Source organism: Acetobacter sp. JWB, assembly GCF_003323795.1.
Classification (GTDB): domain Bacteria; phylum Pseudomonadota; class Alphaproteobacteria; order Acetobacterales; family Acetobacteraceae; genus Acetobacter; species Acetobacter oryzifermentans.
This window is the reverse complement of the sequence record NZ_CP030871.1, coordinates 977327-1034509: the sequence shown is the minus strand read 5'-3', so window position 1 is coordinate 1034509 and position 57183 is coordinate 977327. Positions and strand designations below refer to the sequence as shown.

Annotated in this window: 62 protein-coding genes and 1 pseudogene (2 of these 63 only partly in view); 11 read left to right on the top strand and 52 right to left on the bottom strand. The window is 54.0% G+C overall.

Features of this window, described 5'->3' with window-relative positions; translation table 11 throughout:
• The 43 genes from DS739_RS05020 to DS739_RS04805 all read right to left on the bottom strand — a co-directional run.
• On the bottom strand, positions 1–458 hold the start of the coding sequence (locus DS739_RS05020) for an ABC transporter substrate-binding protein (RefSeq protein WP_050793131.1). Its footprint begins 604 nt before the window's first position; the window shows 458 of its 1062 coding nt (coding positions 1–458); the start codon lies at positions 456–458; its stop codon lies beyond the left edge, outside the window.
• Positions 459–633: 175 nt separating this feature from the next.
• Positions 634–1059 carry a 50S ribosomal protein L17 gene (gene rplQ / locus DS739_RS05015; RefSeq protein WP_006116036.1) on the bottom strand — a complete coding sequence of 142 codons (426 nt, stop codon included), beginning with the start codon at positions 1057–1059 and terminating at the stop codon, positions 634–636.
• A gap of 34 nt (positions 1060–1093) precedes the next feature.
• On the bottom strand, positions 1094–2113 hold the full coding sequence (locus tag DS739_RS05010) for a DNA-directed RNA polymerase subunit alpha (RefSeq protein ID WP_003622752.1): 1020 nt from the start codon (positions 2111–2113) through the stop codon (positions 1094–1096).
• Between the two features lie 109 nt (positions 2114–2222).
• A complete protein-coding gene (gene rpsK / locus DS739_RS05005) occupies positions 2223–2615 on the bottom strand; it encodes a 30S ribosomal protein S11 (protein ID WP_003622750.1) in 393 nt (130 codons plus the stop codon).
• A gap of 66 nt (positions 2616–2681) precedes the next feature.
• On the bottom strand, positions 2682–3059 hold the full coding sequence (gene rpsM, locus DS739_RS05000) for a 30S ribosomal protein S13 (RefSeq protein ID WP_006116037.1): 378 nt from the start codon (positions 3057–3059) through the stop codon (positions 2682–2684).
• A 113-nt stretch (positions 3060–3172) separates the two neighbouring features.
• Entirely contained in the window at positions 3173–3841 is a 669-nt protein-coding gene (locus DS739_RS04995; protein WP_006116038.1) for an adenylate kinase, read from the bottom strand.
• A complete protein-coding gene (gene secY, locus DS739_RS04990) occupies positions 3838–5196 on the bottom strand; it encodes a preprotein translocase subunit SecY (protein ID WP_006116039.1) in 1359 nt (452 codons plus the stop codon). Before secY ends, DS739_RS04995 begins: the two co-directional genes overlap by 4 nt.
• A 135-nt stretch (positions 5197–5331) precedes the next feature.
• Positions 5332–5820 carry a 50S ribosomal protein L15 gene (rplO, locus tag DS739_RS04985; protein ID WP_006116040.1) on the bottom strand — a complete coding sequence of 163 codons (489 nt, stop codon included), beginning with the start codon at positions 5818–5820 and terminating at the stop codon, positions 5332–5334.
• Position 5821: 1 nt separating this feature from the next.
• Positions 5822–6007: a 50S ribosomal protein L30 gene (gene rpmD / locus DS739_RS04980; RefSeq protein ID WP_003622738.1), complete on the bottom strand. Its 186-nt coding sequence runs from the start codon at positions 6005–6007 to the stop codon at positions 5822–5824.
• A complete protein-coding gene (rpsE, locus tag DS739_RS04975; RefSeq protein ID WP_006116042.1) occupies positions 6000–6575 on the bottom strand; it encodes a 30S ribosomal protein S5 in 576 nt (191 codons plus the stop codon). The genes rpmD and rpsE overlap by 8 nt, the downstream gene beginning before the upstream one ends.
• Before the next feature lie 15 nt (positions 6576–6590).
• On the bottom strand, positions 6591–6953 hold the full coding sequence (rplR, locus tag DS739_RS04970) for a 50S ribosomal protein L18 (RefSeq protein WP_006116043.1): 363 nt from the start codon (positions 6951–6953) through the stop codon (positions 6591–6593).
• On the bottom strand, positions 6953–7486 hold the full coding sequence (gene rplF / locus DS739_RS04965; protein WP_003622732.1) for a 50S ribosomal protein L6: 534 nt from the start codon (positions 7484–7486) through the stop codon (positions 6953–6955). Before rplF ends, rplR begins: the two co-directional genes overlap by 1 nt.
• 10 nt (positions 7487–7496) lie before the next feature.
• Positions 7497–7895, bottom strand: a complete 399-nt coding sequence (gene rpsH / locus DS739_RS04960) for a 30S ribosomal protein S8 (protein ID WP_003622730.1) — start codon at positions 7893–7895, stop codon at positions 7497–7499.
• A 9-nt stretch (positions 7896–7904) separates the two neighbouring features.
• Positions 7905–8210 (bottom strand): 30S ribosomal protein S14, encoded by a 306-nt coding sequence (gene rpsN, locus DS739_RS04955; RefSeq protein WP_003622728.1) that lies wholly within the window; start codon positions 8208–8210, stop codon positions 7905–7907.
• A 79-nt stretch (positions 8211–8289) separates the two neighbouring features.
• Positions 8290–8859, bottom strand: a complete 570-nt coding sequence (gene rplE / locus DS739_RS04950) for a 50S ribosomal protein L5 (RefSeq protein WP_035351604.1) — start codon at positions 8857–8859, stop codon at positions 8290–8292.
• Between the two features lie 10 nt (positions 8860–8869).
• The gene (gene rplX, locus DS739_RS04945) at positions 8870–9190 is read right to left on the bottom strand and encodes a 50S ribosomal protein L24 (RefSeq protein ID WP_003622726.1); all 321 of its coding nucleotides are present in this window, start codon (positions 9188–9190) and stop codon (positions 8870–8872) included.
• The gene (gene rplN, locus DS739_RS04940) at positions 9190–9558 is read right to left on the bottom strand and encodes a 50S ribosomal protein L14 (protein ID WP_012812770.1); all 369 of its coding nucleotides are present in this window, start codon (positions 9556–9558) and stop codon (positions 9190–9192) included. The genes rplX and rplN overlap by 1 nt, the downstream gene beginning before the upstream one ends.
• Before the next feature lie 18 nt (positions 9559–9576).
• Complete coding sequence (gene rpsQ, locus DS739_RS04935; protein ID WP_006116046.1) at positions 9577–9846, bottom strand: 30S ribosomal protein S17; 270 nt, start codon at positions 9844–9846, stop codon at positions 9577–9579.
• A 13-nt stretch (positions 9847–9859) separates the two neighbouring features.
• On the bottom strand, positions 9860–10096 hold the full coding sequence (gene rpmC / locus DS739_RS04930; protein WP_006116047.1) for a 50S ribosomal protein L29: 237 nt from the start codon (positions 10094–10096) through the stop codon (positions 9860–9862).
• A 1-nt stretch (position 10097) separates the two neighbouring features.
• Positions 10098–10514, bottom strand: coding sequence for a 50S ribosomal protein L16 (gene rplP, locus DS739_RS04925; protein WP_035351612.1), 417 nt, complete (start codon positions 10512–10514; stop codon positions 10098–10100).
• 18 nt (positions 10515–10532) lie between these two features.
• Complete coding sequence (gene rpsC, locus DS739_RS04920) at positions 10533–11210, bottom strand: 30S ribosomal protein S3 (RefSeq protein WP_003622715.1); 678 nt, start codon at positions 11208–11210, stop codon at positions 10533–10535.
• 3 nt (positions 11211–11213) lie between these two features.
• Positions 11214–11624 (bottom strand): 50S ribosomal protein L22, encoded by a 411-nt coding sequence (gene rplV, locus DS739_RS04915; RefSeq protein WP_003622713.1) that lies wholly within the window; start codon positions 11622–11624, stop codon positions 11214–11216.
• Between the two features lie 6 nt (positions 11625–11630).
• On the bottom strand, positions 11631–11909 hold the full coding sequence (gene rpsS / locus DS739_RS04910; RefSeq protein WP_012812769.1) for a 30S ribosomal protein S19: 279 nt from the start codon (positions 11907–11909) through the stop codon (positions 11631–11633).
• Between the two features lie 13 nt (positions 11910–11922).
• Positions 11923–12753, bottom strand: coding sequence for a 50S ribosomal protein L2 (gene rplB, locus DS739_RS04905; protein ID WP_003628218.1), 831 nt, complete (start codon positions 12751–12753; stop codon positions 11923–11925).
• 16 nt (positions 12754–12769) lie between these two features.
• A complete protein-coding gene (locus tag DS739_RS04900) occupies positions 12770–13105 on the bottom strand; it encodes a 50S ribosomal protein L23 (RefSeq protein ID WP_003622708.1) in 336 nt (111 codons plus the stop codon).
• Positions 13102–13716 (bottom strand): 50S ribosomal protein L4, encoded by a 615-nt coding sequence (gene rplD / locus DS739_RS04895; protein WP_006116050.1) that lies wholly within the window; start codon positions 13714–13716, stop codon positions 13102–13104. Before rplD ends, DS739_RS04900 begins: the two co-directional genes overlap by 4 nt.
• A 4-nt stretch (positions 13717–13720) precedes the next feature.
• Positions 13721–14404, bottom strand: coding sequence for a 50S ribosomal protein L3 (gene rplC, locus DS739_RS04890; protein ID WP_035351615.1), 684 nt, complete (start codon positions 14402–14404; stop codon positions 13721–13723).
• Positions 14405–14414: 10 nt separating this feature from the next.
• On the bottom strand, positions 14415–14723 hold the full coding sequence (gene rpsJ / locus DS739_RS04885) for a 30S ribosomal protein S10 (RefSeq protein ID WP_007282720.1): 309 nt from the start codon (positions 14721–14723) through the stop codon (positions 14415–14417).
• Positions 14724–14830: 107 nt separating this feature from the next.
• Positions 14831–16021 carry an elongation factor Tu gene (tuf, locus tag DS739_RS04880; protein ID WP_006116052.1) on the bottom strand — a complete coding sequence of 397 codons (1191 nt, stop codon included), beginning with the start codon at positions 16019–16021 and terminating at the stop codon, positions 14831–14833.
• Positions 16022–16111: 90 nt separating this feature from the next.
• Positions 16112–16588 (bottom strand): 30S ribosomal protein S7, encoded by a 477-nt coding sequence (rpsG, locus tag DS739_RS04875; protein ID WP_006116053.1) that lies wholly within the window; start codon positions 16586–16588, stop codon positions 16112–16114.
• Positions 16589–16602: 14 nt separating this feature from the next.
• A complete protein-coding gene (gene rpsL / locus DS739_RS04870; protein WP_003622698.1) occupies positions 16603–16974 on the bottom strand; it encodes a 30S ribosomal protein S12 in 372 nt (123 codons plus the stop codon).
• A gap of 338 nt (positions 16975–17312) precedes the next feature.
• On the bottom strand, positions 17313–21488 hold the full coding sequence (gene rpoC / locus DS739_RS04865) for a DNA-directed RNA polymerase subunit beta' (RefSeq protein WP_006116054.1): 4176 nt from the start codon (positions 21486–21488) through the stop codon (positions 17313–17315).
• Between the two features lie 93 nt (positions 21489–21581).
• Positions 21582–25754: a DNA-directed RNA polymerase subunit beta gene (gene rpoB, locus DS739_RS04860; protein WP_035351617.1), complete on the bottom strand. Its 4173-nt coding sequence runs from the start codon at positions 25752–25754 to the stop codon at positions 21582–21584.
• A 219-nt stretch (positions 25755–25973) separates the two neighbouring features.
• Positions 25974–26348 (bottom strand): 50S ribosomal protein L7/L12, encoded by a 375-nt coding sequence (rplL, locus tag DS739_RS04850; protein WP_006116056.1) that lies wholly within the window; start codon positions 26346–26348, stop codon positions 25974–25976.
• Between the two features lie 100 nt (positions 26349–26448).
• On the bottom strand, positions 26449–26967 hold the full coding sequence (gene rplJ, locus DS739_RS04845; protein ID WP_003622686.1) for a 50S ribosomal protein L10: 519 nt from the start codon (positions 26965–26967) through the stop codon (positions 26449–26451).
• Positions 26968–27246: 279 nt separating this feature from the next.
• A complete protein-coding gene (rplA, locus tag DS739_RS04840) occupies positions 27247–27939 on the bottom strand; it encodes a 50S ribosomal protein L1 (RefSeq protein WP_035351622.1) in 693 nt (230 codons plus the stop codon).
• Positions 27940–27943: 4 nt separating this feature from the next.
• Positions 27944–28378: a 50S ribosomal protein L11 gene (gene rplK, locus DS739_RS04835; RefSeq protein WP_003622680.1), complete on the bottom strand. Its 435-nt coding sequence runs from the start codon at positions 28376–28378 to the stop codon at positions 27944–27946.
• A 104-nt stretch (positions 28379–28482) separates the two neighbouring features.
• Positions 28483–30093, bottom strand: coding sequence for an efflux transporter outer membrane subunit (locus tag DS739_RS04830; protein WP_006116060.1), 1611 nt, complete (start codon positions 30091–30093; stop codon positions 28483–28485).
• Entirely contained in the window at positions 30090–31442 is a 1353-nt protein-coding gene (locus DS739_RS04825; protein ID WP_006116062.1) for an efflux RND transporter periplasmic adaptor subunit, read from the bottom strand. Before DS739_RS04825 ends, DS739_RS04830 begins: the two co-directional genes overlap by 4 nt.
• The gene (locus tag DS739_RS04820; RefSeq protein ID WP_035351625.1) at positions 31439–34612 is read right to left on the bottom strand and encodes an efflux RND transporter permease subunit; all 3174 of its coding nucleotides are present in this window, start codon (positions 34610–34612) and stop codon (positions 31439–31441) included. Before DS739_RS04820 ends, DS739_RS04825 begins: the two co-directional genes overlap by 4 nt.
• Before the next feature lie 97 nt (positions 34613–34709).
• Positions 34710–36101, bottom strand: a complete 1392-nt coding sequence (locus tag DS739_RS04815) for an ATP-binding protein (protein WP_006116064.1) — start codon at positions 36099–36101, stop codon at positions 34710–34712.
• The gene (locus DS739_RS04810) at positions 36088–36819 is read right to left on the bottom strand and encodes a response regulator transcription factor (protein ID WP_006116065.1); all 732 of its coding nucleotides are present in this window, start codon (positions 36817–36819) and stop codon (positions 36088–36090) included. Before DS739_RS04810 ends, DS739_RS04815 begins: the two co-directional genes overlap by 14 nt.
• Before the next feature lie 3 nt (positions 36820–36822).
• Entirely contained in the window at positions 36823–38094 is a 1272-nt protein-coding gene (locus DS739_RS04805; RefSeq protein ID WP_006116066.1) for a DNA recombination protein RmuC, read from the bottom strand.
• A gap of 235 nt (positions 38095–38329) precedes the next feature.
• Here DS739_RS04805 and DS739_RS04800 point away from each other — a divergent pair, with 235 nt between their 5' ends.
• Positions 38330–39613, top strand: coding sequence for an MFS transporter (locus tag DS739_RS04800; protein WP_006116067.1), 1284 nt, complete (start codon positions 38330–38332; stop codon positions 39611–39613).
• Positions 39614–39812: 199 nt separating this feature from the next.
• On the top strand, positions 39813–40184 hold the full coding sequence (locus DS739_RS04795; protein ID WP_035351628.1) for a hypothetical protein: 372 nt from the start codon (positions 39813–39815) through the stop codon (positions 40182–40184).
• 27 nt (positions 40185–40211) lie between these two features.
• Here the strand turns inward: DS739_RS04795 and bcp are convergent, their stop codons facing one another.
• Together bcp and DS739_RS04785 are read right to left on the bottom strand one after the other, a co-directional pair.
• Positions 40212–40700 (bottom strand): thioredoxin-dependent thiol peroxidase, encoded by a 489-nt coding sequence (gene bcp, locus DS739_RS04790; protein WP_035351630.1) that lies wholly within the window; start codon positions 40698–40700, stop codon positions 40212–40214.
• Positions 40701–40780: 80 nt separating this feature from the next.
• The gene (locus tag DS739_RS04785; RefSeq protein WP_170315299.1) at positions 40781–43858 is read right to left on the bottom strand and encodes a bifunctional [glutamine synthetase] adenylyltransferase/[glutamine synthetase]-adenylyl-L-tyrosine phosphorylase; all 3078 of its coding nucleotides are present in this window, start codon (positions 43856–43858) and stop codon (positions 40781–40783) included.
• 116 nt (positions 43859–43974) lie between these two features.
• Here DS739_RS04785 and DS739_RS04780 point away from each other — a divergent pair, with 116 nt between their 5' ends.
• The gene (locus DS739_RS04780) at positions 43975–47160 is read left to right on the top strand and encodes an AsmA-like C-terminal region-containing protein (RefSeq protein WP_170315306.1); all 3186 of its coding nucleotides are present in this window, start codon (positions 43975–43977) and stop codon (positions 47158–47160) included.
• 30 nt (positions 47161–47190) lie between these two features.
• Here DS739_RS04780 and DS739_RS04775 read toward each other — a convergent pair whose 3' ends face one another.
• The 4 genes and pseudogenes from DS739_RS04775 to aat form a co-directional block, all read right to left on the bottom strand.
• Positions 47191–47742, bottom strand: coding sequence for a hypothetical protein (locus tag DS739_RS04775; RefSeq protein WP_006116072.1), 552 nt, complete (start codon positions 47740–47742; stop codon positions 47191–47193).
• A 46-nt stretch (positions 47743–47788) separates the two neighbouring features.
• Positions 47789–48418, bottom strand: a complete 630-nt coding sequence (locus DS739_RS04770) for a hypothetical protein (protein ID WP_006116073.1) — start codon at positions 48416–48418, stop codon at positions 47789–47791.
• Between the two features lies 1 nt (position 48419).
• Positions 48420–49235 carry a DUF4412 domain-containing protein gene (locus DS739_RS04765; RefSeq protein WP_006116074.1) on the bottom strand — a complete coding sequence of 272 codons (816 nt, stop codon included), beginning with the start codon at positions 49233–49235 and terminating at the stop codon, positions 48420–48422.
• A 92-nt stretch (positions 49236–49327) separates the two neighbouring features.
• Positions 49328–49968, bottom strand: a pseudogene (gene aat, locus DS739_RS04760) (leucyl/phenylalanyl-tRNA--protein transferase).
• A 177-nt stretch (positions 49969–50145) separates the two neighbouring features.
• Here aat and DS739_RS04755 point away from each other — a divergent pair.
• Both DS739_RS04755 and DS739_RS14285 read left to right on the top strand, forming a co-directional pair.
• Positions 50146–51120, top strand: coding sequence for a D-glycerate dehydrogenase (locus DS739_RS04755; RefSeq protein WP_035351638.1), 975 nt, complete (start codon positions 50146–50148; stop codon positions 51118–51120).
• Positions 51121–51135: 15 nt separating this feature from the next.
• Positions 51136–51312 carry a hypothetical protein gene (locus DS739_RS14285; RefSeq protein ID WP_006116078.1) on the top strand — a complete coding sequence of 59 codons (177 nt, stop codon included), beginning with the start codon at positions 51136–51138 and terminating at the stop codon, positions 51310–51312.
• Positions 51313–51381: 69 nt separating this feature from the next.
• Here DS739_RS14285 and DS739_RS04750 read toward each other — a convergent pair whose 3' ends face one another.
• Entirely contained in the window at positions 51382–52239 is an 858-nt protein-coding gene (locus tag DS739_RS04750; RefSeq protein WP_035351640.1) for an EcsC family protein, read from the bottom strand.
• A gap of 226 nt (positions 52240–52465) precedes the next feature.
• On the opposite strand from DS739_RS04750, the gene DS739_RS04745 reads away from it, so the two are divergent.
• The gene (locus DS739_RS04745; RefSeq protein WP_006116081.1) at positions 52466–53143 is read left to right on the top strand and encodes a hypothetical protein; all 678 of its coding nucleotides are present in this window, start codon (positions 52466–52468) and stop codon (positions 53141–53143) included.
• 110 nt (positions 53144–53253) lie between these two features.
• On the top strand, positions 53254–53589 hold the full coding sequence (locus tag DS739_RS04740) for a TIGR01244 family sulfur transferase (RefSeq protein WP_006116082.1): 336 nt from the start codon (positions 53254–53256) through the stop codon (positions 53587–53589).
• Positions 53590–53697: 108 nt separating this feature from the next.
• Here DS739_RS04740 and DS739_RS04735 read toward each other — a convergent pair whose 3' ends face one another.
• Complete coding sequence (locus DS739_RS04735; RefSeq protein WP_006116083.1) at positions 53698–54117, bottom strand: EVE domain-containing protein; 420 nt, start codon at positions 54115–54117, stop codon at positions 53698–53700.
• A gap of 2 nt (positions 54118–54119) precedes the next feature.
• Entirely contained in the window at positions 54120–54413 is a 294-nt protein-coding gene (locus tag DS739_RS04730) for a YciI family protein (protein WP_035351641.1), read from the bottom strand.
• 171 nt (positions 54414–54584) lie between these two features.
• Here DS739_RS04730 and DS739_RS04725 point away from each other — a divergent pair, with 171 nt between their 5' ends.
• The 4 genes in view from DS739_RS04725 to DS739_RS04715 are tightly spaced (at most 36 nt apart) and all read left to right on the top strand, a layout consistent with a single transcriptional unit that may run on beyond the window.
• Entirely contained in the window at positions 54585–55358 is a 774-nt protein-coding gene (locus tag DS739_RS04725; RefSeq protein WP_006116085.1) for a heme ABC transporter permease, read from the top strand.
• Positions 55355–55516, top strand: a complete 162-nt coding sequence (locus DS739_RS14280; RefSeq protein ID WP_162853386.1) for a hypothetical protein — start codon at positions 55355–55357, stop codon at positions 55514–55516. Before DS739_RS04725 ends, DS739_RS14280 begins: the two co-directional genes overlap by 4 nt.
• Positions 55513–56043: a cytochrome c maturation protein CcmE gene (gene ccmE / locus DS739_RS04720; RefSeq protein ID WP_006116086.1), complete on the top strand. Its 531-nt coding sequence runs from the start codon at positions 55513–55515 to the stop codon at positions 56041–56043. The genes DS739_RS14280 and ccmE overlap by 4 nt, the downstream gene beginning before the upstream one ends.
• Positions 56044–56079: 36 nt before the next feature.
• On the top strand, positions 56080–57183 hold the 5' portion of the coding sequence (locus DS739_RS04715) for a heme lyase CcmF/NrfE family subunit (RefSeq protein ID WP_006116087.1). It continues 882 nt past the right edge of the window; 1104 of the gene's 1986 nt are visible here — the first part of the coding sequence; the start codon lies at positions 56080–56082; the stop codon falls past the right edge of the window.

The following is a 57183-nucleotide window of genomic DNA, read 5'->3' as shown; positions in this document are numbered from 1 at the left end:
TGCTTGAACTTGGCAAAGCCATCCTTAATGACCTGAGCAGACAGACCACCTTCCTGCCCTTCTGGCACGATCTGAGCCAACGGGCCACGGGCCACCAGCTCCAGTTCCTCCACCGAACCAGAAGCCACAACCTTAACATCCACACCATGCGCACGTGCCTGCAACAACGGCAACACACCTGCCACGTAGGCATCAATACGCCCAGATACCAAAGCCTGAATAGCCTGAGGGCCAGAACCAAAGCGCACAAGTTGCAGATCCAAACCAGCCTGCCTGGCCCAGCCTTCACCATCCAGAACAAACAGGGCGGATGAACCCAGAACAGGAATATACCCAATACGCACCGGGGTTCCGGCCCGTGCCTGCTGTGTCAGCCCTACAAAAAGCAGGCTGACGACCAGCATAATCCGCAGAAAAACTTGCCTCATAATGCCACCGTGTTTGTTTGCGCCATTCATTTTGCAATTACTAACGTGCCAGAAGGCTATATTGTCAATATACCATGTTGAAATGGTGTAAATTTTCCAGCCAATTTCACGATATAAAATCGCACCACTCATGCAATTATGAGAGCATAAAAAAAGGCCAGCCCATTTCTGAGCCAGCCTTTTTTCTAAAAACCAGATACGTGGCTTATGCAGCCAGATCCTGCTTTTCTTCTGCTTCCGGACGTGGGCCGCTGTCCTGCCCTTTGGCAGAAACATCGCGATCAACCAGTTCGATAACAGCCATAGGTGCGGCATCACCATAACGCACGCCAGCACGCAGAACGCGCGTGTAACCGCCGTTACGAGCCTTGTAGCGTTCTGCAATAGCAGCAAACAGCTTTTTCACGATCACATCATCACGCAGCATGGCAAAAGCCTGACGGCGCGCATGCAGATCGCCCCGCTTACCCAGCGTAATCAGCTTTTCAACAACCGGACGCAGTTCCTTAGCTTTAGGCAGCGTGGTGGTGATCTGTTCGTGTTTGATCAGTGCAACAGCCATATTGCGAAACATGGCTGCGCGGTGAGAAGAAGTAACGCCGAGCTTTCTGCCGGCAATCCCGTGACGCATAGTTCAGTTCCTACGTATCGTGTGAAAAGTCAGATCAAAACGGCTCATCAAGCCGCTTTGCCAGCTCTTCAATATTTTCCGGCGGCCAAGCCGGCACATTCATACCCAAGGACAGCCCCATAGAAGTGAGAACTTCCTTGATTTCGTTCAGGGATTTCCGGCCAAAGTTCGGAGTACGGAGCATTTCCTGCTCGCTCTTCTGCACCAGATCCCCAATGTAGATGATGTTGTCGTTCTTCAGGCAGTTTGCACTACGAACAGACAGTTCAAGTTCATCCACCTTACGCAGCAGATTACGGTTGAACGGCAGATCATCTTCAGGCTCTTCAGCCTGCACAGGGCGCGGCTCATCAAAGTTAATGAACAGCTGAAGCTGATCCTGCAGAATACGTGCAGCCAAAGCCACAGCATCTTCAGGTGTGACAGCACCATTGGTTTCAACCGTCAGCAGCAGCTTATCATAGTCTGTTACCTGCCCCACGCGGGTAGGCTCAACTTTATAAGACACGCGCTTTACGGGGGAATAAATTGCATCCACCGGAATCAGGCCAATTGGTGCATCTTCCGGGCGGTTAGCCGCGGCAGGCACATAGCCTTTACCCATGTTAACAATAAATTCCATGCCCAGCTTAACGCCATCATCCAGCGTGCAGATAACAAGATCGGGGTTCATGATCTCGATATCATGGCCGGTCTGGATCTGGCGGGCGCGCACTTCGCCGGGGCCCGTGGCCGTCAGCATCATACGCTTTGGCCCTTCGCCATGCATACGCAGTGCCAGCTGCTTGATGTTCAGCACGATGTCCGTGACATCTTCCCGAACGCCCGCAACAGACGAGAACTCATGCAGCACGCCGTCAATCTGCACAGCAGTAACAGCCGCACCCTGAAGCGAGGACAGCAGAACACGCCGCAGCGCATTCCCCAGTGTCATCCCGAACCCGCGTTCCAGAGGTTCTGCAACCACGGTTGCGATGCGTGCTGGCTCCACACCGGATTCGACCTCAAGCTTTTCAGGCTTGATCAGAGATTGCCAGTTTTTCTGAAGGACCAAGGTACCGGCCTTTCAATACGAAAAACCACTGCAATCGCAGCGATTTCTCTGAAGTGGACACAACAACCGGAAGACAGCTTAAATTGTAAGCTGCCTTCCTGCTCAGGACTTAGACGCGGCGACGCTTACGCGGGCGGCAACCATTATGCGGAACCGGCGTCATATCGCGGATGGAGGTGATGGTGAAACCAACAGCCTGCAAAGCACGCAGTGCGCTTTCACGCCCTGACCCAGGACCGGAAACTTCGATTTCCAGAGTTTCCATACCATGTTCGCGAGCCTTGCGACCTGCGTCTTCCGCCGCAACCTGCGCCGCATAAGGCGTAGATTTCCGAGACCCCTTAAAACCCTGCGCGCCAGCGGAAGACCAAGAAATGGCATTCCCCTGTGCATCAGAGATGGTGATCATGGTGTTGTTGAACGTGGAGAGCACATGCGCCACGCCAGAAATAATGTTCTTACGCTCTTTTTTGCGAATACGCGGAGTTGCGGCTTTCGCCATGTCTTTTCTACCTCAGTCCCTGCCCAGAGCCTGCCGCAGCAGGGTTAGACATCCTAACCAGTTGGATTAGCGCGTTGCTTTTTTCTTGCCTGCAATCGCCACAGCCTTGCCCTTGCGCGTGCGAGCATTGGTGTGTGTGCGCTGACCGTGCACAGGCAGACCGCGACGATGGCGCAGACCGCGGTAGCAGCCCAGATCCATCAGACGCTTGATGTTCATTGCGATTTCACGACGCAGATCGCCTTCAACGCGATACTTGCTGTCGATCAGTTCACGCACCTTCAGGATTTCGTCGTCGCTCAGCTCGTTTACCCGCTTTGCTTCTGGAATTTCCAGAGCCTTGCAGATTTCAGCAGCCTTAGTTGCGCCAATCCCGTAAATATACTGAAGCCCGATAACAACCCGTTTGTTGGTCGGGACATTCACGCCGGCAATACGTGCCACGCCTTATACTCCTGTTCGCCCGCCTTAACCACGAACGCTCATAGCCCTTGGGGCAGATTTCACTTGGTGGCCGCGAAATATACCGGCCACCGCCACAAGTCAACGAAAACGGATCACTTTTTCGTGATCAACCCCTCGCTGGCAAGCGCATCTTCGATTTCGCCTGTCACTTCAGGGGCCGACAGCATGCCGTTTATTTTGTGCAGCCGTCCGGTTTTTTCATAAAACGGCAGAATCGGTGCCGTCAGTTTCCGATACTCTTTCAGCCGTTCAACAACGGTTTCCCGCTTATCGTCCGCCCGGCGCTTGAACTCATGGCTACCGCAAGAATCACAGACCCCATCCACCTTGGGTGGGTTAGAGACCTCGTTGTACGTCTTGCCGCAGTTGCCACAAGTAAAGCGACCGGAAATCCGATCTGCCAGAATTTCTTCGTCCACATCCAGGAAGAGAACAGTATCAATTTTCTTCCCATCTGAAGAAAGCATGCCATCCAGCTCTTCAGCCTGTGCCAGCGTGCGCGGAAAACCATCCAGAATGAAACCATTCTGGCAATCTGCCTGCGCAATCCGGCTTTTCAGCATTGCAATAATCAACTCATCAGGAACCAGTTTCCCGGCATCCATAAGAGCTTTTGCCTGCTTTCCTGTTTCAGATCCCTTAGCCACTTCTGCGCGCAGCATATCGCCCGTAGAAATCTGAATCAGCCCATACCGCTCTTCAAGAAGTTTGGACTGTGTACCTTTTCCCGCGCCGGGAGGGCCCAGAAAAATAATATTCATCGTCTGATGATCCTCTGCTTCCTACCGCCGCGCGATTTACGCATAAGCCCCTGATATTGATGCGCCACCAAATGAGACTGAATTTGTGTGACCGTATCAATAGTTACAGACACAATAATAATCAGACTCGTTCCACCAAAATAGAACGGTACGTTGTAGTGACTGATCAGGATCTGAGGCAACAGACAGACTGCCACCATATACGCTGCACCGATCGTGGTCAGGCGGGTGAGAATTTTATCAAAATACGATGCTGTAGAAGCACCCGGGCGCACACCAGGGATAAAACCACCCTGCTTTCTCAAATTATCGGCTGTTTCCGTCGGATTGAAGGTAACGGCCGCATAAAAGTATGAGAAAAACACAATCATGACAGCATAAAACAGCATATACAGTGGCTGCCCCTGCCCAAGTTCCTGCCCCAGAAAGGAAAGCCAGCCCGGCAGTGATTTGCCATTCATAAAACCAGCAATCGTTACCGGAATCAGGAGCACTGAAGAGGCAAAAATCGGTGGAATAACGCCAGCCGTATTCACTTTCAGTGGCATATGGGTTGTGTCCCCCCCAAACATCCGCTGCCCCATCTGGCGCTTTGGATATTGGATAACAACCCGACGCTGCGCCTGTTCCATGAACACAATAAACATGATGGTAAGCGCTGCAAGAACCAAGAAAAGCAGCACAAAGAACGGCGAAAGCGCGCCCGTGTAACCAAGCTGGAAGAGGCTTGCCAATGCATGCGGCAGGTTTGCCACAATACCAGCAAAGATAATGAGCGAGATCCCATTACCCACACCACGCGCGGTAATTTGCTCACCCAGCCACATCAGAAACATGGTTCCGCCAACAAGCGTGGTTACGCATGAAAGCAAAAAGAACATACCGGGATGAACAACGGCAGCGCCTGCAGCGCTATGCACGTTCTCCAGCCCCACAGCTATCCCATACGCCTGAAACAGCGCAATAAGGACAGTCAGGTAACGTGTATACTGATTAAGCTTTTTACGCCCCTGTTCACCTTCCTTCTTGAGAGCCTCTAGAGAAGGCACAGCTGTAGACATAAGCTGCACAATAATAGACGCAGAGATATATGGCATGATGTTCAGCGCGAACACGGTCATACGCCCAAGCGCACCCCCCGTGAACATATTGAACATGCCCAGAATGCCACCCTGATGCTGCGCCAGAAGCTGCCCCATAACTGTGGCATCCACCCCCGGAACCGGGATGTATGTGCCCAAGCGGTAAACAATCAGCGCACCCAGTGTAAACCAGATTCGCTTTTTTAGTTCAGTCGCTTTGGCAAAAGAGCCTACATTAAAGTTGGCAGCCAGTTGTTCGGCCGCGGAAGCCATGCATCCGTCCTTTCATACAAACAGCGCCACCACGGCTGTGGAGACGCTGGCACAATCGCCTGAAAAATTCAGACAACATTCTGAGAAGGAACAAGAAAGGAGAACAGTGCGAACACTGCTCTCCTTTTTGCAACATCAGGAAGCGCTGGCTTCAGCAGCTTTAGGCTGCAGCAGCTTAACGCTACCTCCGGCTTTTTCTACTGCAGCAACAGCAGAAGCTGATGCACCAGAGACTTCAAACGTAACAGCTTTTGTCAGCTCACCTTCGGCCAGAATGCGCACGCCAGCATATTTGCCAGTGCCAACCAGACCAGCTTTTTTCAAAGCTTCTTCAGTAACAGGTGTGCCTGCTGCCAGTTTGCCATCAGCCAAGGCTTTTTCCACCGCACCAAGGTTTACAGGAGCATAAACCTTGCGGAAGATGTTTTTGAAGCCACGCTTAGGCAGACGACGATAGATAGGAAGCTGCCCACCTTCAAAGCCGTTCAGGGAAACCCCTTCACGTGCTTTCTGGCCTTTTACACCCCTACCAGACGTCTTACCCTTACCAGAACCAATACCGCGCCCAAGACGCTTTTTCCGGTAACGGGAACCTTCGTTATCACGAAGTTCGTTGAGCTTCATTTCAATCCTCCACCTTCACCAGGTGGGCCACTTTACGTACCATACCCCGGACAGACGGAGTATCTTCTAGAACGCGTTCACGGCCAATCTTGTTCAGACCCAGACCGATCAAAGTTGCCTGCTGTCCAGGCTTACGTCCGTTACCGGACGCAATCTGCACAACCTTAAAGGTTTTTTTATCAGACATCAGCGGCCTCCGCAGCAACAGCCTGTTCACGCTTACCGAAGATTTCAGCAACCTTCTTACCGCGACGGCTAGCTACAGAACGTGGGCTTGCACAACGTGCCAGCGCATCAAAAGTTGCCTTAACCATGTTGTGCGGGTTCCGGGTACCCAGAGACTTCGCAACCACATCGTTAATACCAAGGCTTTCGAATACAGCACGCATAGGACCACCAGCGATAATCCCCGTCCCTGCTTCGGCAGACCGCAGCACAACCTTACCGGCACCAAAGTGACCAGCAACATCATGATGCAGTGTACGGCCTTCCTTCATCGGGACACGGATCATGCCACGTTTGGCGCGTTCCGTAGCCTTACGAATTGCTTCAGGAACTTCACGCGCCTTACCTGCACCGTAGCCAACACGCCCCTTCTGGTCACCAACAACAACCAGAGCAGCGAAAGCAAACCGACGACCACCCTTAACCACTTTCGCAACGCGATTGATGGTTACCAGCTTATCGACCAGTTCATCCCCTTCGCGTTCACGCTCACGGCCGCCTCGACCGCCTTCTCTTGGTTCACGAGCCATTCCGTGATCCTTTCCTCAGAAGGAGAGACCGCCCTCACGGGCCGCCTCTGCCAGGGCCTTGACGCGCCCGTGATAAAGATAAGACCCCCTGTCGAACACGACCTGAGATACACCTGCAGCAACGGCGCGCTGTGCAACCAGCTTACCGACAGCGCCAGCGCCTTCCTGCGTGGAACCTTTTTTCAGATCCGTCTGCAGCTCCTTATCCAAGGAGGACGCTGAGGCCAAAGTACGGCCCTGCGCATCGTCGATCACCTGAGCATAAATGTTCTTGCCAGACCGGAAAACAGACAGACGCGGACGCCCACCTGCCTTGCGGCGCAGCTGAAAACGGAGACGCGCCCGACGGCGGTTCCGCAATTCCTGCTGAGTGCTCATTATTTCTTCTTGCCTTCCTTACGACGAATGGTTTCCGTTTCGTACCGAACACCTTTGCCCTTGTAAGGTTCAGGCTTACGGAAGCTGCGGATATCAAGAGCCACCTGACCCACCCGCTGCTTATCGATCCCCTCCACCACAATAGCCGTCGGACGCGGCGTAGAAATCTTGATGCCTGCAGGAATCGGATACACAACATCATGGGAGAACCCAAGGTTCATCACCAGATTAGAACCCTGCACAGCTGCACGGTAACCCGTGCCGTTAATTTCCAGAGCCTTGGAAAAACCTTCCGAAACCCCTTTAACAGCCGTTGCGATCAGAGCACGTGTTGTGCCCCACATCATACGAGCCTGAGCAGCAGTGCCCACTGGCTGCACAACAACCTTACCATCCTGCACATCAACGGAAACATGTGAAGAAAGCGGCAGAGCCAGCTCCCCCAATTTTCCTTTGGCCTTCAGAACACCATCTGCGATAGCGATGGTTACCCCTGCCGGCACTTCAACAGGATACTTGCCTACGCGTGACATTTACCCCTCCTTAGAAAACACGGCAGAGGACTTCACCGCCAACATTGGCAGCACGAGCCTCAACATCGGAAAGAACACCACGCGGTGTGGAAAGGATAGAAACACCCAAACCTGCACAAACGCGAGGAAGTTCCTTAATTTTGGAATATACGCGACGACCAGGGCGTGAAACACGCTGAATTTCGCGGATAACCGGCTCACCGTCGGTGTATTTCAACTCAATATGCAACTGAGCAATACCCTTACGGACGTCTTCACGCTTATAGCCACGAATGTAGCCTTCACGCTGCAGAGCTTCTAGAACACTCACGCGCAGCTTAGAGGCCGGAGCAACACAAGCATTGTGACGCGCACGCTGAGCATTACGAATACGGGTGAGCATATCACCCAAAGGATCAGAAAGTGACATCTCGCGCCCTTACCAGCTTGCTTTAACCACGCCCGGAATCTGGCCTTCAGATGCCAGATCACGGAAAGCAATACGGCACAGCTCAAACTTGCGGTAGTTACCGCGAGAACGACCTGTCAGTTTGCAACGCAGACGAACCCGCACGCGAGAACCATTGCGCGGCAGTTCAGCCAACTTCAAAGACGCATCAAACCGATCCTCCACGGGAAGAGAACGATCCATAACGATATTTTTGAGAGCTACCCGCTTCTCTTTATCCCGTGCCGCCATGCGCGCGCGCTTTGCGTTACGCAGAATGGCAGAAGTCTTAGCCATACAAATTACCTCCGGAACCCTTCGAAAACCTTCGACGGTTTTCCAAGATCACACATTAAAACACCCAGCAGGGTCTGTATCACCCCACGAAGGGAAGATCAAACGCCTTCAGCAGGGCCTTGGCTTCTGCATCTGTCTTTGCACTGGTTACGAACACCACGTCCATACCGCGGATTTCATCTACCTTATCGTATTCGATTTCGGGGAAGATGATCTGTTCTTTCAAGCCCAGAGCAAAGTTACCACGACCGTCAAAACCTTTGGTAGCCGGCAGACCGCGGAAATCGCGGATGCGTGGCATAGCAATAGTTACCAGACGATCAAGGAATTCATACATCCGTGCACGGCGCAGAGTGACCTTACAGCCAATCGGCAGACCTTCACGGATCTTGAAACCAGCGATAGCTTTCTTCGCCACTGTTTTAACAGGCTTCTGACCAGCAATAAGCGCCATTTCTGCAACAGCAGCATCTAGCTTCTTCTGATCGCCAGCAGCCTCACCCACGCCCATATTCAGGACGATTTTTTCGAGGTGAGGCACCTGCATTTCATTTTTGTAACCAAACTGCTTACGCAGGTTGGCACGCAGTTCGCTTTCATACCGCTGCTGAAAGCGCGGCAGGGAACGACCTTCCTGTTTCGCACTCATTCGTAGCCCCTCAACCTTCAATAGCTTCGCCGGTCGCCTTAGCGATGCGAACTTTTTTGCCGTTTTCCAGCACTCGGAAACCAACTCGTGTCGGCTTTTTAGAGGCTGGATCAATCAGCTTCAGGTTAGAAAGGTGAATGGGCGCTTCACGGGTAATAATCCCGCTTTCTTCACCCATGCGGCGCGCACGCTGATGACGCTTAATTAGCGCCACACCACGCACAACAGCACGGTTTTCGGAAGGACGAACCTCCAGAACTTCTCCCTGCGTCCCCTTGGAGGAACCGCTGATGACGACAACCGTATCGCCTTTTTTAATACGGGCAGCCATTACAACACCTCCGGCGCGAGAGAGATGATCTTCATGAACTTCTTCGCACGCAATTCGCGCACAACCGGTCCAAAAATACGCGTACCAATCGGTTCCTGCTGCTTGTTAATCAGCACAGCTGCGTTTTTATCGAAACGGATCGCGCTACCATCAGGCCGACGGACTGGATAGGAAGTCCGCACGATAACAGCCTGGTGAACGTCGCCCTTCTTCACTTTCCCGCGGGGGATAGCTTCTTTGACGGAAACGACGATCACGTCGCCGACCGAGGCGGACTTCCGCTTGGAGCCGCCCAGCACCTTGATGCACTGCACCTGACGTGCACCAGAATTATCGGCGACGTCAAGGTTGGTCTCGGGATGGATCATAACCTAAATATCCTTACGTTAGGCCGATGCACCGGCTTCCGCACCAACGACTTCGCCGTTGCGGGAAATCACAGTCCACGTCTTGCGGCGTGAAATAGGCGGACATTCAACAATCCGCACGGAGTCACCAACCTTGCAGATATTTTCTTCATCATGCGCCGCATATTTTTTAGAGCGACGAATGAATTTCTTATAGAGCGGATGCATGACGCGACGATCAACAAGAACCGTAATGGTTTTGTCCATCTTATCGCTGGTCACACGCCCGGTCAGGACGCGCCTTGGCATCGGCTAACTCTCCTCAGGCATTGGCAGCAGATGTTTTTGCACCTGCTGCAGTCTTTGCATTTTGCACCGCAATCGTCTTGATTCGTGCAATCTCACGGCGCACCGCACGCATACGGCTCTGCGCTTCAGTCTGACCCGTGGCCTGCTGGAAACGCAGATTAAGCTGCTCACGCTTCAATTCAACCAGACGAGCTTCAAGCTCGTCCGGAGTCTTGGTGCGCAAATCGGCTGGCTTAGTTGCCTTTACCATCTCACGCATCTCCAATTCGGGTCACAAACTTGGTCTTGATCGGCAGTTTTGCTGCACCCAGAGCCAACGCTTCACGCGCCAGTTCAGGGGGCACACCTTCGATCTCAAACAAAATGCGACCTGGCTTCACACGGGCCACCCAGTATTCTGGGGAACCCTTACCGGAGCCCATACGCACTTCTGCAGGTTTTGTCGAGACCGGAAGGTCAGGAAAAATACGAATCCAGACGCGACCTGCTCGTTTCATGGCACGTGTGATAGCCCGACGGGAGGCTTCAATCTGGCGTGCCGTAATACGTTCCGGCTGAAGAGCCTTCAGTCCAAACGTACCGAAGTTCAACGTGGTGCCACTTTTTGCAAGACCGTGGATACGGCCTTTGTGGGCTTTACGGAATTTTGTCCGCTTCGGGGAAAGCATGTTGTTTTATCCCTCTCCTCAGCGCTGAGGAGCCTGTTCGGCCGCCCGGCGATCCTGAGCCATCGGATCATGAGCAAGAATTTCGCCCTTAAAGATCCAGACCTTTACACCGCAAGTGCCATAGGTGGTCTTTGCTGTTGCTGTGCCATAATCGATATCAGCACGCAGGGTGTGCAGAGGCACACGACCTTCACGATACCATTCGATACGTGCGATTTCCGCACCGCCAAGACGACCAGAGCAGTTGATACGAATACCCTGTGCGCCCAGACGCATAGCAGACTGCACTGCACGCTTCATGGCACGACGGAAAGCCACACGACGTTCCAGCTGCTGAGCAATGTTTTCTGCAACCAGTGTAGCGTCGATTTCTGGCTTGCGAATTTCAACAATGTTCAGCGCAACTTCCGTGCCAGCCATACGTGTCAGCTCCTTACGGAGCGCATCGATGTCCTGACCCTTCTTACCAATCACAACACCCGGACGGGCGGCGTAAATGGTTACGCGGGGCTTTTTGGCCGGACGTTCAATAACGACACGAGACACACCAGCGCCAACCAGCTTGCGACGCAGGAATGCACGCAGCTTCAGATCTTCATGAAGCAATTTTGAATAGTCGGAATCGGCATACCACCGGCTATCCCACGTGCGGTTGATACCGAGCCGCAGCCCGATTGGATTGACTTTATGTCCCATACCTCAGGCCGCCTTCTGTTCGGAAGAAGCTGCTTCAGGCTCAGCAGCCCGTTCAGCTACAACAATCTTCAGGTGACTGAAAAACTTTTCAACACGAGCAGAACGCCCACGACCACGGGCATGAAAACGCCGCATGACAATGGATTTTCCAACTTCAGCTGTTTTCACCACCAGCTGGTCAACGTCCAGCTGGTGATTGTTTTCAGCATTAGCGATTGCGCTTTCCAGCGTCTTTTTCACTTCCTGAGCGATACGGCGCTTAGAGAACGTCAACGTTGCAACTGCCTGGGAAGCAGGCTTGTTGCGGATCAGGCCGGCCACAAGGTTCAGCTTGCGGGGGCTAACCCGGATGTTGCGCGTAACTGCCTGCGCTTCTGTTTCCGCGAGTGTGCGCGGATGCTTCGGCTTGCTCATCTCTGCTTAGCCCCGCTTAGACTTCTTGTCAGCACCATGCCCATGGAATGTACGGGTCGGAGAAAATTCGCCGAACTTATGTCCGACCATGTTTTCCGTAACCTGTACGGGCAGAAACTTCTGACCGTTATAAACACCGAACGTCAGACCGACGAACTGCGGAAGAATTGTAGAACGACGAGACCAGATCTTGATCACTTCGTTACGACCCGACGCGCGGGATACCTCAGCTTTATTCAGCAGATACCCGTCGACGAACGGGCCTTTCCAGACGGAACGTGCCATCTTCTATTGCCCCTTACTTGCCGGTCTTTCGACGACGGATAATCAGACTGTCCGTCCGCTTGTTGACCCGAGTTTTGTACCCTTTGGTTGGCTTGCCCCATGGCGTAACCGGATGACGGCCACCAGAGGTACGACCTTCACCACCACCATGCGGATGATCAACAGGGTTCATCACCACACCACGGTTATGAGGACGACGCCCCAACCAACGGGAACGCCCAGCCTTACCCATATGCTGGTTCATGTTATCCGGATTGGACACGGCACCAACGGTCGCCATGCACTCACCACGAACAACACGCAGCTCACCAGACTGCAACTTGATCTGGGCGTAACCGGAATCCTTACCAACGAGCTGGGCATATGTGCCAGCAGAACGTGCGAGCTTACCACCTGCACCCTGCTTCAGTTCGATGTTATGGATAATCGTTCCCACCGGGATGGAAGCCAACGGCATAGCATTACCAGGCTTAATATCCACGCGTGCACCAGCGATGACATTGTCACCAACTTTCAGACGCTGCGGAGCCAGGATATATGCAAGCTCGCCATCTTCGTACTTCACCAGCGCAATAAATGCGGTGCGGTTCGGATCATATTCCAGACGTTCCACCGTACCCAGAACATCAAACTTACGACGTTTGAAGTCTACGTAACGGTAAGACTGCTTATGACCACCCCCACGGAAACGGGAAGTGATACGGCCATTATTATTACGACCGCCTGTCTTATTTTTACCTTCGGTCAACTGTTTGACCGGCTTACCTTTCCAAAGGTCAGCACGATCAACCAGCACCGTACCACGCAAGCTTGGCGTGACAGGATTAAAGTGCTTCAGAGCCATGAATTTCTACCTTCGGTCACGCCAGCTTGGCGGTAAGATCAATGGACTGACCTTCCGCAAGCTGAACGAACGCCTTCTTCACGTCAGAACGCTGCCCAACACGCCCTTTAAAGCGTTTGGTTTTTCCCTTCTGAACCAAGGTGTTGACACCAACAACCTTGACCCCGAACAGCGTTTCCACCGCAACCTTGATTTCAGGCTTCGTAGCGGACATTGCCACTTTGAAAACAACCTGGTTCTTTTCAGAAAGCGCCGTAGCTTTTTCCGTAATTACAGGAGTACGCACGATGTCGTACATTGCTTCACGGGAAAGACGCTCGGCTTTCTTGCGAATGGCAAGAATATTCGTCATGCCAGGCGCTCCTTCAGTCCTTCAAGGCCGGCCTGCGTAATCGCAAGCACCTCGTGGTTCAGAATGTCGTAAACATTCGCACCAATGGTCGGCAGAATGTCGATCTTGGGCAGGTTACGGGCGGCACGACCGAAGCTCTCATCTACAGCAGCATCCACGATCAGAGCAGATGTCCAACCCAGAGACTTCAGTTTCTTTGCCAGTTCGCTGGTCTTATCAACGCCAGAAGCAGACTGCAGCACAATAAGCTTACCGTCTTTTGCCTTCTGAGAAAGCGCAGAAATCAGACCAAGGCGGCGCACTTTTTTCGGCAGATCGTAACCGTGGTCACGCACAACCGGGCCATGCACTGCCCCACCGGTACGATACTGTGGCGCACGCAACGAACCCTGACGGGCGCTACCTGTGCCTTTCTGGCGGTATGGCTTTTTGGTGGTGCCGGACACTTCGCCCATGCCCTTCACCTTATGCGTGCCTGCGCGGCGCTTAGCCAGCTGCCAGTGCACAACACGAGCCATGATATCTGCACGCGGCGCAACGGCGAAAATTTCGTCCGGAAGCGTTGCAGAACCAGCGCTGCTGTTATCTAGCGTCTTGATTTCGATTTCCATGACCTCAGCCCTCCGCCTTCACGAGGCCGGCCGGATAAGGCGCGTCATCATGGCGGGCTTTTTTAATGGCGTCACGGATCAGAACAACACCGTTCTTCGCTCCTGGCACGGAGCCACGAACCATGATCAGATTCTTTTCCGGATCGACCGCTGCGATTTCCAGATTCAAGGTGGTCACGCGTTCATCACCGAGATGACCAGCCATCTTCTTGTTCTTAAAGGTCTTGCCGGGATCCTGGCGATTACCAGTCGAACCATGCGAACGGTGCGAAATAGACACACCATGCGTGGCTTCAAGACCAGCAAAATTCCAGCGCTTCATTGCGCCAGCAAATCCCTTACCTTTGCTTACACCTGTAACGTCAACCTTTTGGCCAACAACAAAGTGAGAAGCTGAAAGGGTAGCACCAACCTCAAGAGCGGCATCATCAGCCACACGAAATTCGCGAAGCGCCTGCTTGGGCTCCACTTTCGTGCGAGCAAAATGCCCACGATTCGGCTTGGTTACGTTTTTCACCTTGGCTTTACCCATACCTAGCTGAACAGCTACGTAGCCATCCCGCTCCTGGTTACGGACATCAACCACCTGCACATCATCAACATGCAGGACGGTAACAGGCACATGCGTGCCATCTTCCTTGAACAGTCGGGACATGCCCAACTTCTTTGCGATCAATCCGGTGCGCATCGTCTGGACCTTAGAGTTTGATCTCGACATCAACGCCAGCGGCGAGGTCGAGCTTCATGAGAGCGTCCACGGTCTGCGGAGTGGGCTCAACAATGTCGAGCAGACGGCGATGAGTTCGAATTTCGAACTGCTCGCGGCTCTTTTTATCAACGTGAGGAGAACGGTTAACCGTAAACCGTTCGATATGCGTAGGCAGCGGGATAGGACCCCGAACCCGCGCACCCGTACGCTTCGCCGTATTCACGATCTCTTTCGTGCTGTTATCCAGCACCCGATGATCGTACGCTTTCAGGCGAATGCGGATGTTCTGGTTGTCCATTTGTTTTTTAGTCCAACACTTTACTTATCCGGGGAATCCCGGCCGCTAAGTAAGACCCCGACCAAAATCAATCGGTCGGGGCCACTTAGGCTCATATCCTCTATCGATTACTCGATAATGGAGGAAACAACGCCAGCACCAACCGTGCGGCCACCTTCGCGAATAGCGAAACGCAGACCTTCGTCCATGGCGATTGGAGCAATCAGCTCAACTTCCATAGCGCAGTTGTCGCCCGGCATCACCATTTCGGTGCCTTCCGGCAGATGCACAACACCCGTCACGTCAGTCGTACGGAAGTAGAACTGCGGACGATAGTTGGTGAAGAATGGCGTATGACGGCCACCTTCTTCCTTCGTCAGGATGTAGGCTTCTGCTTTGAACTTCTTATGCGGCGTAATGGAGCCTGGCTTTGCCAGAACCTGACCACGCTCCACATCTTCGCGCTTGGTGCCACGCAGCAGAGCGCCGATGTTGTCACCAGCTTCACCGCGATCAAGCAGCTTACGGAACATTTCAACGCCGGTTACGGTTGTCTTCGTGGTCGGCTTCAGACCAACGATTTCAATTTCGTCACCAACATTGATCACGCCACGTTCCACACGACCCGTTACCACGGTACCACGACCAGAGATGGAGAACACATCTTCGATCGGCATCAGGAACGGACGGTCAACCGGACGTTCCGGCTGCGGGATGTAGGCATCAACTGCGTCCATCAGATCGCGAACGCGGTTTTCACCGATTTCCGGATCACCATCTTCCAGAGTTACCAGAGCGGAACCCTTGATGATCGGCACATCGTCGCCAGGGAACTGATAGGAAGACAGAAGTTCACGAACTTCCATTTCAACCAGCTCAAGCAGTTCCGGATCATCAACCTGATCAACCTTGTTCAGGAAGACAACCAGAGCCGGCACACCAACCTGACGAGCAAGCAGGATGTGTTCGCGGGTCTGCGGCATCGGGCCGTCAGCTGCGGACACAACCAGGATTGCACCGTCCATCTGCGCCGCACCCGTGATCATGTTCTTCACGTAGTCAGCATGTCCGGGGCAGTCAACGTGCGCGTAGTGACGCTTGTCGGTTTCATATTCCACGTGAGCTGTGGAAATGGTGATGCCGCGAGCGCGTTCTTCCGGAGCAGCGTCGATCTGATCATACGCCTTAAATTCAGCGCCACCCTTTTTTGCAAGCGTCTTGGTGATCGCTGCCGTCAGAGAGGTCTTACCATGGTCAACGTGACCAATGGTGCCGATGTTGCAGTGCGGTTTATTCCGCTCAAATTTAGCCTTAGCCATTTTTTACTCCATGCCCCAAAAACCATTCGGGATGCAGTTGTTATAAGCCCTGCAAACTCACTGCAAGAGGAAATGCAGCAGCTTCTTTCATTACCAGCGATAGTGGCTGAATGCTTTGTTAGCTTCCGCCATACGGTGGGTATCTTCCCGCTTCTTCACTGCTGCGCCACGATTGTTGACGGCATCCAGAAGCTCATTGGAAAGCCGATCCTGCATAGTGTTTTCGCCACGCTTGCGCGCAGCATCAATCACCCAACGGATCGCCAACGCCTGACGGCGGTCTGCGCGAACTTCAACCGGCACCTGGTAGGTTGCCCCACCAACACGGCGAGAACGCACTTCAACAGCCGGCTTTACGTTATCCAGCGCACTGTGGAACAGCACCACTGCATCCGCACCGTTACCGCTACGACGCACCATGGCATCCAGCGCACCGTATACGATTCTTTCTGCAGCAGACTTCTTACCATCGTACATCAGCGCATTCATGAAACGCGTGACAACGATATCTCCGAATTTCGGATCGGGAAGGATCTCGCGCTTTACTGCGCGATGACGGCGACTCATACCTGTTCTTCCTCTTATTTCGGACGCTTGGCGCCATACAGCGAACGACGCTGACGCCGCTTGGCAATACCCTGCGTATCCAGAACACCACGAAGGATGTGATAACGCACACCCGGCAAATCCTTCACACGACCGCCGCGGATCAGCACAACACTATGCTCCTGAAGGTTATGACCTTCACCCGGAATATAGCTGACCACCTCATAGCCGTTCGTCAGACGCACCTTAGCGACTTTACGCAGTGCGGAGTTCGGCTTTTTTGGCGTCGTGGTATAAACGCGGGTGCAAACACCGCGCTTTTGGGGGCATCCTTGCAGCGCGGGCACCTTGTTGCGCTTGACCGCAGGCTTGCGCCCCTTGGCAATGAGCTGGTTGATGGTCGGCATGCGCCTTTCCCGATCCTTACACAGTTCGGCCGGCCGCCATTATTTCTGACTGCCGACTTTCATTAAAAAAGATCCCATCAGGCATTTGCCTGTATGGGGCTATGTTGGCATCCGGCCCCGCTTCCACCCCGGAAGCCAACCGCATGCTAGACTCACACAGAAAACCTAATTGCTCTTTCTATCCACAGGGATATCCAGAGCTGAGGGCTGCTACCTAACCCTCCCCCCGCTGGGAGTCAAGTTTTACCCTGCGATTCTTAAAGAATTGCGTACGCTGTACATGAAAAAAGGACCAAGGTTTCCCCTGATCCTTCCTTCATGAAGCATATTTGCAACGTTTATTCGGCTGCAGAACGCCCAACACGTTGGCGATCCTGCTCTGCGGCAATAGCCCGCAGACGCTTCATAACACTGCCCGTACCTGCTGGAATCAGTCGCCCAACAATTACGTTTTCCTTCAGGCCCATCAACTTATCCACTTTCCCTGCCGTAGCAGCTTCTGTGAGCACGCGTGTAGTTTCCTGGAACGATGCAGCAGAGATAAAGGACTGCGTCTGCAGAGAAGCCTTGGTGATGCCCTGCAGCACCGGCATACCCTGAGCTGGCCGCTCACCTGCTTTGAGGCTCTTGGCATTTTCAGCCTCGAACTCAATACGGTCAACAGTTTCGCCAATCAGATATGTCGTATCACCCGGCTCCAGAATTTCTACCTTCTGAAGCATCTGACGCACGATAACTTCAATATGCTTATCGTTAATCTTCACACCCTGAAGACGATACACATCCTGAATTTCGTTGATCAGGTAATCAGACAGAGCCTCTACGCCCATCACCTTCAGGATATCGTGGGGCACCCGCGGACCATCGACCAGCGGATCACCTTTTTCCACAAAGTCACCTTCCTGAACGGAAATGTGCTTGCCTTTCGGGATCAGGTATTCCTGCTCCTCGCCCGTTTCATCGTTCTTCACGATAACACGGCGCTTGGATTTGTAATCTTTCCCGAATTCAACGCGCCCTTCCATTTCCGCGATAATAGCGTGGTCTTTTGGCCGACGTGCTTCAAACAATTCAGCAACGCGGGGCAGACCACCTGTAATATCACGGGTTTTGGAGCCTTCACGTGGCAGACGCGCCAGAACGTCACCGGCATTTACTTCTGTACCGTTTTCAACAGACAGAAGCGTTTCGGGAGAGAGGAAGTAACGGGCATCTGCACCGTTATCCAACTTCACCACATCACCGTTGGCATCCTTAAGCTGCAGACGTGGGCGCAGATCCACACCTTTACCTGCCTGCTTATAATCAACCACCACTTTGGAGGTCAGGCCTGTTACTTCGTCCATACGCTCAACAAGCGTGATGGAGTCAATCAGATCCAGGTATTCAACCTTACCGGCTTTTTCCGTGATAATCGGAAGGGTGTACGGATCCCACTCAGCCAGTTTCTGACCGCGAGCAACTTTTGCCCCTTCTTCTGTCAACAAACGGGCACCATACGGCACACGGTAACGGGCTTTCTCCACACCGTTTTCGTCAGACAGAAGAATTTCACAGTTACGTGCCATCACGATCGGCACGTTCTGACTGTTATGCACAACGTTACGGTTACGGATTACGACCTGGCCATCACGAGAGGCTTCGATCATGGACTGTTCCGCACCACGCTGCGCCGCACCACCAATATGGAAGGTACGCATTGTCAGCTGTGTGCCGGGTTCACCAATGGACTGAGCGGCGATAACACCCACGGCTTCACCGATGTTAACCGGTGTGCCGCGTGCAAGATCACGACCATAGCAGTGACCACATACACCAACGCGGCTATCACAGGTCAGGACAGAACGGATATGAACCGTTTCCACACCAGATTTTTCAATCCGCTCGGCATCAGCCTCATCAATCAGATGATTGCGCGGAACGATCACTTCGTTGGTGCCTGGCGCTACCACATCGGAAGCAACCGTACGGCCAAGGATACGTTCGGACAGAGAGGCTACAACTTCCCCACCATCCATCACCGCACGCACCGTCAGGCCGCGTTCACTACCGCAATCTTCTTCGATAATGATGCTGTCCTGCGCCACATCCACCAGACGACGGGTGAGATATCCGGAGTTAGCGGTTTTCAGCGCGGTATCAGCCAGACCTTTACGTGCACCATGGGTAGAGGTGAAGTAATCGAGAACCGACAGGCCTTCTTTAAAGTTGGCAATAATCGGCTGCTCAATAATTTCACCAGATGGCTTGGCCATCAGACCACGCATACCGGCCAGCTGTTTCATCTGAGCCGGCGACCCACGAGCCCCGGAGTGGCTCATCATCCACACCGAGTTGATCTGCTTACCAACTTCCTGACGAGAAATTTCTTTGGTCATGGCCGCCTGCACTTCGTCTGTGCAACGAGACCACGCATCCACCACCTTATTGTAGCGTTCGCCAGCCGTGATCAGACCATCCTGATACTGCTGTTCAAACTCTTTAACTTCGGCAGCCGTGCGATCAACCAGTTCTTTCTTTTCAGGCGGGATGATCATGTCATCCTTACCAAAGGAAATACCAGCCTTAGCAGCATGACGGAAACCCAGAGCCATCAGACGGTCACAGAAGATAACTGCTTCTTTCTGACCGCAATGACGATACACCGTATCAATAACGTCAGACACGGCCTTTTTGGTGAGCTGACGGTTGATAAGGGAGAACGGCACGGCTTCATGCTGCGGCAGGATCTGTGCAATCAACACACGGCCAGGCGTGGTCACGGCTGTTTCGTAGGTGACCTTGCCATCTGCACCGACCTTCTGGAAGCGTGCGCGAATTTTATCATGCAGCTTCAGTGCACCGGCGCTGAGTGCGTATTCCACTTCACCAATAGAAGAGAAAGATGGCGCACCTTCTTTGACCAAAGCACCTGTCTTCTCATCATATTCACAGCGATCTGGCGTAACCTTGAATTCAGGTGTTTCGAGGCTGAGGTAATACAGCCCCAAAACGATATCCTGAGAAGGCACGATAATCGGCTTACCATTTGCTGGGCTGAGGATGTTGTTGGTGGACATCATCAGCACACGTGCTTCAAGCTGGGCTTCAAGGCTCAGCGGCACATGCACGGCCATCTGGTCACCGTCAAAGTCTGCGTTAAACGCGGTGCAGACCAGCGGATGCAGCTGAATGGCCTTACCTTCAACCAGCACCGGTTCAAACGCCTGAATACCCAGACGATGCAACGTAGGCGCACGGTTAAGCATAACCGGATGTTCGCGGATAACTTCTTCAAGAATATCCCAAACTTCTGGACGCTCTTTTTCCACCATCCGCTTTGCAGCTTTAATGGTGGTAGCATGACCGTATTTTTCCAGCTTGGCGTAAATGAACGGCTTGAACAGCTCCAGCGCCATCTTTTTGGGAAGACCACACTGATGGAGCTTAAGCTCCGGCCCCACCACAATAACAGAACGACCAGAGTAATCGACGCGCTTACCAAGCAGGTTCTGACGGAAACGCCCCTGCTTACCTTTAAGCATATCGGAAAGAGATTTCAGCGGGCGCTTGTTAGCACCCGTAATCGCACGGCCACGACGCCCGTTATCGAACAACGCATCCACAGCTTCCTGCAGCATACGCTTTTCGTTACGCACGATAATATCGGGCGCACGCAGTTCCATCAGGCGCTTCAGACGGTTATTACGGTTGATAACACGCCGATACAGATCGTTCAGGTCAGACGTTGCAAAACGACCGCCATCCAGCGGCACCAACGGACGCAGATCCGGCGGAATAACCGGAACCAGATCCAGAATCATCCATTCTGGACGGGAACCGCTTTCTGCAAACGCTTCAATCAGCTTCAGGCGCTTAACAAGCTTTTTGCGCTTGGCTTCTGAAGTTGTTTCCTTAAGTTCCTGACGCAGTTCTACCTTTTCGGCATCACAATCAATGCGTTCCAGAACCTTTTTAATGGCTTCTGCGCCAATGCCAACTTCAACACCTTCATCGCCATATTCATCCATGGCATCAAGGTACTGTTCTTCCGTCAGCAAGGAATACTGCTTCAGCGGAGACGTGCCGGGTTCCAGAACCAGGTAGCTTTCAAAGTAAAGCACCTTTTCCAGATCTTTCAGCGTCATATCAACCATCAGGCCGATACGGCTGGGCAGAGACTTCAGGAACCAGATATGGGCAACGGGGCTGGCAAGCTGAATATGGCCCATGCGCTCACGACGCACCTTGGCCAGCGTAACTTCAACACCGCACTTTTCGCAGATAATACCGCGGAATTTCATCCGCTTGTATTTGCCGCAAAGGCATTCATAATCCTTGATCGGACCAAAAATACGCGCACAGAACAAGCCATCCCGCTCTGGCTTGAACGTACGATAGTTGATGGTCTCGGGCTTCTTGATTTCGCCATAAGACCAGGAACGGATTTGTTCGGGCGATGCCAACTGAATCTTAATCTGATCAAATGTCATCGCCTGGCCGGTCTGGCCAAGAATTTTCATGAGCTCATTCATGTGCCGAAGCCCCCAGCGGGAAACGGGGAGCCGAGGTTTCTACCCCGGCCTCCCCTTTGAAATAAGAACGGATGGTGGTGGCGAAATTCACCGTCACTCGGCCCCCTGCTCCAGTTCTACGTTCAGACCCAGAGACTTCAGCTCTTTGATCAGAACGTTAAAGCTTTCCGGAATACCGGCCTCAAAATCATCCTGCTCACGCACGATGGATTCATAAACTTTGGTTCGACCAGAAACGTCATCCGACTTCACAGTCAGCATTTCCTGTAGAGTGTAAGCTGCGCCATATGCTTCCAGCGCCCACACTTCCATTTCCCCAAAGCGCTGACCACCAAACTGCGCCTTACCACCCAGAGGCTGCTGTGTAACCAGCGAGTATGGGCCGATAGAGCGTGCATGGATCTTGTCATCAACAAGATGATGCAGCTTGAGCATGTAGATGTAGCCAACCGTTGTTTTACGTTCGAACGGTTCACCCGTGCGCCCGTCAATCAACTGAGACTGACCAGATTTATTAACGCCAGCTTTTTCAAGCATGGCTTCAATATCCGGAATGGAAGCACCATCGAACACTGGCGTTGCAATCGGCACGCCTTTGCGCAGGTTATTGGCCAGTTCAATCAGCTCATCATTGCTCATATTGGCAATGTCTTCGCTGTAAACTTTATCCCCGTACACATCTTTCAGACGGTCCAGCAGTTCCTGACGTTTTTCGCCATTACGCTGGTATTCATCCACCATGTCACCAATGCCACGGCCGATTTTAGCACAGGCCCAACCCAGATGCGTTTCTAGAATCTGCCCCACGTTCATACGTGAAGGCACACCTAGCGGGTTCAGCACCAGATCAACAGCCGTGCCGTCTTCCAGGAACGGCATGTCTTCAACTGGAACAACGCGGGAAACCACACCCTTGTTACCATGACGACCGGCCATTTTATCCCCTGGCTGCAGCTTACGCTTAACAGCCACGAAAACCTTGACCATCTTCATCACGCCAGGTGGCAGTTCATCACCACGCTGAAGTTTTTCAACCTTGCTTTCAAAACGTGCCTGAATACGTGCAATAGCCGCATCAAATTCACGCCGCAGAGTTTCCAGCTCCGCCATAACGCTGTCAGAAGCGACAACAATCTGACGCCACGTGGCACGCGGATGTTCATCCAGAACGGCATCTGTAATCTCGGTTCCAGAACGAATACCCTTGAACCCAGCGCCAGCAACCTGCCCCAGAAGCTTTTCACGCAGACGACTATAGAAAGAGCGTTCCTGAATAGCGCGTTCATCATCACGGTCTTTGGCAAGACGTTCGATTTCCGCACGCTCAATGGCCATGGCGCGTTCATCTTTATCCACACCACGGCGGGAGAACACACGCACATCAACAATTGTGCCAGATGTGCCAGGCGGCAGACGCAGAGACGTATCACGCACATCGGAGGCTTTTTCACCAAAGATGGCACGCAGAAGTTTTTCTTCTGGTGTCATTGGGCTTTCGCCCTTTGGCGTTACCTTGCCGATCAGAATATCGCCCGGATTAACTTCAGCACCTACATACACAATGCCGGCTTCATCCAAATTCCGCAGGGCTTCTTCACCCACATTCGGAATATCACGCGTGATTTCTTCCTGACCCAGCTTGGTATCACGGGCCATGACTTCGAATTCCTCGATATGGATCGAGGTAAAAACGTCATCCTTGGCAATCCGTTCGGAAATCAGGATGGAGTCTTCGAAGTTGTAACCATTCCAAGGCATAAACGCGACCAGCACGTTACGACCCAGAGCCAGTTCACCCAGCTCTGTGGAAGGACCATCGGCAATAATATCGCCTGCCCGCACATTGTCACCCACATGCACCAGCGGACGCTGGTTAATACAGGTGGACTGGTTGGAACGGGAATACTTACGCAGACGGTAGATATCTACACCCTGCGTAGAACCTGCCGCATTGGTTGCACGCACTACGATACGGGCACCGTCAATCTGATCCACAATACCTTCGCGCTTGGCAACAATTGTTGCACCAGAATCACGCGCCACAGCTGCTTCCATACCTGTGCCAACCAACGGTGCATCGGAACGCACCAGCGGCACAGCCTGACGCTGCATGTTGGAACCCATCAGTGCACGGTTCGCGTCATCGTTTTCCAGGAACGGAATGAGCGCCGCAGCAACGGAAACGAGCTGCTTGGGCGAAACGTCACACGCCGTTACTTCCGTTGGCGGAACCAGACGGAAATCACCGTTACGACGCACAGAAATCAGATCGCTGGTAAGCGCACCCTGATCATTCACCTTGGCATCGGCCTGCGCAACAACCAGCTTTTCCTCTTCCATAGCGGAGAGGTACTTCCAGCCGTCCTGTAGCACGCCGTCCTTCACCAGACGGTAAGGTGTTTCGATAAAGCCGTATTTGTTCACTTTGGCATAGGTTGCCAGAGAGTTGATCAGACCAATGTTCGGGCCTTCCGGCGTTTCAATTGGGCAGATACGACCATAATGCGTTGGGTGAACGTCACGCACTTCAAAGCCTGCGCGCTCACGGGTCAAACCACCTGGGCCAAGCGCTGAAAGGCGACGCTTATGCGTCACTTCAGACAGCGGATTGGTTTGATCCATAAACTGGCTGAGCTGAGAAGAACCAAAGAACTCACGCACAGCAGCAGCAGCAGGTTTGGCGTTGATCAGATCATGCGGCATGACCGTATCAATATCCACGGAGCCCATACGCTCACGGATAGCGCGCTCCATCCGCAACAGACCAATGCGGTACTGATTTTCCATCAGTTCACCAACCGAGCGCACGCGGCGGTTACCAAGGTTATCAATATCGTCAATCTGACCGCGACCGTCTTTCAGGTCGCACAGTGTTTTAATGGTGCGCAGAATATCTTCTTTACGCAGCACACGCACTGTATCTGGCACGTCCATATCCAGACGCATGTTCATCTTCACGCGGCCAACAGCGGAAAGATCATAACGGTCGGGATCAAAGAACAAGCCATTCAGCATGGCTTCGGCTGTTTCAGCCGTTGGCGGCTCACCGGGGCGCATTACACGGTAGATATCAATCAGCGCTTCATCACGCGTGCTGTTTTTATCTACTGTGAGCGTATCGCGGATCCACGGCCCGTTAGCAGCGTCAATTGCCAGCAGGGGAAGTTCCGTAATTCCGGCTTCTTCCAAAGCAGCAAGACGTGCTTCAGTGATTTCCTCACCAGCTTCGCCATAGATTTCGCCAGTCTGCATATTGACAATATCATGGGCAATGTAACGGCCAAGCAGATCGATCTCACCCACCAGCACTTCACGCGTTTTTTCCGCGATCTTGCGCACCATGCGGGCTGTCAGCTTGGTTTCGGCTTCCGCCACCACTTCACCGGTTTCTGCGTCCACCAGCGGCGCCAGCAGCTTGAGACCACGGAAGGAATCCGCGTCAAACGGGCGGGCCCAGCCTTTGGCTGTTTTTATGAATGTGACAGCATTATAGAAGTAGGAGAGGATTTCATTGGCATCCATCCCCTTGATTTCCATAGAGTCAACATCACCGCCTTCAGCCGCTTTAGCTTTGCGTGCAGCTTCAGAAGCTGCACCTTCAAGCGCATACAGCAGCGTGGTGACAGGCAGCTTACGCTTACGGTCGATACGAACGTAAAGCAGATCTTTGGCGTCAAACTCGAAGTCCAGCCAGGAACCACGGTAAGGAATAACACGCGCAGCAAACAGGTATTTGCCAGAAGAATGCGTTTTACCTTTATCATGATCAAAGAACACACCGGGTGAACGGTGCATCTGGCTGACGATAACACGCTCCGTACCGTTGACGATAAAGGTTCCATTGTCTGTCATGAGCGGCATATCGCCCATATAGACTGGCTGTTCCTTAATATCGCGAATGGAACGAGACCCCGTATCTTCGTCCACATCCCACACGATCAAGCGCAGAATAACCTTCAGCGGTGCGGCATATGTCAGACCACGCTGAATGCATTCTTCCACATCATATTTAGGCTCTTCAAATTCGTAACTGACGAATTCCAGACGCCCCCGCCCCGCAAAATCATTGATGGGGAAAACGGAACGGAATACCTCCTGCAAACCTGTTGGAGTACGTGCATCAGGCGATACATTTGCCTGAAGAAATGTCTCGTAAGACGCACGCTGCACGTCAATCAGGTTCGGCATCGGGGCGATTTCGGGAATCCGCCCGAAACTTTTGCGAATCCGCTTCCGTCCTGTGAACGATTTAGTGATTGCGTTCATCGTCGCTCCTGCCCCGCCCATTTATCTCGGACCATCATGCCCGTGGTCATCCCGCGAGCCTGATGGTCCGACCTAATTTTGGTCTCAAGCCCATACCGGGTTTTACCCGGCTCCTGTTTCAGATCAACCCGAAACAGGCAAACGGGCAGAGGCACAGCGCCCCTACCCGAAAACCTTTTTTCCATTTCCCTGATGCCATGCATCAGAAATTTGGCAAACTTACTTGACTTCGACGGTTGCCCCGGCGTCTTCAAGAGCCTTTTTGATCTTGTCAGCTTCGTCCTTGCTGACACCTTCTTTAACGGTCTTCGGCGCACCTTCAACCAGATCCTTGGCTTCTTTCAGGCCCAGACCGGTGATGCCGCGGATTTCCTTAATCACGTTGATCTTCTTGTCGCCAGCGCTAGCCAGAACAACCGTGAATTCGGTTTTTTCTTCAGCCGGAGCAGCAGCAGCACCAGGTGCAGCAGCAGCAACTGCTACAGGAGCAGCAGCGGAAACGCCCCATTTTTCTTCGAGCAGCTTGGAAAGTTCAGCAGCTTCAAGAACGGTCAGAGCGGACAGTTCGTCAACAAGCTTAGCAAGATCAGCCATAGTTTGACTTCCTAATATAGATACTGGTTAGCAGAACGCAACCTTCAAGCACGAAGGCAGCGCAAAATTCTTTAACATTCCTTCATGCAAAGGAATGAAATCAGGCAGCTTCACCCGTTTTGGCATAGGCCCCAAAAACACGTGCAAGCTGGCCTGCCGGCGCCTGAGTAACGCTGGCGATACGCGTAGCTGGCGTGGAGATAAGACCCACGAGCTGCGCGCGCAGCGCATCAAGAGACGGCAGCTCGGCCAGAGCCTTGATTCCATCGGCGTCAAGCACCTGAGAACCAAGAGAACCACCAAGCAGCACAAGCTTGTCATTTGTTTTGGCGAACTCAACGACAGCCTTAGCCACAGCCACAGGGTCTTCAGACCACGCAAGCGCGGTCGGGCCTTGCAGCAGCGGCGCGATGCCGTTGAACTGGGTCCCATCCAGGGCGAGAGTTGCCAGCCGGTTTTTAGCGACCTTATAGTTCGCACCCGCTGCACGCACCTTACGCCGCAGTTCCGTCACAGCAGCCACAGTCAGCCCGTCATTACGGGTGACTACAACCATGGACGTCTGGGCGAAAACGGCGGCCAGAGAGGCGATAAAGGCCTTCTTTTCCGTACGGTTCAAATCCCGTCTCCGTCTTGTTCCATTAAGCTTGCGCCCAACAGAACGGGTTGCCCTTTAGGTTCCGTTATACATAACGGAACCCGCTCGCCTGTCCTTGAAACGGAATATCTGGCGTGCCGTAAATACGACCTGTAACCAGCATTCCCGTCTTACCGCTCGCCAACCCGAAGGCTGATTAAAACCGAAGTTGCGCACGGTCTCGGACAGGAAGAAGGAGCAGCCGTAACCACCCCTTCATGCACCGCACCAACCCGAAAGCGAGTGCGGCGTCATTCTTTCTCAGCCAGCGAAGGCAGAGAGATCCAACTGAACGCCAGGGCCCATGGTGGAGGACAGAGCGCCCTTCTTCATGTAAGCACCTTTTGCGCCAGACGGACGGGCCTTCTGCACGGCATCAATAAATGCACGTACGTTTTCAGCCAGCTTGTCTTCACTGAAGGAAGCCTTGCCAACACCAGCATGCACAATACCGCTCTTTTCAGCGCGATATTCAACCTGACCAGACTTAGCCGCTTCAACAGCGCCCTTTACGTTCATGGTCACGGTGCCCAGCTTGGGGTTCGGCATCAGCCCACGCGGGCCGAGGATCTTACCCAGACGGCCCACCAGAGCCATCATGTCAGGCGTAGCAATGCAGCGGTCGAAGTTGATTTCGCCAGCCTGCACTTTTTCCATCAGGTCTTCTGCACCCACGATGTCTGCACCAGCAGCCTGAGCTTCTTCAGCTTTCGGGCCACGTGCAAACACGGCAACGCGCAGGGTTTTGCCTGTGCCATTCGGCAGGGAAACAAAACCACGAACCATCTGGTCTGCATGACGCGGGTCAATGCCCAAGTTCAGTGCAATTTCAACGGTTTCATCAAATTTAGCTGTCGCATTGCCTTTTACCAGCGCGATAGCTTCATCAATGCCGTAAACTTTACCAGCTTCAATCTTGGCACGTGCAGCAGCGATACGCTTGTTCTTTGCCATGATATTAGCCCTCCACCACATCAATGCCCATGGAGCGGGCAGAGCCGATCAGCATGCGCACTGCGCCATCCAGATCGTTTGCGTTCATGTCCTGCTGTTTCTGTTCAGCAATTTCACGAAGCTGGCTCATGGTCACCTTACCAACGCTACCACCCTTGCCAACTGTCTGGCTGCCTTTGGAAATTTTGGCGGCCTTCAGCAGGAAGTAGGTGTTCGGCGGGGTTTTGGTGATGAAGCTGAAAGTACGGTCTGCATATGCGGTGATAACCACCGGAATCGGCATACCCGGCTCAAGACCCTGGGTCTTGGCGTTAAATGCCTTACAGAATTCCATGATGTTCAGACCGCGCTGACCCAGTGCCGGACCAACCGGCGGGGAAGGATTAGCCTTACCAGCGGGGATCTGAAGTTTGATGTAGCCAACAACTTTTTTGGCCATATCCGGGACTCCTCAAAATGAACCCGAACCGCGGTTCTCTCGATTCCACACCACGCACAGGGCGCAGACAAGAATCTCCCGCGTTCCGATCAGAAGTGCCGCGCTTACCGGGGCGCTGGCTGCGTGTCAAGTGGTTGTGTATTTTTCATGCCGCCTGTCAGATCATTGGAAAGCGGATCTGTCTGAGTGCTAATGCCACCCAAAGGCGCTGCATGGCGCAGGTTTTCATACTGCAAGGGCTTGAAAGGCATGATGGTTTCCTCACCGTGCGGCAATTGGCTACGAGACCACCCACCACCAAGGGCACGCACAAGCTGCACACGCGCATCCACCTGTCGGGTTTGCGCCTGCACTAATGAAATGCGGGCATTCAGCGCCGCTACCTGCGCCACCACAACATCCAGATAATTGGTTAGGCCGCCAGTATAGAGCGCCATAGTCATGCCCTGCGTGCGCAAGGCGGCATCTACGGCGTTGCTTTCCTGCTTAACCTGCGTTTTCAAACGATTGGTGCGCGTGAGATTGTCTTCCACTTCCTGAAAGGCATCTAACACCGTGCTGCGGTAAATATCTTCCGTTTGCCGATAACCCGACCACGTGCGCTGCAATTCTGCACGCCGCAAACCACCTTGGAACAACGGCAGCACTGCTTGTGCCCCAAACTGATACATAGCGTTGTACAACGAAGCCAGATCGAACCCGTTATCCATAAAGCCCGTCATGGCGTTAAACGTAACGTGCGGATAAAACGCGGCGCGAGACACACCGATGGCTCTGTTTGCTTGTGCCATGCGCCGTTCTGCTGCGGCAATATCTGGCCTGCGTTCCAGCAAAGTGGATGGCAGCGCTATAGGTGGCTCTTTTTCCTCAAACGTAAGCTTTGTAACCGGCGCGATATGGAATGAGGCCGGAGCCTGATTAACCAGCACGGCTATGGCGTGTTCCATAACATCACGCTGGGTGCGAATATCGGTTTCCTGCGCCTGCGTGGTATAAAGCTGAGCTTCTGCGCGGGAAACATCCATACCCGGCGCAATGGCCCCTGCCAGACGCATGCGCGTAACTTGCACGGCTGTCTGATAATACCGGATAGAATCCTTATACACCGCATCCTGCGCATCCAACCCACGCAGAATAACGTAATCCGATGCCAGTTCTGCCTGAAGGCTTAAGCGTGCAGAGGCATAATTTGCGGCATCTTCCTGCACACCCTGCTTGGCCATACGGATACGGTTGCGGATGGCAGACCAGAAATCCGGCTCCCACGTTGCGGTGGCCGAATACTGCTCGGACGACATATACATCGGCCCGGTTGCCCCAGCCCCACGCCATAGCCGGTGTTGGGAGCCTTTATATTTTGCCCCACTCGCCGCCCCATTTAACTGCGGGTAAAGGTGGGATTTGGCTTCCGCTGCCATATCGCGCGATTGCATGAACGCCTCTGCCTGCGCCTGCAAATCCGGGTTCAGGCGCATGGCCTGATCTTCCAGCCGGTTGAGTTCCGGATCACCCAGCATTGTCCACCAATCGGGCCGAATGGCATCATCCGATGGGCGGGCGGGCTTCATCACGCCCTGCCCGCTCCAGTTATCGGGCAGCACAAATTGCGCAGGCTTATAGCGGGGTGCCATATCGCAGCCCACCAAGGCCGATGTTGCCACCCCTACCAACAGAATATGTGTAACTTTACGCGGCAGAATGTTCCCTTTCCTCATGGGCGGGCCCCAGCTTCAGACATATCCGCGTTATCATCAGGCATCGCGCGGGTGTCATCCCCATCTTCCCCTTGGGATGATTTGGTGGGAGGGGATGGCTTTTTGGGTTCTGCTTTTTTAACGGCTGGCGGCGTGCTGGGCATGTTATAGCCGGGTGTGCCTTTAACAATGCGCACTTCCTGCCCATCCAGCAGCCCAGCAGATGGATTGTTGATCACCCGATCCGTTTTCTTCACACCACGCAGAATCTGCACCGTAGTTCCGAAGTTGGTGCCTAGAGTAACATTCACCAGATGCACGTGGTTGGTATCATCCACCAGCGCAACCTGCGTGCCTTCCGCCCTGAACACAATAGCACCCAGTGGCAAAATCAGCTCTTCCGTATCACCGGGGGCATGGAACGTGGCTGTGGCGTAGGAATTGGGCCAGAGTTCACCAGATTTATTGTCCAGTGTAAGTTCTGTTGTAACGGTACGGGTAGATGCATTAAAGGCCGAAGCCGTGGCCAAAAAATGTGCCCGGAATGTGCGTTCAGGATATTGCGGAATACTTAAATCTGCCTCCAACCGCGGGGAGATAATATCTGCATAATCTTGCGGCACGGCTACAAACACACGCATGGCGTGCACATCCGCCACACTAAACAATTCGGTGGCATTGCCGTGAGCATCTACATCCCCACGCCCTGCGTTGACGTAATCCCCCACATCCGCCAAGCGCGATGTCACAACGCCATCAAAAGGCGCAACAATTTTTTTGAACGCTTCCAGCGCAGCATAACGCTCCACATCATGCTGCGCTGCTTCTACCTCGGCCTTTTGGGCTTCTGCATTGGCTGCCTGCACATCCACTTCCTGCTGAGAAACAGCTTGCGTGCCTTGCAGGGCCTTCCAGCGTTTTGCTGTAATCTGGGCCAGCTTATACCGCGCCAACGCCACATTCAGGTTGGCTTTAGCTGCGGCAAATTGAGCATCTAACCCCGGTGTATCAATTTCGGCCAGCACATCGCCCGCCTTCACCTTGGCACCGAAATCTTTGTACCACATTTTCACGTAGCCAGAGACCTGCGCATAAATGGGTGCCTGATACCATGCTGCTATATTGGCAGGCAGGGAAAGAGTGCGTTCATCCGGGCCCGGCTGGGGGTAGATAACCTGCACGGATGGAATAGCGTTATGTGCCGTTTCGTGCGCCAGATTAACGTACTGCGTATGGCGCTGAACAATACCCACCACTGCCAGCAGGATGGCAACCCCGCCAACAGCCACAAACCCGATTTTGCGCTTACGTGTGCTGCCAGCCGGTGTGGGAGATTGAGGCCCTGAAGCGTCTGGATGCTCTTGGGTCATGCGGCAGCTTCCTCTTGTTCGGTTTCATGCGGTTTTTTACGTGTGTGCAGCATGGCAAAAACACAGGGTACGAACAGCAGAGTGGCAACTGTTGCCACTATCAGGCCGCCCATAACGGCCTTACCCAAGGGTGCGTTTTGCGAGTTACTTAAAGACATGGGCAACATGCCGATAATCATGGCGGAGGCTGTCATCAGCACTGGGCGAATACGCTCAAACCCAGCTTCCAGCGCGGCCTGAATGGCATCACCATGTTCTTCCAGACGTTCACGCGCAAAAGCTACAACCAAAATAGCATTGGCCGTGGCCGTACCCATGCACATAATGGCCCCTGTAAGGGCTGGCACGGAAAGCGTGGTGTGCGTTAGAAACAGGCTCCATGAAATACCAGCCAGTGCGCCGGGCAACGCGGTGATGATGATGAACGGGTCCAACCAGGACTGAAAGTTCACCACAATCAGCAGGTAAACCAACAGCACAGACATGGCCAAGCCACCTAGCAACTGGGCGTAAGCGCTGTTCATGGTAACAGCCTGCCCCAGCACACTGAGGGATGAGCCATGCGGCAGGTCACCCTGCACTTCGTCTACAATACGCGACACCTCGCGTGAGACCGTGCCGAGGTCTATCCCCTCATTCGTGGCGTAAATATCAAACACCGGCATGATATTGTAATGCGCCACCTCCGCCGGGGTGCCGATCTGATCGATCTTGCTCAACCCACCCAAGATTTGCGGATCTTGGCCAGATGGGTTGCCATCCCCTTTATCAACAGGCGTGATTTCCAGATCATTCATGGTCTGGAGGAAGGGCGCTGGCGTTTGAATATCAATCAGATGCGAAACACCGGTTTTGGTATCCAACCAGTAAACCTGCCCCACCTGAGAACTACCGGACAGAGAAACCAGTGCGTTATTGGCAACATCGGATTCTGTAATGCCAGTTCCCAGCGCATAAGTACGGCGGGTATTCACCATAAGTGTGGGGGTTGTCATGGGCTGTTGCACAAACACGTCTGTCAGGCCCGTAACATGGCGCAGACGTTCTGCCAGACGGTTCGCAAATCGGAAATTGTCCGCCAGATTACGCCCAACCACCTGCACATCAATAGGTGATGGCAAACCAAAGTTCAGGATTTTGGCTGTCAGATCCCCCGGCAGGAAGGAAAACTGTGTGCCGGGGAACTTCATGTTCAGGTTATGGCGCAAAAGCCGCCGATATTCGGCCACAGGAGATGCCGGATTTTTAAGTGAAACCGTAATATCGCAATCCTGCGTGCCCACTGTTGGCGTTGGAATATAAGCCTGATTCAACGGGCTGAAGGGCAGACCGCAGTTATCAACCAACCCTTCTACCTGCCCCGGCAATGTACGTTCGATCTCATCATTCACAAGCTGGGAAATCTTGCCGGATTCTTCCAACCTTGTGCCAATAGGCGCACGCATATGCAGGGCAATGGCATCTGAGTTTACTTCGGGAAAGAAATCCTGCCCCACAAAGAACAGCAGCCCCAAGGAACCAAGCGAGCACAGCACAAACACCGGCACAAACGTACCACGCGTTGCCACCAGATGAGACAGCAGCTCGTGATAGCGATGCCGGAACTGCTCGAACTTATGCTCAAACCCACGCTGAAAGCGGCCAAAAATGGTTTTGGGCTCCTGCGGGCCATGTGCATGTGCGGCCACCTGTGCCGCCAGCATGTATTTGGCCATGGTGGGCACCAGTGTTCGGGACAGGATAAAGGAGGCGATCATGGCAAAAATGATGGCTTCTGCCATGGGCATGAACAGCCAGCCCGCAACACCCGTAAGCTGGAATAGCGGCATCCACACAATGCAGATACACATGGTGGATACAAAGGTGGGGATAACAATCTGGTTTGCGGCATCAATAATGGCCGTTTCCAGATCCTTTTCCATCTCAAGATGCGCGTCGATGTTTTCGATCATCACCGTGGCGTCATCCACCAAAATCCCCACGGCCAGCGCCAAGCCGCCCAGTGTCATGACATTGATGGTCTGCCCGGCCCAACCCAACCCAATAACCGAGCACAGCATGGCCAGCGGAATGGAGGTGGCAATAATAACGGTAGAACGCCAAGAGCCCAGAAACAGCAGCACCACAAGCCCGGTGAGACACGCAGCGGTGAGCATTTCACGCACCACGTCCTGCACGGATTCCTTCACAAAGGTAGAGGCATCATTCAAAATCTTGATGCTCACGCCCTCTGGCAGAGTTTTTACAATGCCCGGCAGCAGCTTTTTAACCCCCGCCACAACATCCAGCGTAGAGGCATCGCCACTTTTCATAATAACAATCAGAACGCCCTGCTGCCCTTTAACCAGCACAAGGTTGGTTTGTGGCGGGCCGCCTGCATGCACCCATGCCACATCCTGCAACCGCACCACAGCATCCCCCACCTGTTTGATGGGGATCATGTTCAGCTCTTCCATGTTTTTGGGAGAGGCGTTGGTCTGCACCATCCAGTCAAACGGGCCAATACGCTGATCCCCCGCAGGCAGCACAATGTTCTGGCTGTTCAACGCGCGCGAGACATCAACCGGGGAAAGCCGATGCGCCAGCAGTTTTACCGGGTCCAGATCCACCATGATATTACCTGGCTGCCCGCCGTACGGGTTGGGAATGGCAGCCCCCGCCACGGAAACAAGCGCCGGACGGATAAGGTTGGAGGACATGTCGTAAATTTGTGAAGCCGTCATGGAGGTGGAAGACACCTGCAACGTCACAACCGGCACAGAGGATGCGTTATAAGCCAACACCAGCGGCGGTGTAGAGCCCGTGGGCATCTGCTTGATAACTGTCTGCGATACCGAGGTAATCTGGGTTTGCGCCACAGATGTATCTGTACCGGGCTGGAAGTAGATCTTCACAATCCCGCGGCCATAATACGATTGGCTCTCGATATGCTCGATATTATTCACGGTCGCGGTGAGAGCGCGCTCGTAATAATACACAACGCGGCCAGACATATCCTCTGGCATCAGGCCCGTATAGGTCCAGACCACTGCCACAACAGGAATACGAATGCTGGGAAATACGTCTGTAGGCGTATTGAATATTCCCCTGATTCCGAACACCAGAATCAGGATGGAAAGCACCACAAACGTATACGGCTTTTTAAGCGCGGTAACGACAATTTCGTTCATGCGCTCCAACCTTGCACAGTTAGAGACGCTGCATTGCAGACAGGCAGATTTGGCATGGTTTTATCGTTACATACATATCTGCGGCCCGCCAACATCATTACGTGCAATCTTCAACCTTTTGTAAAAAAGCGGATGGAAAGGTAATTCTGAAACAGGTGCCAACACCCTCCGCCCCTGTTTCAATGGTGACATGGGCTTCGTGCAGATGCGCAATGGCACACACAAGGCTAAGCCCCAGCCCACTCCCCGGTACGTGGCGGCTTTTGTCCGACCGATAAAAGCGTGAAAGAACAGCTTCTCTTTCAGCCGGTGCAATACCTACGCCCGTATCCGTAACAAACAGAGATGCCGCACCGTTGATGCGTTGCGAGCCAAGCATAATGCGCCCACCTTCTGGTGTGAACTTTATGGCATTATCCACCAGATTGGCCAAAAGCTCGATCAACAAGTGCCGATCCCCCCATACAAAGCAGGGGGCTTCCCCCTCCTTTGTAACCAGCACTTTATCTTCCATTTCAGCTATGGGTTCATACAAATCAAATACGTCTGCCACCAGATCGGCTAAAAGCACTTGCCCAAAGCCTGCTTTTCTGCGGCTGTTTTCTATTTCCGCAATACGCAGCAACGCAGTGATAATACCCATGCACTGATCCAGATCATCTACAGCACGCCCTACGGCCGCCTCCAGCGCCTCTGGCTCTGTGCAAGCAGAAAGAGCCCGCTCCAATCTGGCACGCATGCGAGAAAGCGGGGTGCGCAAATCATGCGCAATATCATTCCCTACTTCCCGCATATCGTCCATCAACCGCTCCAGCCGATCCAGCATACGGTTTACACTACCGGCCAAGCGTTCCAGATCATCCCGCTCCTTGGCAGCGGGCAAACGTTCATGGATATCTCCGGCCATAATGCGGTCTATGGCCTCGTGCATTTCCTTCACGCGGGAAAGAGCACGATGGCTGAGCACAATGCCCAGAAACAACGCAAACACAAAGGTAGGAATAGCCGCCACCAGCATGGTGTGGCGCAGCATGAGCTTTTGTTCGGAAAGCAGATGGAAGCTGCGCCCCAACACCAGAATGGTGCCATCTGGCAGTTTTTCCGCCAGCACACGCAAGGGGTACGAATCCCCTTCTTCGGGGTAAATTTCTACATTGTGAGGTTTGCCATCTGCCTTTAGGCCCTTGGGCCAAGTGCGCAAATCCCCTGCGATAAGAGCATGCCCGGAATCAAACAGCCCAGCACTGTTAATAATCAGCCGCAGATCATCCGTGGCACGGCGGCGGATAACGTATTCCAGATGCTCGGGAGACATCTGGGCCAGCAGTTCGGCCTCACCTTTCAGCAACTCGGTGGAACGGCGCGATTCCACGGCCTCAAGCTGCGCGTAAACCAGACCAAACTGCATGACCATCACCCCCGCCATGGCGGCCAGCGCCATAAGGGTGATGCGGAAAGTAGCTGTGCGAAAAAGTTCAGTCAGGAACACGCAGCCGGAATCCCGTTCCGCGAATACTTTCGATCAACGGTTCCTCTCCCGGCCCATCAATTTTGCGCCGCAACTTGCCAATATGCACATCCACCAGATTGGTGCGCGGAATAAACCGATATTGCCACACATCCTCCAACAACATGGAACGTGTAAGCACCTGCCCCGGCCTGCGCATAAGGTATTCAAGCAAACGGAACTCACGCGGCAACAGCTCTATTTCCCGCCCATCGCGCCAGACGCGGCGTTCTATCAAATCCATATCAATGGGGCCCAGATGCAACTTGGTGCTGCGCGTATCATCCGGCCTACGCAACAGGGCTTCTATCCGGGCCACAAGCTCTTCTATGGCGAAGGGCTTGGTCAGATAATCATCGCCCCCAGCCTTAAGGCCTGTTACCCGATCATCCACCGCAGAAAGGGCAGAAAGCACCAGTACAGGCAGGCGTATGCCCTGCTGGCGCATGGTTTCTATAACGCTTAAACCATCCAGACCGGGCAAAAGACGATCCACCACCATAACGTCTGCTTCTAACCGTAAGGCAGCTTCCAGCCCGGCATCACCTGTGGCTTCGTGCAGCACTTTAAAACCGCGGGCTGTCAGTTCAGCTGCAATTTCCTCGGCTATGGTGCTGTCATCTTCTACCAGAAGCACCGCTTTCCCATTGGGTGAGAAAAAATCGGCATCTTCCTTAAGCATATCCGCTGTTCCATTCATCTTTTACACTGATGCCGCTCCATTTGAATCAACACCAGTAAATTCCATTTCAGACTCTTCTATTCCGGCGGCATTGTCTTCCGGTTCATCCAGTTCACGCAACTTGCGGCTAACCGAACGAGTGCGCCTACGGGCTTCCTCGATAGAAAAAGACATGGCCTGTGCATTTCGTGCCAGTTTATCCAGCACGCCATCCATCTTGATCATTTCCTGCCGCGTGGCCCCCAGCAGGCGCGCAATGGTTTCTGTCCGCTCTTCCAGCGCAAGTGTAACGTACCCCAGATGGATTGTGCGCAACATGGCTGGCATAAGAGCAGGCCCCATAACCATAACCCGAAACTGCCGCCCCAGTTCATCAATCAGCCCCGGCATACGTGCCACTTCTGTATATAACCCATCTGTGGGCAGATACAGTACGGCAAACTCCACCGTTTTGGGTGGGTGAATATATTTGCTGGAAATCTTGCGCGCTTCCACCCGCATGGTGTTTTCCAGAGATTTACGCGCAGCTTTTTCTGCCACTGCATCACCTTCATCCGCAGCGTTGAGCAGCCGCTCATAGGCTTCTGTGGGAAATTTGCTATCCACAGGCAAAAGCGGAGGCGTGCTGGATTTAACAGGCATGCGGATGGCAAATTCCACCACATCGTTTCCGTTGCCAATCCGCACATTGCTTTCATACGTGCCGGGTGGCAGTACATCATCCAAAATGGCACGTAGCTGGGCTTCCCCCCAGCCGCCACGGGTTTTGACATTGCTGAACAGGCGCTTGAGGTCTCCAATCTGGCCCGTCATGGCCCTTACTTCGCCCATGGCTTTTTGCATGGCGGAAAATTGCTCCAGCACACGCTGGAACGAAGTTTGCATCTGCTGCTCTACAGCTTCGTGCAGTTGCTCCGTAACCGCGTGGCGGATAGAGGCCAACTGCTGGGCAGATGTATCCGCCAGATTGCGCAGGGCTTCGGCCTGAGCAGCACGGGCCTCCGCCTGTTCTCGCCCCAGACCTCCGGCCAATGCACCAAGCTGTTCCGCCAGCTCCGTGCGCATGCGCTCAATACGCCCACCCATGGCGCGTTCCATTTCCATCATGCCATTGCGTTGCGCGGCACTCTCGGAACGTGCCGTCGCGCTCTCATGCTCTACCAGAACATACAGCCGGGCCAGCAAATCTGCATCCGTGCCACCTCCTGCTTTAGGGCGCAGCACCACAACAAGACCCGCCCCCAACAACAAGGCGCACACAGCAACACTTAAAAGAACAATTACAGAACTCATGCCCCGTTTTGTCTTATGTCAGCAACAAGAGCAAGCACCAGAAACGCATAGAATGCCCACCAGAACAGCTTTATCGCGGCACCGTAATGACAATCGACCACCGGCAATGGTATGACCTACCCCTTAGCCTGCCCTGCGCGTAGAACATGCGCTGTATGGCAGGCCAATAAAAACACGTCATTCAGGCCGCGGATTTAAATAACACCGTGCCCTTTCCGGACAGGAGAACAATAGAGTGAACACGGCACAACGCATCCGCGGCATTGTGGCAGGTTCCGCAGGCAACCTGCTGGAATATTTTGATTGGTATGTTTATTCCTCTTTCACCATTTACTTTGCGCATGCCTTTTTCCCGCACGGCAACCCCACGGTCGAGCTGCTAAATGCGGCTGCGGTATTTGCTGTGGGCTTTTTTATGCGCCCTGTGGGTGGGTGGCTGTTGGGTATGGCGGCAGATCGGTATGGCCGACGCAGCGCACTCACCATTTCGGTGCTCACAATGTGTTTAGGGTCTTTGGCCATTGCCGTATGCCCAACATATGACCAGATCGGCCTTGCCGCTCCGCTGCTCCTGTTAATTGCCCGCCTGTTGCAAGGCCTAAGCCTTGGGGGAGAATACGGAGCATCCGCCACCTATCTGGCAGAAGTAGCCACACCCGATCACCGCGGATTCTGGTCTGGTTTTTTGTATGTTACGCTGGTTATGGGCCAACTGCTCGCCCTTGTTTTGCTCCTGCTCATGCAATACGTGCTGCTTACACCCCAGCAGATTGCAAGCTGGGGCTGGCGTGTGCCGTTTCTGATAGGTGCTTTGGGGGCTGTACTTGTGTTCTGGCTACGCCGCCAGATGACAGAAAGTGACAGCTTTAAAAACGCGCATACAGAAAAAGAAAAAGGCGGCATTCACGTTCTTCTGCACCATTGGCGGGCTGTATTAACGGTATGTGGCCTTACCCTTGGTGGCACCGTAGCCTTTTATACCTACACCATTTACATGCAGAAATATCTGGCCAACACGCTGGGTTTTCCTAAGGAAACAGCAACCCTTATTTCTACTGCCAGTCTTGTGGTGTTTGCCGCCATGCAGCCTGTTTTTGGGGCTCTTTCAGATAAAATTGGCCGCAAGCCATTGCTGCTGTTTTTTGGCTTTGGCGCAACATTTGGCACCATTCCGCTGCTGCATGTGCTTGCGGGGGCCTCATCCCCTTGGACGGCTTTTGCCCTGATTGTTACGGCGCTGTTTATTGCCTCTGGCTACACATCCATTAACGCCATTGTAAAAGCAGAGCTCTTTCCCACCCGTATTCGCGCTTTGGGTGTGGCCCTGCCTTATGCGCTTACGGTTTCCATTTTTGGTGGCACCACGGAATATATTGCCCTGTGGTGTAAACAGATCGGGCACGAAAACTGGTTTGCCGGATATGTTTCCATCTGTGCGGCCGTAACCCTGTTTACGGTTTTGCGTTTAAAACAAACAGACCGCATTACCGCGCCAACCGATGCGTCTGCACGCTCCTGATATTCGGTGCACGGCATGTTGCTCTTTGTTAAAAAAGCAGCATGCCCATTTCGGGTAATCAAGTACGGGCCTTGTTGTTTCATAAAATCAGATTGCAAAATAACGCCGCGGATACGCCTTTAATTTGCCATAAGACGCGCCATTATTTGAGATGAGACAAAGAACGCAGGTGTAATCCTGTTTCAAGGAGGCTCATTTCATGCGCCAGATTACCAAACTTCTTATGGCCCTGCCCGTTATTACGGGCCTTGGCTTGGCAAGCGTGCCGATGGCGCAGGCACAACCCGGCCCACATATGATGGGCGGCCCAGGTTGGGGTGGCCCCAGAGGTGGTTATTACCATCATCGTGGCCCCGGTGGCGGTGGCGGTGCCATTGCAGGTGCCCTTATTGGTGGCTTGGCCGTAGGGGCGTTGGCTGGCGCCACAATAGCTGGTGGCCCACCTGTAGTTTACGCACCACCGCCGCCCCCTCCGCCGCCGCCAACAGCTTACGTGGTGCCCGCTGTGCCAGTTATGCCCGGCCCCGGTTACGGCTATTACGGCCCGCGCGGGTATTACCAAGCATGGTAAAAGAAGCTACAGCCTGAAAGTAAAAAATCAGGCACTGCCCGCCAATGTGCGGGCAGCTTCCAGCACAGCTTCAACATGGCCCGGCACCTTAACCTTGGGCCAGATATGCGCAATTTTGCCATCCGCCCCAATCAGGAAGGTTGTGCGCTCAATACCCATATACTGGCGGCCATAATTGGTTTTTTCCACCCACACGCCATAGGCCTCTGTCACGCTGCCAGATTCATCTGATGCCAAGGGAAATGTCAGATCATATTTGGCGGCAAAGGCATCCAGCTTTTTAACCGGATCGCGCGAAACGCCAAGAACGGTTAGTCCGGCTTTATCAAAATCCTTTAGGGCCTCGTTAAATCCGCAGGCTTCTTTTGTGCATCCGGGTGTATCTGCCTTGGGGTAGAAATACAGAACAAACGGCTTGCCCTTAAAATCTGCCAACGTCACCTTACGGCCACCGCTTGCTTCCATATCAAACGCAGGCGCAGCATCACCTACCTGAAGCGTGTGTTTTTCCGTCATGCTTGTTTTCCTTCTTTTAAAATCTCTTACGCCAAAGTGAACGTGCAGGATCTGCAAGCTGTTCCGGCGCCAAACCTACCTTATTCCACCGGGCCAACCAGCCGGGCAAAAACTGCATGCACATCACGCGCCAGAATATTCGCCTTTTCAATCAGATCTGGCAGCGTTTCCAACTTCATGGCTTTCAGCAGCACGTTTAACGATGCCGGAGCCAGATCACGCTCCAGATCAACAGGCGGCGTGGCCCCACACAGCAGCCGCAACACAGCCTGAAGCTGGCGCCAGAACAGTTCAGCCTGCTTTAAAAACTGAGTATCCTCGGCACTTAGCAGCCCTGCCTTTTCCAGCCGCCCCAGCGCCAAACGCGTGCTCACATCCCGCACGGTACTATTTGCGCCAATCAACTGATAAATCTGGGCAATAAATTCTACATCTATCAACCCACCCAGCCGCCGCTTCACATCCCACACAGAAGATGCAGGCAGATCGCGCGCCAAGCGTGCGCGCATGGCGCTGGCATCTTTGAGCAGCGTTGCGCGAGATGCTGGCTCGGCCCGTAAACGCCCATCCAGAATGGTATCCAGATCCTGCCTTAAAGCATGCTTTAATTCTGCTGGAGCGGCCACAATACGGGCACGGGTCAGGGCCATACACTCCCATGTCCATGCGGATTCCGTGTGGTAACGCAAAAAAGCAGGGCGCGAGACAGCAACCGGCCCCGCCGCACCAGAAGGACGCAACCGCATATCTACCGCATATAAGGGCCCTTCTGGGCCTGGTGCTGTCAGCGCCGCAATAAAGGCGTGGGCCAGCCGTGTGTAATATTGTGCGACCCCCACAGAACGCGGGGCAGAAAACAGCGGACGCTCTGCTTTTGTATCCGCCTGCGGTACCTCGCTGGCCTGCACATCTTCGGGGTGATCAAACACCATCAGCAAATCAAGATCAGACCGCGGCATCATCTCGCGCGAACCGGCTTTGCCAAGTGCTACAATGGCCATGCCACCACCCGGAACATGCCCGTACCGGCGTGTGTGTTCTATTTCCACCGCCTGTTTTACAATGGTGATAATGGTATCCGCCAGCACCGTGCGCTGCTTTTCGGCCTCGTTTTCCGTTATGCGGCTTTCCAGCAGGGCAACAGATAGACGGAACTCCTCCCCACGCAAAAGTGGGCGCAAAGCCGTTACCAGCTCTTCAACATCTGCCATTTCTTCCGCTAGATGTTGAAGGCGGGCGACAACCGTACGCCCTTCTTCTGGCGCGGATTCCAAAAGCCCTTCCAGCGCAGAAGGTTTGTCTGCCAGATAATCTGCCAGAAAAACGGAGGCATCAAAAATATTGGCAATGCGGTCTACTAATGCCGGATTGCGTTCAAACAGGGAAAGAAGCTGCACCCCAGCATGTTGCCGCGCCAGCAACGCATCAAACCGACGTAAACAGGCCAGCGGATTGCTGCGCACACCAAAGCTGGCCAGCAATGTGGGCAACAGCACACGCAACAACGCATGCGCGCGCTCAGACCGCAGCGCCCGCAAGCTGTTGCCGCGCCAACGGGTAAGAACCTGTGTGGCTTCCTGTACCTGTTCGGGCGGAAAACCGTGCTTTTGCAAGAGTTCCGCCGTTTGCCCATCTTCCGGCCCCGGCACCAGCACACTGCCTTCCACTTCTTCGGGCTGAGCGGAATGCAGCACAAAATGTCGCTCGAAAATGCGCCGTGCCTCACGCATACGGGGCAACATATCCAGCGCCAGAACCTCGGCATCCGGATAGTTCATGAAAATGGCAAAGGCCTCGAACCCTTCCCGCGTGTCTGGCAGGCTGTGGGTTTGGTGGTCTGCACGCATTTGCAAACGGTGTTCGGCATCACGCAAAAAACGATAGGTGCGGGCCAGAACCTCGGCTTCCTCTCGCGGCAGGCGGCCTGAGCCTACAAGCTTTTTAAGCGCACCAAAGGTGGTTTTATCTCGCAAGGTAGGCTCACGCCCACCCCAGACAAGCTGCATGGCCTGCGCGATAAATTCAATTTCACGAATCCCACCTTGCCCCAGCTTGAGGTTATGCCCCAACAACCACTCTATGCTGGCGGAAGGATCTGCCAGCACGGCATCTGGTAGGTTACTTAAATCTGTCCGGCCCGCCTTACGGTAACGATCTATCCGGGCCTTCATGTCATGCAGATCATCAATCAGTGCAAAATCCAGATGCCTGCGCCAGATAAACGGGCGAATAGCCACCAGAAAACGCCGCCCCAGTGTGAGATCTCCCGCCACAGGACGCGCTTTTGTCATGGCCGCACGTTCCCACGTTTGGCCGAGGCTTTCATAATACAGGATGGCGGCCTGCACCGTTACCGCCGGAGGGGTGGAAGATGGATCGGGCCGCAGCCTTAAATCTGTGCGAAAAACGTATCCGTTGGCATCTCGTGCTTCCATCAGGCTGACAAGATCGCTAGTCATACGCACGAACACACGCCGCACTGTGTCCGACTGAGGGTACGCTGTGGGATCATACAGCACCATCAGGTCTATATCGGATGAAAAATTCAGCTCCCGCGCGCCTAACTTGCCCATGGCCAGAATTACAAAGCCGCAGCCCTGTGCGGGGTGTTCCGGGTTGGGTAAAGCCAGTTGCCCCGCCTGAAAGGCACACCACAATAAATGCCTGACAGCCAGATCCAGCGCGGTATCAGCCAAGCGGCTCAGGGCATGTGTTACTTCCTCCAAAGACCAGAAGCCACCCAGATCCGCCACAGCACAAATAAAAGCTATGCGTTTTTTTGTATGCCGCAAAAAAGCCGCGACACACTCTCGCCCCGATGTTGTGTCAAATTTTGCGCATGTTGCAAACGCATCCTGCACACACATATCCGGCCCCTGCTCCAGCAGGGCCGCAAAGGCCAGAACGTCTTCTCGCGCCAGATCTGCCAGATACGGACTGTTGCCCCCAAGACACGCCAGCAGTTCCCGCGCGCCCGGCTGTATCATGACAGATTGCGCAACACCTGCTTCCTGCGCCAGAACCAGCATGTCCTGCGTAAACAGATCAGCCGCACGTGTATCTGCTGGGGCGGGCCAGTCTGCATCTGGCCACATGCGAGAACCGTGCCCTCTAGGTTGCCTTACGTCTCGAAAAAGGGAATGGTCTGCCTGCGTCATGATCTGGCCCGTGCTGTGAACAATAAAGGCTTGCTGCGTTGACTTCCAACGGTCAAGACACCACGCGCCCACGGCGCACAAAAACCCGGCAATTTCTGGTCTATGGTGCCTATGGCATGGTGGGGCTGCCTGTTGTGGGCACAGTTTTGCTGTTTGCGCGCATGGCGCTTGGGCCAATAAATGTTACGCCGTTGGTGCGTCCTTTTTTGCCTGTTACCGTTATTTCCGGCGGCAAAAAACAGCCTCCGGTCGCTACGCTGGGGTTAAGGCGCGCCTATCTGGAATGGAACGGCCTGCGCGATGGGTTCACATCTCCGCTCATGCTTGCGCTGCATGACATTGCCGTTAAAGGGCCGGATCGCACAGTAGTTGATACCGTGCACGAAGCCCATGTTACGCTGGATACACTGGCCCTGCTACATGGTGGCATTGCCCTGCGCGCTGTAGAGTTAGAAGGCGTAAACCTTGCCCTCCGGCGCGGTAAAAACGGTGCTGTGGGGTTTGATTTTGATACCCCTCCGACCGTTGGCGCAAGTGATAGCGGAAGTGTAGATACCGCCGGACTGGATCGTGCCGTAATCTCCCACGCTGTTGTGCGTATGAATGACCAACTCACCGGCACACATTGGGTGGCTTCTCCGCTAGATGCCACACTGCATATGGCATCAGCCCAAGGCAAAAAGGGCATAACGGGTGCCGTGCAATTTGCCGTAACGGGGGAAGAAAACCCTGATTGCCACATAGAGGTAAAAGCCAACAGTCTGCCAGATACAGATGGCAAAGGTATTGTATGGCATCTGGCAACCAATGCCGTTAAGCCAGCCAGCTTTTCCCATATCTCGCATGATCTGCAACATATCAGAACACCCATTACGGTGACATCCGATGTCAGCTTTCTGCCCGCACCGGGTTCGGAATGGCTGATGCCTGGCGCGATGGAACTGCATGCAGATGCACAAAGCGGCAAGGTTACTGCCGCTGGAGCACGCTATTTTTTAAATGGCGGCTCTGCCAATATTACCCTGCGGCTTGACCATCTTAAGGATGGCAACACGCCTGCACATATTATTGTGCACAACATCACTGCCAACCTGCGCAATCCAGACCACCCGGAAGATGAGGCCAGAGGGCTTCATCTGGCTGTATCCGGGCAAGTAGATGCCACAGATCTGATAAACCCCACCACGGTTTCCGGGCAGGTTACAGCCGATATTCCGCAGGTGTACTTTCCCGATCTGGTTTATTATTGGCCAGACAAGGCCGCCAAAGGCGGCAAAAAATGGGTAACCAAGAATATTACAGATGGCGTGGCCTACAACCTGCACACCACTGTTTCTTTATCCAGCAAAACAGGCTGGAATGGTGTGGATGTTAGCAACATTGCTGGCGGGCTGGATGCCAAAGGGCTGACCATCTACTGGCTGCGGCCTATTTCCCCACTAAGGGGCATGGATGCCCATATGGATGTGGACGGACTGGACAAGCTAAGCATCAAGTTTGACCACGGCTACCAGCTTGTTGACCGTGCCGGAAAAAACGTAGGTCAAAGTGGTATTGGCCGCATTGCTGCTGGCCCCGGCAGCATGGATATTGTGGGCCTGACCAAAAAAGACCAGACCGGTATTATCAACACGCAACTGGATGGCAAATTACAGGATGTGATGGCTCTTTTGGCCGAACCACGCCTGCACCTGCTTTCTCGCCACCCGCTGGATCTTCGCAACCCACGTGGGCGCGCCAAACTTCAGCTTATGCTCAGCCTCCCTTTGAAAGACGATGTCAGCATTGATGACATGGACATTAAGGGCCATGCCGATATCACGCAGGCATCACTTGATAATGTGGTCGCCGGGCGCGGTGTAAGGCGCGCTGATATCAAGCTGGATGCCACGGCAGACGGCCTTTCTCTTGCCGGGCATGGCGTGTTGGGTGGACTGCCCTCCAACATCTCCTATTCAACAGATTTCCGGCATGTACCGCCGACCGGGCTTTTGGAACAGGCACATCTGACATCCCGCATTACCCCACAAACCGCAACAGCCGCCGGTTTTGCAACGGGAGACCATTTTGGTGGCTCTGCTGATGCCGTGGTGGATTACCGCCAATATGGAGATCACCACGGGTTGGTGGATATCAACCTCAACCTCAAAAACTCCCAAATCCGCATTCCGCTCTGGCATAAGGCACCGGGGCGGGCTGCACAGGCCACCGCTACGCTGGGGCTAAAAAACGGCCAGATTGTTGCGGTAGATCGTATTTTGGCTACAGGGCCGGATTTGGATGTACGTGGCAAGGCCCGCCTACGCCCCAATCATGCGCCACAACTGATTATCTCTTCCTTCCGGGTTGCTCATTCCACCGGCCATGCCATGCTGGAACTGCCACAAAAAGGCGTGGCAGGCTCGGTTATTCATGTTGGCGTCTATGCAGACATGCTGGATCTTTCCCCTTTGGTAACGGGTGATCCATCAGACCCCAAACCCGCACAGCCCGCCAGCACTGGCTACCACGTGCCAGAGGCAGCAACAGGCAAGCTACACGGCCCTCCGGGTACAGCATGGGCTATTGATCTGACAGCCAACACATTGCGCTACAATCCCGACAAACCATCTTTGAAAGCTGTAAAAGCCTATTTTGAGGATAACGGCCAACGTCTGGAAAAAATGTATTTTGCCATGCACGGGCCAACCCCCGTAAGCATGACACTTACCCCCAAAGGTGCGGGGCGAGACCTGCGCGTTTCTATCCCAAACATGGGCGCGTTTCTGTCTGACTTTAAAATTGTGCCAGATGTAGAAGGTGGCCATGCCGTTTTAAGTGGATCTTTTGATGATACGGAGGCTTCCGCCCCGTTTAACGGCCGCATAACCGTAACGCCCTTTGTGCTCAAAAAAGCCCCAACAGCCCTGCGTATGGCACGGAATATCTCATTTTACGGCTGGTTGGCCGCACATAATACATCGGAATTTACTGTTACACATCTTGTGCTACCCGTGACCTTCAAAGATGGCGTGCTGAATATTCGTGATGGCAGAACAGGCAACAATGCACTGGGCGCAACACTTGAAGGCGACGTTAATCTGGATAAGAACAGCATAGATTTACACGGCACCGTGGTGCCTATTTTTGCTATCAACAAACTGCCCGGAAAGCTGCCGGGCATTGGCTGGGTATTTAGCCCGGAAAAAGACGGGGGGCTTGTGGCCATAACCTTTGGTGTGGCCGGGCAGATGAGCAACCCTTCCCTGCACGTAAACCCCTATTCCATCTTTCTGCCAGGGGCCTTGCGCCGGATTTTTTAACCCGGTTGCGGCCCCTTTGCAGGGGCCATATTATTTATCATCAATAGCTGGATCTTCTCCATCCGCATTAGGGGGAAGATCAGCCGCCCCTTCCATCAGAGATACAGCATCTGTTAGCGGGCTGCGCACAGTGGCTGTAATGCCCCCTGCCCGCACGATATCCCGAAAAGATGCGCCCTCATCATCAAAAGCAGTATCCAGACCGTTGCCGCTGACTTCCCCTATGGCATGAAACACCACGCCAGATTGCACGGTTACGGGGGAAACCAGCCAATGCCGTGTGTGCGAGATAACGGAGGATGCATCTGCATCCATACACGGTTGCATATGGGTAAGGGTAACAGTTTCTGTGGTAACCAAGGCTTCGTTTTCTTCCCCAGCCTTAGGGCCACCGGCTTTGGCTTGCGCAGCAAACACGGTGCCAGATGCCACCACCTGCATGGCTTGGGGCGGTTGTGCAATATCCGCACGCAAACATACGGAAACCGTGCCGGAACTTCCATCATCCGCCTGCGCAAGAGCTGGCAGGCTTACCCCAGCAAGAAACAGATAGAAAATTACAAAGCTGGGGCGAATTTTCATGGCGACGTTCTCTTTTTCCGTTTTCTGCCGCCCGAAACATCAAACCTTATGGGTGTGCAGGGGCTTCCCGCTTCAGCCCGGACGGAATGGCAAACACACTATCTGGCTGGGTGGCGCGGCTTACACTTACTGCGCGCACCGTAACCTGCCCTTTCTGTGCAACCTGCAAAAGCAGGCCGTCTGGCGTATAGCATGCATCTGTTGGATGCCCCTCGGCATCCGTTGTGCGCCACAATGTGCACTGTTCACCCGCCACAACGGAATTCCCCAATCGTGCATAGGTGCCAGCCGCTGCGGGCTGCCCTGGGGGGGTAATCTGCTGTGGGCCCGGCACAGGCATCACGCTGGCCCGCTTGCGTGCGGTATCCACCACTGTAAGGGTGTGATCTGTCCATGATGTAATCATGAACACATCAGAATTCTGCGGGTCCAGCCGCTGGCGCAAGGAGCTAACCTGCCAGCGCATACGTTGCTGGGTGGGGGCATCCCCTTGGGCGGAGTTCAGCTCATACAACACATCCGCATCAACAGATGGCGTTACCACCGGCGCATCTGTGGGGCTTATTTGTGTTGGCTCTGGCGTTTGCGGCTGTATCTGGGCATGGGCGACACCACCAGAAGCTACAGCCCCCAACAACACAAACCCCACACCGGCAAGAAAGCGTTTTGCAACCATCTTACGGTGTTCCTTCCGCGCTATTTGGAGCTGGGGTAGATATCATTGGCCCTACGCCAGAAGGCGCAGCAGGTTGTGCCGAAGCGCCACCCGCTGAACCTCCGCCGTTTTTATTGCCACTATGCGGGTTAACTTCCTGAAAGCCTGCAGGCGGCTGAAAGACGCTATCGGGCACGGGCTCGTAAGACACTTTCATGGCGCGGATACGGCCATTTAGCCCATCCACATCAATACCGGTTTGGGAAAGAATAAAGCCATCATCCGTGACGCAAGCCGTAGCCTGCCCTTGGGCAGATTGTGCGGCCCAGACGGTGCAGGGTTGCCCGGCCACAACATCACTGCCCTTGCGCGTAAACTGCATGGACAGATCAAGCAGAAACGGGTTGCGGATGCCTTCCTGCTGTACAAGGCGGGTGTAGATATGCCGATCATTCAAAAGCACCAACACTTCCTGTGAAGCGCGGTTGATAATTACAGCCCCGCGGCTATCATCCCCTTCCATGCTGGTCATGTAATTAATGCGCATCAACCCGCCATCGCCAGAGAACATTACCTGCACATGGCGCGTTGCTATGGGGGTGTCTGGCTTAACACCATTTTCCAAATCCTGCGCTGTGGGCTGGGGCTGAAAGCTGTAATCAATAATAGCATCACGCGCGGGCGTTAGGCGTGGATGATCCAGCGCAACCTGTGCCTGTGCCTGCCCAGAAAACACCGTGCCCAGCACAGGCACAGCCGCCCCCAGAACACCCATCAGGCAAAAAAAACGCATACGACCATACAGGCGTGTGCTCATGATATCATCCATTCCAGTCATTCAAATTACAGGCCCGCACTTGGTTACCACCTTGGGCGCAAGCAACATGCTGCAAGCCTAAGGCATGCCACGGGCCGGAATATGGCAGTTACTTACATGTTTCGGATTTCTGCTTCCAGCACATCAGCCGGAATATTCTGCTGCCAGCGCGGCTGCATGCTTACGGCCTTTTCCAACATGGCTTTATATTCGGCTGCTGGTATTTCCTCCCCCCAAAGCGGGCCAGGTGTTCGGTACCAAATTGTGTGTCCAGCACAACAAATCCACACACGCGCAACCGTGCCACCAAATGCACCAAAGCCACCTTGGAGGCATCTGTTGTGCGGCTGAACATGCTTTCTCCAAAAAAAGCACCGCCAAGGGCTACGCCGTACAGCCCGCCAACCAGATTACCATTTTGCCAACACTCCACACTGTGGCTGAAGCCCATGTTATGCAGAGCACAGAACAAGCGGTAGATCTCGCTATTTATCCATGTGGTTTCGCGCCCCGGCGCGGGGGCGGCACATGCGCGCATAATAGCGGGAAAATCCCTGTCCACACACACATCAAACTGGCCAGACAACACAGTACGGCGCAAGCGGCGCGGAAGATGAAAACCATCAAGCGGCAAAATACCGCGGGGGTCGGGGTCATACCACCGCAGGGTCGTATCCGTTGCATCGGACGCCATAGGAAACAGCCCCGCCGCATATGCACCCAGCATGATCTGTGGGGTAAGTTCCTGTACCATCTGCTGCATGTTCCTTTCCTGCAACCCATCATCCCGCAAGCCAAGGCAACCTCTGGCTTTGCATTCCGTTATGGAGTGTCATAGCCCATATGTTGTCTGACCCTGCTTGATGCCAGCCCGCATTGGGCACAAACTTGTGCCAGACAGCCACCGACTCACCAGCCTACGGAGTTGCCTGTGAGCACAGAAGCACCTCGCCTTATCCGCTCCATCCGCCTGTTAGATGCTGCGGAAGATCGTATTAAAACACAATTTACAGCCCCGCCTCCGCCAGAAAAAAGCCTGAACACACAGGCCCTTCTGGAATTAGCTAAGGCATTTCAGCCTTTTGCTGTTGTGGTTACCAATAACGCACCTCTTAAAGGCAAGGATGTAGAAGCTCTGCCAGAATGCGTAAAACTGGTTTCTACTGTAAGCGTTGGGCTAGACCATCTGGATCTTCCCGCCCTACATGCGCGTGGTATTGCGGTTTCCAACACCCCAAATGTGCTGACAGATTGTAATGCTGATTTAAGCATGATGCTGATTCTGGCCGCCTGCCGCCGCGCTGCCGAATATTATACGCTCATGAAAAAAGGCTGGCACCACGGCATGGGTATGGGCGGCATGTTGGGCCACCGTGTTACCGGCAAACGGCTGGGCATTGTGGGTATGGGCCGTATTGGGCAGGCTGTGGCAAAGCGCGCGCGTGGCTTTGACATGACCATTCTGTACCACAACCGCAGCCGCCTTTCCGCCGCGGAAGAAGCCGGTGCCACCTATTTTGAAAAGCTGGAAGACATGTTGCCCCATTGCGATGTGCTAACATTGCACATGCCGGGTTCACCTTCTGCGCCCCCCCTCATGAACAGTCAGACATTTTCTCTGCTGCCCAAAGGGAGCGTGTTTGTAAATGCGGCGCGCGGGTCTTTGGTGGATGAAGATGCGCTGATAGAGGCTCTGGAATCTGGCCATCTGTTTGGAGCTGGGCTGGACGTTTACCGGCAGGAACCCAACCCCAACCCAAGGCTGACAGCCTTGCCCAATATCTTCATGACACCACACGCAGGCAGCGCCACCATAGAAACGCGCACCGCCATGTGCATGTTGGCGCTAGATAATGTTGAGGCTTTGGCAAAAGGCTTGCCCATGCCCTCTCCCGTTACGGTGTAAGGAGCAACCTTTGCCATGAACATGCGCCTGTCTTGCCTGATTGGTATTGTAGTGTGCTTTGCCGTGAGTATGTGGGCGCCGCATTACCATTTGGCGGCCAAGGTTATTGGCATCACGCTGCTTGGATTTGCCATTCTCACTACGTTTCTGGAGGGTGAACCTCCCCGCAAGATCACGAAAAAAACCGCCTAAGCAGCAAAAAGGCCAGCCCATAAAGGTGCTGGCCTTTTTTGCATCTCTCTTACTTTGACAAAAAGCGGTTTAGGCTTCCGCCCCACGTTCGGCCAGATCTTCACGCATAGACATAGCGGTATCACGCACAACCGGCCCGTGTTCACGCTCCAAGCGCCGAATGGTGAAATGTGCACGGGCAAGCGCACGGTAATGGTTGAAGAACGCCGTATTCAAAGAAGCCCCACACAGCGCACCTGCCACAGGCATAAGCTGGAGAGAAATTTTCTGCCCCAGCGCCAAGCCGTAATGCGAGGCCACTTCAGCAATCAACATCACAACCGGGCGGCCACGCAACACGGCACGGGCCGAAAAATAGCCCAGTTCGCTTTCTTCGCCCGCTCTGCTGTTCGGGAAGGCTTTAAGGGCAAACACTTCCAAACATGCACGGCGGGCATCGGGGTCAGACAGGTCTTCCCCTTCTTCCCGCGCAACGCGTGCAATTTCGCGCATGATTGTAAGCGTTGTAAAACCAATATCCGGGCCCAAACCGGCCAAGCCGCTAAACCCACCAACTGCACCAGAAACAGCTACAGCGGCTTGCAGTGCCGGGCCACGCCAACGGGCTTCTGCCATCTGGCTATCTGCGCGGCCTTTCATGCCCACAATGGCAACATCAAACGCACGTGCAATGGCAGTTTCTGCCAGCCCGCGCATTTTTTCTTCCATATTGGGGGCCATGCCCAAACCACGCAGCCCCAAACGTGCAGCATGCCCCACGGCGCCGCCCATAAGGTCTGCCAAACGCACCAGAACGCCCCGGCCAGATTCCACATCAGCCAGAGCCTGTTCCAGTTCTGCCAGTTCGTGCCCATCCAAAAGCATGGGGGCCAGGGCATTCCCTGCTGTTTTTTGTGTGCTCATCCGTGCCTCTCCTGCCTGCTGCATGCCACGCCCGTTTGCGAACGAAGCAGCGACGCACTCTGGCGCCTTATTTTTCTCTATTCCGTTGTAATCATAACAGGCACAGAGCACGAAAAACAGCACCCAGCACCTTATCCACCCTGCATACGCGGCCCGCGCCGTTGTAAGGCTTGCATAAAGCCCTTACACACTCCAAAGCAGAAATACCGTTCTCCACCCAGGCGCACACCTTATTGCGGAGTATCCTGACATGACCGATCCTTCACCCACCCAGCGTTCCGTGCGACGCTTTCTGCGGCTGGCGCCGCTGGCTGCCCTTGTTGCAACCGCTGCCTGCGCCACCCAGCAGCAGCAGACATATGAAACCCGGCTGGCTGAAGCGCGCACTGCACCAGATCTGTGCCAGTCTGACCGTTTCCACATTCTGGTGGCGAAAGCATGGGAAAAGGCACATGAAGCCGGTGGTGCAGATGTAGAAGATGCCTCTCCCAACCCCAATACGCCTGCACCCGCCATACAGGTACAGGCTTCTTCCGCCATGCCGGATGTAAGCTTTCCGCCTTATTCACAACGCTCTTGCCGCATGACAGTTCAATCTGGCACGGCTGCGCCTGAAACAGGCTTTTTTACGGTGGCTTACTTTATGCACAACGGCAAGGTGGATACCTCCGTGCCATTGTGGGATTCTGATAAAGAGGTTTCCGACTACTATAATGAGCTGAAAGAAAAGATCCGCTCTGGCGTGGATATGAACAATCCAACCCTAAAATCCTGCATGCGGCATTACCCAGACCTGCACCCAAACAGCACAGATCCAGCCGTACAGCAGGCTGCTATCAGCCTGCGTGCTGTGTTGGTGCGCCACTGCCTGGCAGACCATGCTGCATTAAAAAACCTGTACTCAGACATGTACTTCATTCACCGCTAAACAAATATCCGGGCATACCCGCTTTTGGGTCTGGCTGCTTTGATCTTGCATTCAGCCCCAAAAGCCGCATTGTACGGCAGTTCTTTTTAGCTTTCAGGATACCTATTCCCATGCAGTATCATTCTGTTTCCCCCGATTTTGCCGTTTCCCCCCAGATTACAGTGGATGATATTCCGCTTATTCATGGTGCAGGGTTCAAAACCATTATTTGTAACCGCCCAGACGGTGAAGAAGCTGGCCAGCCATCTGCTGAAACCATTGGTGAAGCTGCACGCAAAGCGGGCCTTTCCTTTATTGCCATTCCCGTTTCTGCACCGCTCACACCTTCTTCCGATGCCGTGATTGAAACGCAGGAAGCCATCAACACCCTGCCTGGCCCAATTTTTGCCTATTGCCGTTCTGGCAACCGTTCCGCTCAGGCATGGACACTGGCAACACAGAGCTAATTTTTACTCTGCATTGCTTGCAAAAAAGGCCGCCCTTTATGGAGCGGCCTTTTTTGTTTGTGTGTAATTTGCCCAGCACTACAAAATATCGTGAACACGGGCTGTGTTTCAGGCAGGTTCTTGCCACCCACCCATCTCACACAAAATCTGCCAGTGTGCTGCCGATACAGGGCAGACAGATAAGCGAGACTGCCGCACCAAAGCCAAATCTTCCAGCGTAGGTTCGGCCTTAATCTGCGCCAGTGTTACAGGGTTAGGCATGGGGGCTATGGCTTTCACATCCACACATACCCATTTATCTGTTTCTGCCGTTGGGTCTGGATAACCTTCACGCACCACTTCCACCACGCCAACAATGGCGCGCTGCACGTTGGAATGGTAGAAAAAAGCGCGGTCTCCCGCCTTCATGGCCGCAAGGTTCTTTTTAGCCTGGTGGTTGCGCACACCTGTCCATGGCTCTACGCCATTAGCCACCTGCTCATCCCAGCTAAAAGCATCCGGCTCACTTTTCACCAGCCAGTAGGCCATGATTATTCTGCCATCTGGCCATCACGGAACACGGTCCGCAACGGGCGAATAATCACGCTTTCAAACAGATTAACCTTTGCGTATGGGTCTGCCGCAGCAAAACCTTCTGCCGTGGCGCGATCTGGGGCTTCCAGCAGAACAAGGCTGCCACAGGGGGCGCTATTGGCATCCAGTTGCGGGCCTGCAAAAAGGATACCGTCTTTATGGGCTTCCAAAAATGCCAGATGCTGCGCACGTGTGGCCTTGCGCAATTCCAGCGCGCCGGGACGATCCGTACAGGTAATGGCAAACAGCATAATTTCCTCCGTTGTGTTGTGCGGGCAAGACGCCCATGAACAACTGCATCGTGTCAAGAGGCACGGAATGTTGTAAAAGGGGACACAGGTAGTCCTTTTCCCACTTCCACAATGGCGGTGAAAGAGGAAGACCACAGGATTGAACCAGATACAGATGGAACGGACTGACTTTTGAGCGCCTCTCCGACCTTTGTCGCGCGTACCGGCAATTTTTTCCATCGGTATGCCAATCCCGGCCAGTTTCTTAAGCTGGGGGCACGCCTACAGCCGTGGCTAACGTGGCCTGCCATTATTCTTACCCTTACGGGGTTGGGCTGGGGGTTGTTTTTCTCCCCCGCAGACTGGCAGCAGGGCGATTCCGTGCGCATTATGTATGTGCATGTGCCTGCCGCCATGCTGGCTTCTGCCGGGTATGCTGGGCTGGCCATATGCGGCCTGCTCTCACTTGTATGGCGGCACCCCCTGGCTGACTTGGCAGCGGTGGAAATTGGGCCTGTTGGGGCATCTATCACCGCGCTTTGCCTTGCTACGGGTTCCCTTTGGGGTAAACCCATGTGGGGGACGTGGTGGGTGTGGGATGCACGGTTGACCTCCGTTTTAGTGCTGTTTTTCCTGTATCTGGGCCATATTGCCCTTATTCGGGCGTTTGATGATCCGCAGCGAGGGTACAAAGCTGCCGCTATTTTGGCCCTTGCTGGTGCGGTAGATTTGCCCATTATCAAGTTTAGTGTGCAGTGGTGGAATACCCTGCATCAGCCAGACAGCATTACCCTTACGGGTGCGCCCACCATGTCTTCCTCCATGCTGTGGCCTTTGGCTTTGTCTGCCTTGGGCATGGGGCTTGGGTTTGCCGCCATTGTTGTGGCCCGCACCCGCGCCGCCGTAATGGAAAGCCGCATTCGCGCCCTGCTGTCCTCCCCCCGCCGCAGAGGCAACGCTGCATGACCCATCTGCCTTATATTGCCGCCAGCTACGGCCTGTTTGCCATTATGGCGCTTGTGTTTTCTATTGGTGCTGCCCTGCGCCTGAAGCGCGACCGCATCCGGCTGGCCACCCTTGAACAAAAAGCCCCCCGCAAGGCAGGAGCCGCCCCACAATCATGACCCGCAAAACCCGTCGCCTTTGGCTTGTCATTGCCTGCGTGGCGTGCCTTGGCACCGCCGCAGCTTTGATCCTGCGGGCTTTTTCTTCCGATATCGTGTTTTTTGTCACACCTTCACAGGTTATGGCTTCTCCCCCACCTGCGGATAGAACCGTTAAGCTGGGCGGTATGGTGGTTGCTGGCTCTGTGCACCGTGAACGCAAGGGTGAAACACCTGTGGCCACGTTTAACGTCACAGATGGTCAGGCCGCTGTTACCGTGCATTACGAGGGCATTTTGCCAGACCTGTTCCGTGAAGGGCAGAGCGTTGTCGCCATTGGCACCGTGCAGCCTTCGCACGATTTTACCGCTACCGAAGTGCTCGCCAAGCATGATGAAACCTACATGCCCAAGGAAGTGGCCGAGGCCCTGAAAAAGGCCGGGAAGTGGGATCCACGTTTTGGCCCGCCCCCCAGTGCGGATAGCTGGAACAAAATGACGGTGCAGGATGCCCGCAAAAACACCGCCACCCAGCCTGCCACCAACTAAATACAGACCTGAAAAAGCGGGAGCCTACCCCCTGACATGCTGAGCCCCGAACTCGGACACTACGCCCTTGCGCTGGCCTGCGTGCTTGCTGCCATACAAGGTATTCTCCCCCTTATGGGTGCACGCCGCCGCGATGTGCGGCTGATGGCATTGGCCCCCGGCCTTGCCATTGGCCAGCTTATTGCACTGCTAACCTCTTTTCTCTGCCTGGTTTACGCCGCTGTTACGGATGATTTTTCTGTCCAGAACATTGCGGCCAACAGCGCGGTTTCCAAACCGCTGCTGTATAAAATTACCGGCGTGTGGGGGAACCACGAAGGCTCCATTCTTTTATGGGCGCTTATTCTGGGCTTATGCGGCGCGGCTGTTGCTGCTTTTGGGCGCAACCTGCCTTCTGCCCTGCGCGCCCGCGTTATTGGCGTGCTGGGGCTGGTGGCCACCGGGTTTGAGCTGTTCTGCCTTACCACGTCTGATCCATTTGCCCGTATCTGGCCTGCGCCTATGGATGGACAGGGCATGAACCCCCTGCTGCAAGACCCCGGTCTGGCTTTCCACCCACCTATTCTCTACACGGGTTATGTCGGCTTTGCCGTGCCATTTGCTTTTGCCATTGCCGCTTTGCTGGAAGGCCGGGTAGATGCCGCATGGGGCCGTTGGGTGCGCCCGTGGGCCGTGGCCGCATGGTGCTTCCTAACCTGCGGAATCGCAATGGGATCTTGGTGGTCTTATTACGTGCTGGGTTGGGGTGGTTACTGGTTTTGGGATCCGGTGGAAAATGCCTCGCTCATTCCGTGGCTAACAGGCACCGCCCTTATTCATTCCGCCATTGTGGTGGAAAAGCGCGAAGCCCTTAAAATCTGGACAGTGCTGCTGGCTATTGGCACGTTCTCGTTCTCGCTTTCCGGCACATTCCTTGTGCGTTCGGGCATCCTGAACTCTGTGCATGCCTTTGCGAATGACCCTGCACGCGGGGTGTTTATTCTGGGCCTGCTGGCTGTAGTGATTGGTGGCTCTCTGGCGCTATTTGCTTATCGCGCGCCTTCGCTTACCTCCGGCGGGCTGTTTGCCCCGGTCTCACGCGAAGGGGCATTGGTGCTGAACAACATTTTGCTGTGTTCACTCTGCGCCGTGGTGCTAACG

Bases quoted from the DNA above. Each gene is read 5' to 3' on its own strand.
- rplQ (WP_006116036.1), bottom strand. From the start codon at position 1,059: ATGCGTCACGGGATTGCCGGCAGAAAGCTCGGCGTTACTTCTTCTCAC.
- rpsK (WP_003622750.1), bottom strand. From the start codon at position 2,615: ATGGCGAAAGCCGCAACTCCGCGTATTCGCAAAAAAGAGCGTAAGAAC.
- DS739_RS04995 (WP_006116038.1), bottom strand. From the start codon at position 3,841: ATGAATATTATTTTTCTGGGCCCTCCCGGCGCGGGAAAAGGTACACAG.
- secY (WP_006116039.1), bottom strand. From the start codon at position 5,196: ATGGCTTCCGCGGCCGAACAACTGGCTGCCAACTTTAATGTAGGCTCT.
- rplO (WP_006116040.1), bottom strand. From the start codon at position 5,820: ATGAAGCTCAACGAACTTCGTGATAACGAAGGTTCCCGTTACCGGAAA.
- rpmD (WP_003622738.1), bottom strand. From the start codon at position 6,007: ATGTCTGATAAAAAAACCTTTAAGGTTGTGCAGATTGCGTCCGGTAAC.
- rpsE (WP_006116042.1), bottom strand. From the start codon at position 6,575: ATGGCTCGTGAACCAAGAGAAGGCGGTCGAGGCGGCCGTGAGCGTGAA.
- rplR (WP_006116043.1), bottom strand. From the start codon at position 6,953: ATGAGCACTCAGCAGGAATTGCGGAACCGCCGTCGGGCGCGTCTCCGT.
- rplF (WP_003622732.1), bottom strand. From the start codon at position 7,486: ATGTCACGCGTAGGCAAGTATCCTGTTGAAGTGCCGGCAGGGGTAACC.
- rpsH (WP_003622730.1), bottom strand. From the start codon at position 7,895: ATGTCACTTTCTGATCCTTTGGGTGATATGCTCACCCGTATTCGTAAT.
- rpsN (WP_003622728.1), bottom strand. From the start codon at position 8,210: ATGGCTAAGACTTCTGCCATTCTGCGTAACGCAAAGCGCGCGCGCATG.
- rplE (WP_035351604.1), bottom strand. From the start codon at position 8,859: ATGAGTGCGAAACAGGAAGGTCGTTCCCTGCCGCGCTTTCAGCAGCGG.
- rplX (WP_003622726.1), bottom strand. From the start codon at position 9,190: ATGGCTGCCCGTATTAAAAAAGGCGATACGGTTGTCGTCATCAGCGGT.
- rplN (WP_012812770.1), bottom strand. From the start codon at position 9,558: ATGATCCATCCCGAGACCAACCTTGACGTCGCCGATAATTCTGGTGCA.
- rpsQ (WP_006116046.1), bottom strand. From the start codon at position 9,846: ATGCCAAGGCGCGTCCTGACCGGGCGTGTGACCAGCGATAAGATGGAC.
- rpmC (WP_006116047.1), bottom strand. From the start codon at position 10,096: ATGGTAAAGGCAACTAAGCCAGCCGATTTGCGCACCAAGACTCCGGAC.
- rplP (WP_035351612.1), bottom strand. From the start codon at position 10,514: ATGCTTTCCCCGAAGCGGACAAAATTCCGTAAAGCCCACAAAGGCCGT.
- rpsC (WP_003622715.1), bottom strand. From the start codon at position 11,210: ATGGGACATAAAGTCAATCCAATCGGGCTGCGGCTCGGTATCAACCGC.
- rplV (WP_003622713.1), bottom strand. From the start codon at position 11,624: ATGAGCAAGCCGAAGCATCCGCGCACACTCGCGGAAACAGAAGCGCAG.
- rpsS (WP_012812769.1), bottom strand. From the start codon at position 11,909: ATGGCACGTTCCGTCTGGAAAGGCCCGTTCGTCGACGGGTATCTGCTG.
- rplB (WP_003628218.1), bottom strand. From the start codon at position 12,753: ATGGCTCTGAAGCACTTTAATCCTGTCACGCCAAGCTTGCGTGGTACG.
- DS739_RS04900 (WP_003622708.1), bottom strand. From the start codon at position 13,105: ATGACGAATATTCTTGCCATTCGCAAGAAAGCCGAGCGTCTTTCCCGT.
- rplD (WP_006116050.1), bottom strand. From the start codon at position 13,716: ATGGAAATCGAAATCAAGACGCTAGATAACAGCAGCGCTGGTTCTGCA.
- rplC (WP_035351615.1), bottom strand. From the start codon at position 14,404: ATGCGCACCGGATTGATCGCAAAGAAGTTGGGCATGTCCCGACTGTTC.
- rpsJ (WP_007282720.1), bottom strand. From the start codon at position 14,723: ATGGACAACCAGAACATCCGCATTCGCCTGAAAGCGTACGATCATCGG.
- tuf (WP_006116052.1), bottom strand. From the start codon at position 16,021: ATGGCTAAGGCTAAATTTGAGCGGAATAAACCGCACTGCAACATCGGC.
- rpsG (WP_006116053.1), bottom strand. From the start codon at position 16,588: ATGAGTCGCCGTCATCGCGCAGTAAAGCGCGAGATCCTTCCCGATCCG.
- rpsL (WP_003622698.1), bottom strand. From the start codon at position 16,974: ATGCCGACCATCAACCAGCTCATTGCCAAGGGGCGCAAGCCTGCGGTC.
- rpoC (WP_006116054.1), bottom strand. From the start codon at position 21,488: ATGAATGAGCTCATGAAAATTCTTGGCCAGACCGGCCAGGCGATGACA.
- rpoB (WP_035351617.1), bottom strand. From the start codon at position 25,754: ATGAACGCAATCACTAAATCGTTCACAGGACGGAAGCGGATTCGCAAA.
- rplL (WP_006116056.1), bottom strand. From the start codon at position 26,348: ATGGCTGATCTTGCTAAGCTTGTTGACGAACTGTCCGCTCTGACCGTT.
- rplA (WP_035351622.1), bottom strand. From the start codon at position 27,939: ATGGCAAAGAACAAGCGTATCGCTGCTGCACGTGCCAAGATTGAAGCT.
- rplK (WP_003622680.1), bottom strand. From the start codon at position 28,378: ATGGCCAAAAAAGTTGTTGGCTACATCAAACTTCAGATCCCCGCTGGT.
- DS739_RS04830 (WP_006116060.1), bottom strand. From the start codon at position 30,093: ATGAGGAAAGGGAACATTCTGCCGCGTAAAGTTACACATATTCTGTTG.
- DS739_RS04825 (WP_006116062.1), bottom strand. From the start codon at position 31,442: ATGACCCAAGAGCATCCAGACGCTTCAGGGCCTCAATCTCCCACACCG.
- DS739_RS04820 (WP_035351625.1), bottom strand. From the start codon at position 34,612: ATGAACGAAATTGTCGTTACCGCGCTTAAAAAGCCGTATACGTTTGTG.
- DS739_RS04810 (WP_006116065.1), bottom strand. From the start codon at position 36,819: ATGAATGGAACAGCGGATATGCTTAAGGAAGATGCCGATTTTTTCTCA.
- DS739_RS04805 (WP_006116066.1), bottom strand. From the start codon at position 38,094: ATGAGTTCTGTAATTGTTCTTTTAAGTGTTGCTGTGTGCGCCTTGTTG.
- DS739_RS04795 (WP_035351628.1), top strand. From the start codon at position 39,813: ATGCGCCAGATTACCAAACTTCTTATGGCCCTGCCCGTTATTACGGGC.
- bcp (WP_035351630.1), bottom strand. From the start codon at position 40,700: ATGACGGAAAAACACACGCTTCAGGTAGGTGATGCTGCGCCTGCGTTT.
- DS739_RS04785 (WP_170315299.1), bottom strand. From the start codon at position 43,858: ATGACGCAGGCAGACCATTCCCTTTTTCGAGACGTAAGGCAACCTAGA.
- DS739_RS04780 (WP_170315306.1), top strand. From the start codon at position 43,975: ATGGTGGGGCTGCCTGTTGTGGGCACAGTTTTGCTGTTTGCGCGCATG.
- DS739_RS04775 (WP_006116072.1), bottom strand. From the start codon at position 47,742: ATGAAAATTCGCCCCAGCTTTGTAATTTTCTATCTGTTTCTTGCTGGG.
- DS739_RS04770 (WP_006116073.1), bottom strand. From the start codon at position 48,418: ATGGTTGCAAAACGCTTTCTTGCCGGTGTGGGGTTTGTGTTGTTGGGG.
- DS739_RS04765 (WP_006116074.1), bottom strand. From the start codon at position 49,235: ATGACTGGAATGGATGATATCATGAGCACACGCCTGTATGGTCGTATG.
- DS739_RS14285 (WP_006116078.1), top strand. From the start codon at position 51,136: ATGAACATGCGCCTGTCTTGCCTGATTGGTATTGTAGTGTGCTTTGCC.
- DS739_RS04750 (WP_035351640.1), bottom strand. From the start codon at position 52,239: ATGCAGCAGGCAGGAGAGGCACGGATGAGCACACAAAAAACAGCAGGG.
- DS739_RS04745 (WP_006116081.1), top strand. From the start codon at position 52,466: ATGACCGATCCTTCACCCACCCAGCGTTCCGTGCGACGCTTTCTGCGG.
- DS739_RS04740 (WP_006116082.1), top strand. From the start codon at position 53,254: ATGCAGTATCATTCTGTTTCCCCCGATTTTGCCGTTTCCCCCCAGATT.
- DS739_RS04735 (WP_006116083.1), bottom strand. From the start codon at position 54,117: ATGGCCTACTGGCTGGTGAAAAGTGAGCCGGATGCTTTTAGCTGGGAT.
- DS739_RS04730 (WP_035351641.1), bottom strand. From the start codon at position 54,413: ATGCTGTTTGCCATTACCTGTACGGATCGTCCCGGCGCGCTGGAATTG.
- DS739_RS14280 (WP_162853386.1), top strand. From the start codon at position 55,355: ATGACCCATCTGCCTTATATTGCCGCCAGCTACGGCCTGTTTGCCATT.
- ccmE (WP_006116086.1), top strand. From the start codon at position 55,513: ATGACCCGCAAAACCCGTCGCCTTTGGCTTGTCATTGCCTGCGTGGCG.